General features: G+C 42.0%; 45 protein-coding genes and 1 pseudogene. 24 read left to right on the forward strand and 22 right to left on the reverse strand.

Annotation, left to right across the window (positions count from 1 at the left end; all coding sequences use genetic code 11):
• The first annotated feature begins 356 nt into the window (after window positions 1-356).
• On the forward strand, window positions 357-839 hold the full coding sequence (locus tag RDK53_RS07085; protein ID WP_308513927.1) for a hypothetical protein: 483 nt from the start codon (window positions 357-359) through the stop codon (window positions 837-839).
• Between the two features lie 27 nt (window positions 840-866).
• On the forward strand, window positions 867-2,036 hold the full coding sequence (locus tag RDK53_RS07090; protein ID WP_308513928.1) for an alanyl-tRNA editing protein: 1,170 nt from the start codon (window positions 867-869) through the stop codon (window positions 2,034-2,036).
• 71 nt (window positions 2,037-2,107) lie between these two features.
• On the opposite strand, the gene RDK53_RS07095 is transcribed toward RDK53_RS07090, so the two are convergent.
• A complete protein-coding gene (locus RDK53_RS07095) occupies window positions 2,108-4,936 on the reverse strand; it encodes a heavy metal translocating P-type ATPase (RefSeq protein WP_308513929.1) in 2,829 nt (942 codons plus the stop codon).
• Between the two features lie 83 nt (window positions 4,937-5,019).
• Between RDK53_RS07095 and RDK53_RS07100 the strand changes: the two genes are divergently transcribed.
• The 3 genes from RDK53_RS07100 (at window position 5,020) to fdhD (ending at window position 7,173) form a co-directional block, all read left to right on the forward strand.
• On the forward strand, window positions 5,020-5,418 hold the full coding sequence (locus RDK53_RS07100) for a MerR family transcriptional regulator (RefSeq protein WP_308513930.1): 399 nt from the start codon (window positions 5,020-5,022) through the stop codon (window positions 5,416-5,418).
• Window positions 5,419-5,738: 320 nt separating this feature from the next.
• On the forward strand, window positions 5,739-6,257 hold the full coding sequence (locus RDK53_RS07105; protein ID WP_308513931.1) for a S24 family peptidase: 519 nt from the start codon (window positions 5,739-5,741) through the stop codon (window positions 6,255-6,257).
• Window positions 6,258-6,357: 100 nt separating this feature from the next.
• Window positions 6,358-7,173: a formate dehydrogenase accessory sulfurtransferase FdhD gene (gene fdhD, locus RDK53_RS07110; protein WP_308513932.1), complete on the forward strand. Its 816-nt coding sequence runs from the start codon at window positions 6,358-6,360 to the stop codon at window positions 7,171-7,173.
• A 15-nt stretch (window positions 7,174-7,188) separates the two neighbouring features.
• On the opposite strand, the gene RDK53_RS07115 is transcribed toward fdhD, so the two are convergent.
• Window positions 7,189-8,139, reverse strand: a complete 951-nt coding sequence (locus tag RDK53_RS07115) for a universal stress protein (protein WP_308513933.1) — start codon at window positions 8,137-8,139, stop codon at window positions 7,189-7,191.
• A 689-nt stretch (window positions 8,140-8,828) separates the two neighbouring features.
• Between RDK53_RS07115 and RDK53_RS07120 the strand changes: the two genes are divergently transcribed.
• The gene (locus RDK53_RS07120) at window positions 8,829-9,488 is read left to right on the forward strand and encodes a trimeric intracellular cation channel family protein (protein WP_308513934.1); all 660 of its coding nucleotides are present in this window, start codon (window positions 8,829-8,831) and stop codon (window positions 9,486-9,488) included.
• 67 nt (window positions 9,489-9,555) lie between these two features.
• Here the strand turns inward: RDK53_RS07120 and RDK53_RS07125 are convergent, their stop codons facing one another.
• Window positions 9,556-11,010: a DUF3482 domain-containing protein gene (locus RDK53_RS07125; protein ID WP_308513935.1), complete on the reverse strand. Its 1,455-nt coding sequence runs from the start codon at window positions 11,008-11,010 to the stop codon at window positions 9,556-9,558.
• 8 nt (window positions 11,011-11,018) lie between these two features.
• Window positions 11,019-12,527, reverse strand: coding sequence for a DUF2868 domain-containing protein (locus tag RDK53_RS07130; RefSeq protein ID WP_308513936.1), 1,509 nt, complete (start codon window positions 12,525-12,527; stop codon window positions 11,019-11,021).
• A 154-nt stretch (window positions 12,528-12,681) separates the two neighbouring features.
• Here RDK53_RS07130 and RDK53_RS07135 point away from each other — a divergent pair, with 154 nt between their 5' ends.
• From RDK53_RS07135 to RDK53_RS07145, 3 genes are read left to right on the forward strand one after another with little or no spacing between them, the layout of a single operon-like run.
• Complete coding sequence (locus RDK53_RS07135) at window positions 12,682-14,139, forward strand: Rne/Rng family ribonuclease (RefSeq protein ID WP_308513937.1); 1,458 nt, start codon at window positions 12,682-12,684, stop codon at window positions 14,137-14,139.
• Window positions 14,140-14,796 carry an HAD-IA family hydrolase gene (locus tag RDK53_RS07140; RefSeq protein WP_308513938.1) on the forward strand — a complete coding sequence of 219 codons (657 nt, stop codon included), beginning with the start codon at window positions 14,140-14,142 and terminating at the stop codon, window positions 14,794-14,796. It begins immediately after the preceding gene.
• A gap of 2 nt (window positions 14,797-14,798) precedes the next feature.
• On the forward strand, window positions 14,799-15,263 hold the full coding sequence (locus RDK53_RS07145; RefSeq protein WP_308513939.1) for a YbaK/EbsC family protein: 465 nt from the start codon (window positions 14,799-14,801) through the stop codon (window positions 15,261-15,263).
• Here the strand turns inward: RDK53_RS07145 and RDK53_RS07150 are convergent, their stop codons facing one another.
• From RDK53_RS07150 to RDK53_RS07165, 4 genes are all read right to left on the reverse strand, one after another.
• The gene (locus RDK53_RS07150) at window positions 15,264-16,421 is read right to left on the reverse strand and encodes an MFS transporter (RefSeq protein WP_308513940.1); all 1,158 of its coding nucleotides are present in this window, start codon (window positions 16,419-16,421) and stop codon (window positions 15,264-15,266) included.
• A 197-nt stretch (window positions 16,422-16,618) separates the two neighbouring features.
• The gene (locus RDK53_RS07155) at window positions 16,619-17,389 is read right to left on the reverse strand and encodes a cytochrome b/b6 domain-containing protein (protein WP_308513941.1); all 771 of its coding nucleotides are present in this window, start codon (window positions 17,387-17,389) and stop codon (window positions 16,619-16,621) included.
• Between the two features lie 10 nt (window positions 17,390-17,399).
• A complete protein-coding gene (locus tag RDK53_RS07160) occupies window positions 17,400-18,332 on the reverse strand; it encodes a 4Fe-4S dicluster domain-containing protein (protein ID WP_308513942.1) in 933 nt (310 codons plus the stop codon).
• A gap of 13 nt (window positions 18,333-18,345) precedes the next feature.
• On the reverse strand, window positions 18,346-21,471 hold the full coding sequence (locus tag RDK53_RS07165; protein WP_308513943.1) for a molybdopterin-dependent oxidoreductase: 3,126 nt from the start codon (window positions 21,469-21,471) through the stop codon (window positions 18,346-18,348).
• A gap of 520 nt (window positions 21,472-21,991) precedes the next feature.
• Between RDK53_RS07165 and RDK53_RS07170 the strand changes: the two genes are divergently transcribed.
• On the forward strand, window positions 21,992-22,366 hold the full coding sequence (locus tag RDK53_RS07170) for a hypothetical protein (protein ID WP_066592347.1): 375 nt from the start codon (window positions 21,992-21,994) through the stop codon (window positions 22,364-22,366).
• A gap of 38 nt (window positions 22,367-22,404) precedes the next feature.
• Here the strand turns inward: RDK53_RS07170 and RDK53_RS07175 are convergent, their stop codons facing one another.
• Window positions 22,405-22,821: a dCMP deaminase family protein gene (locus tag RDK53_RS07175; protein WP_277041476.1), complete on the reverse strand. Its 417-nt coding sequence runs from the start codon at window positions 22,819-22,821 to the stop codon at window positions 22,405-22,407.
• Window positions 22,822-22,965: 144 nt separating this feature from the next.
• Between RDK53_RS07175 and RDK53_RS07180 the strand changes: the two genes are divergently transcribed.
• Both RDK53_RS07180 and RDK53_RS07185 read left to right on the forward strand, forming a co-directional pair.
• Window positions 22,966-24,183 (forward strand): hypothetical protein, encoded by a 1,218-nt coding sequence (locus RDK53_RS07180; RefSeq protein ID WP_308513944.1) that lies wholly within the window; start codon window positions 22,966-22,968, stop codon window positions 24,181-24,183.
• A gap of 107 nt (window positions 24,184-24,290) precedes the next feature.
• Window positions 24,291-24,755, forward strand: coding sequence for a peroxiredoxin (locus RDK53_RS07185; RefSeq protein WP_308513967.1), 465 nt, complete (start codon window positions 24,291-24,293; stop codon window positions 24,753-24,755).
• A gap of 317 nt (window positions 24,756-25,072) precedes the next feature.
• On the opposite strand, the gene RDK53_RS07190 is transcribed toward RDK53_RS07185, so the two are convergent.
• Window positions 25,073-26,314, reverse strand: a complete 1,242-nt coding sequence (locus RDK53_RS07190; RefSeq protein ID WP_308513945.1) for a dicarboxylate/amino acid:cation symporter — start codon at window positions 26,312-26,314, stop codon at window positions 25,073-25,075.
• 1,691 nt (window positions 26,315-28,005) lie between these two features.
• Here RDK53_RS07190 and RDK53_RS07195 point away from each other — a divergent pair.
• On the forward strand, window positions 28,006-28,731 hold the full coding sequence (locus RDK53_RS07195; protein ID WP_308513946.1) for a DUF554 domain-containing protein: 726 nt from the start codon (window positions 28,006-28,008) through the stop codon (window positions 28,729-28,731).
• Here RDK53_RS07195 and RDK53_RS07200 read toward each other — a convergent pair.
• From RDK53_RS07200 to RDK53_RS07220, 5 genes are all read right to left on the reverse strand, one after another.
• Window positions 28,724-29,632, reverse strand: coding sequence for a DMT family transporter (locus RDK53_RS07200; protein ID WP_308513947.1), 909 nt, complete (start codon window positions 29,630-29,632; stop codon window positions 28,724-28,726). The genes RDK53_RS07195 and RDK53_RS07200 overlap by 8 nt on opposite strands.
• A gap of 60 nt (window positions 29,633-29,692) precedes the next feature.
• A complete protein-coding gene (locus RDK53_RS07205) occupies window positions 29,693-30,709 on the reverse strand; it encodes a LysR family transcriptional regulator (protein ID WP_308513948.1) in 1,017 nt (338 codons plus the stop codon).
• Window positions 30,710-30,785: 76 nt separating this feature from the next.
• Window positions 30,786-31,931, reverse strand: coding sequence for a beta-aspartyl-peptidase (iadA, locus tag RDK53_RS07210; RefSeq protein ID WP_277037055.1), 1,146 nt, complete (start codon window positions 31,929-31,931; stop codon window positions 30,786-30,788).
• Window positions 31,932-31,944: 13 nt separating this feature from the next.
• Window positions 31,945-32,421, reverse strand: a complete 477-nt coding sequence (locus tag RDK53_RS07215) for a YjiG family protein (RefSeq protein WP_308513949.1) — start codon at window positions 32,419-32,421, stop codon at window positions 31,945-31,947.
• Between the two features lie 14 nt (window positions 32,422-32,435).
• Window positions 32,436-33,146, reverse strand: a complete 711-nt coding sequence (locus tag RDK53_RS07220) for a nucleoside recognition domain-containing protein (protein ID WP_308513950.1) — start codon at window positions 33,144-33,146, stop codon at window positions 32,436-32,438.
• A 566-nt stretch (window positions 33,147-33,712) separates the two neighbouring features.
• Here RDK53_RS07220 and RDK53_RS07225 point away from each other — a divergent pair.
• From RDK53_RS07225 to RDK53_RS07240, 4 genes are all read left to right on the forward strand, one after another.
• Window positions 33,713-34,075 (forward strand): hypothetical protein, encoded by a 363-nt coding sequence (locus RDK53_RS07225; RefSeq protein WP_308513951.1) that lies wholly within the window; start codon window positions 33,713-33,715, stop codon window positions 34,073-34,075.
• A gap of 275 nt (window positions 34,076-34,350) precedes the next feature.
• Window positions 34,351-34,689, forward strand: a complete 339-nt coding sequence (locus RDK53_RS07230) for a C40 family peptidase (protein WP_308513952.1) — start codon at window positions 34,351-34,353, stop codon at window positions 34,687-34,689.
• An 83-nt stretch (window positions 34,690-34,772) separates the two neighbouring features.
• On the forward strand, window positions 34,773-36,431 hold the full coding sequence (gene ilvD, locus RDK53_RS07235; RefSeq protein WP_308513953.1) for a dihydroxy-acid dehydratase: 1,659 nt from the start codon (window positions 34,773-34,775) through the stop codon (window positions 36,429-36,431).
• A 56-nt stretch (window positions 36,432-36,487) separates the two neighbouring features.
• Complete coding sequence (locus RDK53_RS07240; protein ID WP_308513954.1) at window positions 36,488-37,306, forward strand: nitroreductase family protein; 819 nt, start codon at window positions 36,488-36,490, stop codon at window positions 37,304-37,306.
• Window positions 37,307-37,680: 374 nt separating this feature from the next.
• Here RDK53_RS07240 and RDK53_RS07245 read toward each other — a convergent pair whose 3' ends face one another.
• The 4 genes from RDK53_RS07245 to gltS form a co-directional block, all read right to left on the reverse strand.
• Window positions 37,681-38,676 (reverse strand): asparaginase, encoded by a 996-nt coding sequence (locus RDK53_RS07245; RefSeq protein ID WP_308513955.1) that lies wholly within the window; start codon window positions 38,674-38,676, stop codon window positions 37,681-37,683.
• Window positions 38,677-38,762: 86 nt separating this feature from the next.
• Window positions 38,763-40,052 (reverse strand): serine--tRNA ligase, encoded by a 1,290-nt coding sequence (gene serS / locus RDK53_RS07250; RefSeq protein WP_308513956.1) that lies wholly within the window; start codon window positions 40,050-40,052, stop codon window positions 38,763-38,765.
• 91 nt (window positions 40,053-40,143) lie between these two features.
• Window positions 40,144-41,469, reverse strand: coding sequence for a replication-associated recombination protein A (locus tag RDK53_RS07255; RefSeq protein WP_308513968.1), 1,326 nt, complete (start codon window positions 41,467-41,469; stop codon window positions 40,144-40,146).
• Between the two features lie 392 nt (window positions 41,470-41,861).
• The gene (gene gltS / locus RDK53_RS07260; protein WP_308513957.1) at window positions 41,862-43,091 is read right to left on the reverse strand and encodes a sodium/glutamate symporter; all 1,230 of its coding nucleotides are present in this window, start codon (window positions 43,089-43,091) and stop codon (window positions 41,862-41,864) included.
• Between the two features lie 165 nt (window positions 43,092-43,256).
• Here gltS and RDK53_RS07265 point away from each other — a divergent pair, with 165 nt between their 5' ends.
• The 3 genes from RDK53_RS07265 to RDK53_RS07275 all read left to right on the forward strand — a co-directional run bounded on the left by RDK53_RS07265 (window position 43,257) and on the right by RDK53_RS07275 (window position 45,465).
• A complete protein-coding gene (locus tag RDK53_RS07265; protein ID WP_308513958.1) occupies window positions 43,257-44,480 on the forward strand; it encodes an alpha/beta fold hydrolase in 1,224 nt (407 codons plus the stop codon).
• 37 nt (window positions 44,481-44,517) lie between these two features.
• Entirely contained in the window at window positions 44,518-45,012 is a 495-nt protein-coding gene (locus RDK53_RS07270) for a CreA family protein (protein ID WP_308513959.1), read from the forward strand.
• Between the two features lie 75 nt (window positions 45,013-45,087).
• Entirely contained in the window at window positions 45,088-45,465 is a 378-nt protein-coding gene (locus RDK53_RS07275; RefSeq protein WP_308513960.1) for a Rid family detoxifying hydrolase, read from the forward strand.
• Window positions 45,466-45,469: 4 nt separating this feature from the next.
• Here the strand turns inward: RDK53_RS07275 and RDK53_RS07280 are convergent, their stop codons facing one another.
• Window positions 45,470-45,919 (reverse strand): hypothetical protein, encoded by a 450-nt coding sequence (locus RDK53_RS07280; RefSeq protein ID WP_308513961.1) that lies wholly within the window; start codon window positions 45,917-45,919, stop codon window positions 45,470-45,472.
• A gap of 74 nt (window positions 45,920-45,993) precedes the next feature.
• On the opposite strand from RDK53_RS07280, the gene RDK53_RS07285 reads away from it, so the two are divergent.
• Entirely contained in the window at window positions 45,994-46,455 is a 462-nt protein-coding gene (locus RDK53_RS07285) for a hypothetical protein (RefSeq protein WP_308513962.1), read from the forward strand.
• Window positions 46,455-47,345 (forward strand): tetratricopeptide repeat protein, encoded by an 891-nt coding sequence (locus RDK53_RS07290; RefSeq protein WP_308513963.1) that lies wholly within the window; start codon window positions 46,455-46,457, stop codon window positions 47,343-47,345. Before RDK53_RS07285 ends, RDK53_RS07290 begins: the two co-directional genes overlap by 1 nt.
• Here the strand turns inward: RDK53_RS07290 and RDK53_RS07295 are convergent.
• The gene (locus tag RDK53_RS07295; RefSeq protein WP_308513964.1) at window positions 47,342-48,871 is read right to left on the reverse strand and encodes an NAD(P)H-hydrate dehydratase; all 1,530 of its coding nucleotides are present in this window, start codon (window positions 48,869-48,871) and stop codon (window positions 47,342-47,344) included. The genes RDK53_RS07290 and RDK53_RS07295 overlap by 4 nt on opposite strands.
• Before the next feature lie 67 nt (window positions 48,872-48,938).
• A complete protein-coding gene (locus RDK53_RS07300; protein WP_308513965.1) occupies window positions 48,939-50,177 on the reverse strand; it encodes an FAD-dependent oxidoreductase in 1,239 nt (412 codons plus the stop codon).
• Between the two features lie 88 nt (window positions 50,178-50,265).
• On the opposite strand from RDK53_RS07300, the gene RDK53_RS07305 reads away from it, so the two are divergent.
• Together RDK53_RS07305 and RDK53_RS07310 are read left to right on the forward strand one after the other, a co-directional pair.
• On the forward strand, window positions 50,266-50,730 hold the full coding sequence (locus RDK53_RS07305; RefSeq protein ID WP_308513966.1) for a helix-turn-helix domain-containing protein: 465 nt from the start codon (window positions 50,266-50,268) through the stop codon (window positions 50,728-50,730).
• A gap of 73 nt (window positions 50,731-50,803) precedes the next feature.
• A pseudogene (locus tag RDK53_RS07310) lies at window positions 50,804-51,388 on the forward strand (chalcone isomerase family protein).
• Window positions 51,389-51,518 lie beyond the last annotated feature (130 nt).

Genomic DNA, 51,518 nt, shown 5'->3' on the forward strand with positions numbered 1-51,518 from the left:
CTTTCCATTTTTCTTGCAGGACTGTTTTGTACTCAATTACAGGCAGCCGGTGCAGCTCCTGCTGCCTGTAATTGAGTACAAAACAGTCCTGCAAGAAAAATGGAAAGTATTGTTTTTTTCACTTGGTTTTCACCTTTAAAAATCAACTGCCTTGGCACAATTTGGAAGGGTATGTAATTTTAGAAAGAAAAAATTTTTTCTTGATTAATTTTGGGCAATCGAACGTCTGCAACATATTAAATTTGAGAGATTCCTTAGAAAGTCAAAGCGTCAAGTCGGAAATGAAGCAGGAAAATCGAAAAGCTAAAAAGTTTTCAAAATGAGTAAAATTCGATTAAGAATTTTGGATGCAAAAAATGGCAGAAGAACAAGACGATTTAAAAATATCCGAAAACATAAGAGCTGAACTTAGGAGAGGTGCTTCTGATTTTATCGGAGAGGGCCGAGCATATTACGTTTACTTTATTTCTAAGGATAAATGCGTCGGTTCGGCAAAGATGACCGCCGAATTTGTCATTCCTGTACAAGTCTCCTCCAGAACTAAAAAAGAAGATGCCAACTACCAAAGAATTCTGGCTGTTATGGAGGAAGATCTTAAATGCCTGGCTGGTCTTCTGGATGAATCGGGTGAAAATCGCGGAGAAATCGAGCATGATGTTTCGGATCTTTGGATTATCAAGAAGAGAGGCCGGCCTCTTGTAGCATCTAAGCCTTTAGCAAGAACTACTATTCTTTTAACGGAAGAAGATAAAGAAAAATTAAAAGAACTTGGTGGTTCGGCGTGGATAAGAGATCAAATTCGCAAGGCTTATAACGAATCAAAAGCATCAGAAGAATAACTTACAGGCACAATTGGTCTTATAAAAATGGAAGAATTAAACGAGTTGTTTTATCGGGATCCTTACTGCCAAGAATTTGAAGCAGAGGTCCTTTCTTGTACTGTTGGTAAAAAGGGTTTTGATGTAGTCCTAAGCGATACGGCTTTCTATCCGGAAGGAGGCGGCCAACCTTCCGATCTAGGAACTTTAGGCGATGCCAAAGTCTTATTCGTAAAAAGACAAAATGGACAAGTCGTCCATCAGACGGACAAAGAGCTGAAAGTCGGAGAAATAGTCAAGGGAAAAATTGACTGGGCACGCAGATATGACAACATGCAGAATCACTCGTGCGAACATATTTTTTCAGGCTTAGTCAATAGAAAATATGGCTTCAATAATGTTGGTTTCCATATGGGAGAAGATGTCCTAACCGTTGATTTTGACGGTTATCTTACTCCTGAGCAGTTGGCCGAAATGGAAGAATTGACCAATGCGGCTTTCAGAAAAGGACAAAACATTCATATCTTTTTCCCAAGTGAAGAAGAACTCAAAGCGTTGGATTTCAGAAGTAAGAAAGAACTTAAGGGAAAAGTTCGAATTGTTGAATTCCCGGAGGCTGATATCTGCGCCTGCTGTGGTACTCACGTAAAAAATACAGCGGAAATTGGGTCTTTTAAAATACTTTCTTCCTTTAAGCATAGAGGAGGGACAAGGGTTGAGTTTGCCGCCGGTAAACGCTTGATCAATTACATCAATATGCTCTTAAGAGAAAGTGCATCCTGTGTAGAACAGTTATCTGCTAAACCTCAAGAAATCTCCAGTGCTTTAAAACAGCTGTATTCAGAAAAGAATCAGCTGACAGAAAAACTTTCGAAGAAATCGGAAAGGATTATGAATTTGATTTCTGATTCTCTTCCTTCTGAAGGAAAGTTATTGTTCGTTTCAGAAGCGGAATTAACTCCTTTTGAGATAAAGGTCTTCTGCAATCGTTTGTCCGAGAAAAAGAATTTCGAATCCATTCTTGTTCTATCAGAACAGGCGGAGAAAAAACTCTTTAATTACATTCTTTTCTCTAAAGAACCGAATTTGGTGACTCTATCGAGAGAGTTAAATAAAGAACTGAATGGCCGAGGCGGGGGCAAGCCTCCTTTTGTTCAAGGTTCCTTTGCTGCTACTGAAGAGATAATTAAAAAAGCTGTTGAAGCAAAATTAGGATGACTTCTGGACAAGACTAAAAAGAAAAAGCACTGCCGGAAAAATTCGCAGTGCTTTTTTTGTCTGGAAGCGGATTATTTCGACGGCTTCCAAGTTAAAAGCCTTAAACCATTGGCGACAACAATCAAACACGTACCTGTGTCAGCAAATACTGCCATCCACATCGTTGCCATTCCTAAGAAGGTCAGAGCAAAGAAAATGGCTTTAATGGATAAAGCAATAATGATGTTCTGACAAAGAATTTTGAAAGTTTCCTTGGACAGTTCAATGAATGCGGGAAGCTTTCTCAAGTCATCGTCCATTAACGCAACATCGGCAGTTTCAATTGCTGTATCTGTTCCGGCTGCACCCATGGCAAAACCGATATCTGCACGAGCAAGTGCAGGGGCGTCATTAATACCGTCACCGACCATCCCTGTGACGTCTTTCTTAGCGTAGCGGTCAACAAGATGTTGTTTCTCTTCCGGAAGAAGATTTCCTTTAGCCATTTGAACGCCAACTTCCTTACCGATTCTTTCAGCGGTTTTAGAATTGTCTCCGCTTAAAAGGACGGTCTTTAAACCGAAAGAGTTAAGTTTTTCGATTGCTTCTTTGGAGTGAGATTTAATCGAATCTGCGACCCCGAAGCAAGCCAATACCTTCTTGGAACTGGCTAGAACCAACGGAGAAAAACCTTTTTCGGCCAAAGCAGAGAATTTGTCTCGGATGGCTTGGCTCTGGAGCAGATAGCGATCTAAACCTTTTAAATTGCCCAAATAATATTCGGTCCCTTCAATTGTTCCCACTACGCCTTGTCCCGGAAGGGCGGTAAAGTCACTAACCTCGGCAAGTTTAGAACCATGAAGTCCGTGAGCCGCGGCATGGTCGGAGACAGCTTTACTTACCGGGTGAGAATTTCTTTCTGCTAAAGCCGCAGCTAGAGCTAATACGGCATTCGGATCCTCGTCTGTCAGCATCTCAACTTCTTGAACCTGAGGCTTGCCTTCAGTAATAGTGCCGGTCTTGTCGAAAGCAATAAGCTGAAGTTTTCTTCCTTTTTCCAAATAGATTCCGCCTTTAACTAATATTCCGCGCTTTGCCGCGTTAGCCAAACCGGTGACGATTGTTACAGGAGTAGAAATTACCAAGGCGCATGGACATGCAATAACCAGCAAGGTAAGGGCCTTGTAAATCCAGCCGTACCAATCTCCGTCGAGTGCGAGGGGAGGAATAACGGCTGTGGCTAAAGCAATTAAGAAAACCAGAGGGGTATAGACTTTAGCGAAGCTGTCAACAAATCTCTGAGTGGGTGCACGAGAACTTTGAGCTGATTCAATGGCGCTGATAATTCTCGCAGGCATTGAGTTCTGAGCTGTTGATGTTGCTTCGTAAATAAGCTCTGAATTTTCATTCAAAGAGCCCGCAAAAACAGCATCGCCGGGTTTCTTATCTACCGGAAGACTTTCTCCGGTAATTGCACTTTGATTCAACGAAGAATTACCTGAAATGACTTTGCCGTCGACAGCTAGTCTTTCTCCGGGCTCAACTCGAACGGTGTCGCCGACACGGACATCATCGGCTTCTATTTCTTCCCATTTACCGTCTTTTTGCACCGTAGCTTTTTGAGGAGTCATGGAAAGGAGGGAGCGGATGGCGCCTCGTGCCTTATCTAAAGAAAGCTGCTCAATAGCTTCGGAAATTTCAAAAAGAACCATGACCATAGCAGCTTCGGCCCAGGAACCGATTAATACGGCTCCGGTTACGGCTACGGCCATTAGGGCATTCATGTTAAAGTTGAGGTTCTTAATGGCAATAAAGCCTTTTTTATAAGTTCCTATACCGACAAAAAGGATGGCTGCAACGGCCAAGGCCATTGAAATGTATTCATTTAAATTCAACAGCTCGCATGCTTCCGAACCAAGAGCAAGAATCAAGCAGAAAATATATCTCCACCAATTGATTTTGGTCGGTTTAAATTCCGAGAGACTGGTTTTCTGACCTTCAATCACTTCAGGATCGTATTCGAGAGATTTAATCGCGGCTAGGATGACCGGCAGCTGTCCCGGCAAATAAGACACGGTAAGAATACGGTTCATCAAGTTAAATTGGAGGCCGCTAACACCTTCGATGCCATTCAGTTTCTTGCGGATGAGACCTTCTTCGGTCGGACAATCCATTTGAGGGATTCTGATCTGGGAAGTTTGCTTTTTGTTATCAACAACACGCTTGAGTTTCAGATTATTTTTTGCGAAGGCTTCCTCAATCGCCGGGAGGGATTCCGGAGTATGAATAATTCGCAGCCCTTCCGGGGTTAGATTAACATCATGAACCCCAGCTAATGAACCGAGAGTTGCAAAAAGCAGTTTATATTGAGTCGGCTTAACCTCTGAGACATTCCAGTCCGTATCCATGCTGTTTTCGACGTGGGAATGGTCGTGACCGCAGCAGCAATGCTTGTCATGAGAATGATCGTGTTCTGCACAGCAAGTGTGGCTCTCGTGATGCTCATGTTTTTCATCATGATGTCCGCATCCGCATCCTGCATGTTCATGTGAATGACATTCATGATGTTCATGATGGTTATGACCTGAGCAACACTCATGATGTTCGTGCGAATGAGACCCGCAGCAATGAGTGGCATGATCGTGAGAACAGCATTCAGTTTCGGATTTTGAAGAGCTGATTGTTTCCGGGTTTTCGTGATGATGACCGCAGCAGCAATGTTCTTGAGAATGCGGGTGAACAGAATTTGCTTTTTGGGCATCTTCTAAGCAACGACAAGGCTGCCCGGGATATTTCCCGCAGTTGCACATTTTAGTTTCACAGCTCTCTTTAGTATTCTCGGGAGAGGCCTGCAAAACAGCTTTTTGTGGGTGTGGCTGAAGACTTCCGTTTTCGGGCGTTTGTTTTATATCATCCTTCATCGTTATTTCCCAATATCTTGTTTATGGGATAATTTAAAATCCTATAGTTACTTTAGAGTCAAGTTAATTTAGGGTAAGTTCTGATGAAGATAGGCGAATTAGCAAAAATAACAGGTTGTCAGGTTGGGACCATTCGTTTTTACGAGACTTCCGGCCTTCTTCCCGTTGCCCCAAGAACACATGGAAACTACAGGGTTTACGGAGAAGAACACAAGAAAGCGCTGCAGTTTATCCTTCATTGCCGTGCGTTGGATTTATCGATTGATGAAGTAAAAGAATTAATCAATCTCAAGAGCGCCCAGGCTAGTGATGCCCGTAAAGCTCATTCAATCATTGAAAATCACATTCTCGAAATTAATAAAAAGATTACTCAGCTCGAATCATTAAAGTCAGAACTTGAATTTTTAGCTCATAAATGCGGGCACGATCACCGGGAAGAGAAGGGCGAAACTTGCTGTCTTATTGAAGCCTTGCATCAGTAAAAAACGAGATATTTCGAGACCGAAACGAGTTCTCAGAAAGATAAAAAATAGAATTCAAGCAATGAGTAATTTCTGAGTTTTGATTATTTAAACTTATAATTTGTTTTTATTTCATGAAAATGTTTTTCGCAAAAAGATTATGATGTAAGAATTATTGTAGTTGCTTCATAATTTTGCGTTTTTTCAGTATCTTTATGCCTTATAAATTACCTATAATTAGGTAAATTACAAAGTTATAGAAAAAGAAAAATATATCTTTAAATAAAACAAAACAAGGGAAAAATGACGAATTCTAGTCATAAGCGAGCTGCAAAATCCGGATGGGGAGGAAAAGAGCCGGAGCAGGACGAAAACCAGGTCCCGACGCTTCCGTCAGCAAGGTCACAACTGTAGTTCTTACCGAAGATCTCATTGCAAAACTTCGTGAGCTCGGAGGTTCGAAATGGGTTCGTGAGCAAATACAGAAGAGCGGAACTGAAAAAACTTCCAATCCAGATTCTCAGCCGTCTTTTTCAGAAAATACCTCATTGGATTTAAATAGATTATTAATCCATGATCCTCTCTCTTCTTTAATTTGTTCCGCACCGGACGACAGTGCTTTTTCTTCCGGCATCAAGCACGGGGACATGTTAATAGTTAACTCAAAAGTTCCTCCGAAAGAGAGCAATGTTGTTCTTGTTCGACACAATTCTTCTTACTCTTTGAGAAGATTTAGAACGGAAGGTAATGCCGCCACTCTCTCTATGGATACTCCGACTGGAGAAGTCGTGTGTTCCTTAGCCGACAGCGAATGCTGCATTTTGGGTGTAATCCAATACGTTATAAAAAGTTTGCCGTAGAGGATTTTTCTGAGGCGGTCTAAAAATTCGTGAAATAATTATTATTTTTACGGATTTACGCGTTCTATTGCGTAAATTTCCTGCCAAATAGGAGGGAGAATTGCAGGAAGAATTTTTTTCTTTGCCGCCGGCCCAGTCTGAGATTGAGGTCATCAAACTTCCGTCTTGGAAGAAAAAGTCGGACTTTGTTGCGGAAGAAGTTCCTGTCGCATTGGTTTATAACGGCCTTTCTCATGTTGTAATGATGTGCTCACCGCAGCATCTTAAAGAGTTTGCTGTCGGGTTTTCTATTTCTGAGGGAATTGTTCCGGATTATTCTCATATCTTTGATATAGAGATTAAGCCAGGCTGTCACAATGGACTCGTTGTGGAAATGGAAATATCTCCTCGCTGTTTCTGGAATCTCAAAGATCAGAGAAGGAGCATGGCAGGCCGCACTGGCTGCGGAATCTGCGGTACGGAAAATTTAGATAAGGTCTATAAAGAAGTTTCTCGTCTTCCTAACACCTATACTTTTGACTTGAAGCATTATCACTTCGGCCTCCAAAAGATCAGACAGGTTCAGCAAATCGGAAACATCACTGGAAGTATGCATGCTGTTGCGGCTTTGGACAGCGAGGGCAATTTTTTAGGTGGGATTGAAGATATAGGCCGTCACGTGGCCCTAGATAAAGTTTTGGGCTTAAAAGCGATGAATAACTGGAAGAAAGAGGTTTTATTCTTGAGCTCTCGAGCTTCTTTCGAAATGGTTCAAAAAGCCGCTGTTTCCGGTATTGAAATCGTCTTTGCTATTTCAGCTCCGACCAATACCGCTATTGAACTGGCGAGAAAGGCAAATATCACGTTAGCCGCATTTTGCAGAGAAAACTCGGCTAACGTTTATACTGCTCCTGAGAGACTTCTCGGATCTTTCTAATTCGGATCTTTTTCCTCAACGCTCAGAAGAAGCCTCGTCTTTATTTTTGCCTTCTTTAGCTTCTTCAGTGACATGATGAACAAGGAGCAAGGGCAGGTGGCAGGCAGAGCCGATTCTCATCGCAGTCGACCCCATCATCATGGAAGTAAATGCTCCCCGCCCATGAGTGCCTAATATCAACAGCGATAAGTTGTTCTCTACGGCATATTTGGCGATTTCTTCTGAGGGATCTCCTTTTAGGAGGACTACTTTAGCCTCAATATCTTTGCTTCTTAACTCCTCATAAATTGGCTCAACTTTTTCATCAAAAGGTATCCTTTGTTCTCTTTCGAACTCTTCCTTTGTCATGGCTGGAGCACCGAATGCTGAGACTTCAGGAATAATCAGTCCGCTATGAGGCGTAATGACATTGATGAGATAAAAGATGGGATCTTTGCCAAATAACTGCATATGCTGCTGTGCATATTTAATTGCGGCATTGCTGTATTCAGAACCGTCAATGCAAATTCCCACACGCATTCTGTCTTCAGCATACTGAGATTCCTTTCTTAACACCAGCATTGGAGCTTTGGTAGAGGCAAGCACGGAGGAAGTTTTAGACCCGAACAAGAGGCCTTTAACAGGTGTTCTCCCGTGCGAACCCATAATAATCAAGTCAGGCTTTATTTCCTTGGAGACCTTAACGATATTCTCAGTGGCACGTCCGAAGCACACCTTGGTCTTAACCTTGTAACCGGCTTCTTCAAGTTTCTTTTTAGCCGGTTTCAAGATAGCGCGGCTCTCAGCGTCTTGGAACTCTTCAACAACTCCGTCTTTGAGTTTGTTTTCAATAGATGAAGGTATTTTTTTCTGAACATTGACTAAGAAGACTGTATTAGTAAATTTTTTAATGTCTTCCAAATGAGAGAGGTAATTGATGGCTTTCTTACGGTAAAAACTGCCGTCCAGAGGAAGAAGTATTTTCATAAATGTCCTTTGTAGTTCTTTTGACTTCATTCTAATTTTTTCTGATGACAGAATCATTACTTTTTGAGTATGCAGAGAAGCTAGCGTGTGTGAGTGACTGTTTTAGGAGGAGCTATAAAAATGGTAGGTGATTCCTAGAATAGTAGAAGTCCTTAGATTCTACGGTGCTTTGTGACTTCCTGTAACTAGCTATATTTCCGCATTCTTTTGCGTGCTTCGCTAACGTAATGATTTAATTGAAGAGGGGAGGAGGGAATATTCTGACTGTAAATTTTGTTTACTTGTCGTCTCAAAAACTAAGAGTTTTCCCCTTTTTTTAATTTTTTAAATAAGCATAGAATTCTCGGGAGTTCGAACAATATCGAACATAAAAATAAATAATCCTCGTTCTCTTGATTGTTGTGGGAGTTTAAATTGACAAGTCCGACACTCGTTAGATTAATTTCTTTGGTTGTATTGGTATTCATGGGTTTGACCATGTTTGCCACTTATTCTTTAGCAGTTCCGATGGTTTAACTCGTCATCGCCCGAAACAAAAAACGAAATAATCCCGGATAGAAATAATCTCTTGCAGTTAACTTTATCTTTTGCATAAGGTTTTCACCTAGGAATTGGAAGAAAAGCTTACCTATTTAAGTTGTTCTCCTATATAGTTTCCACTTTCTTAATAATATGAACGGCTTGAGAAAATGGATATCACGGCTTTAAATGCTTTAATTCCTGTTTTCGACTTTGTAGGAATCGTTGCCTTCGCCTTATCCGGGGTTTTTGAGGGCATGAAAAGAAAAATTGACCCGGTAGGCGTCTTCATCGTGGCTTTCTCGACGGCTTTCGGAGGCGGAATGCTGCGTGACTTGATTATTGATAGACGACCGTTCTACTGGATCGACCACGAGGCTTATGTCCTTGCCACCTTCCTCATTGTTGCAGTTGCGCCTTGGATTAACAACTTTTTTGAAAAAAGAAAAAATGCTCAGGATTGGTACATTTTCGCTGACGCTATCGGTTTAGGCATCTTCTGTATTTCCGGGACTTCTCTTTCTCTAGCAGCCGACGTTCCTTGGCTTTCTTCCGTCATTATTGGTTGTATTACCGGCGTATTCGGCGGTCTCATGCGTGATGTATTCTTGAATAAGATGCCGGCTGTTGTTTCTGACCGCTCTCCCTATGCCTCTGTTGGCTTCGTAGGAGGGTGGTTCTACATTATGCTTCTGGAACTCGGACTTTCTTTAGAATGGTCTCTTTGGATCGGTATGATTTTTATCGTCGGTTTAAGAATGTCCTGTGTGATTTTCAACTGGAAGATCAGATACTTGGAACCAAAATCTTATACAGATCACGACCGTTAATTTGAAATTCTTTCTTCAAAAACAACAAAGCAACCGTGACGGTTGCTTTGCTGTTTTTGAGTTAGCGCTAAATCGTTACGCCGTAAAGCTCTTTGAAAACCTTTCTTGTCACGGAATCTAAAAGCTTCACAAATTCAGCTTTTCTTTGATCCGCATCAATCTTTTGATTTCTGAAGTCTTTGAAATCAAAATTTTCTTCTTTCACGATCTTTTCCACAAGGGTCTTCCAAAAGGCAGGAGATTCGCTTTGTTCCCATTTGCCGCGGCCGCGTCCGAAATGTGCAACGGCTAAATAAAGCAATACAGTTTCTACCACGAAGCCTTCCATTGCGGATGGACTCCAGCTGATAAGATTTTCCTTCGTACCTTTCTTTACGTTGTAAGCAGTAGCTGCTCCGACGCCTCCCAAAGCACCGGCAATGGCACCGCCAATGGTTCCGGCACCTAAAGTTAAACCTCCCGTAGCGATATCTGCAGCTAGTCCGGTCACAGCACCGCCCGCCACAGCACCGAATAACGTTGCGGCTGTCGTATCGATTTTTTCTTCAGTGACCCAGTCAGTACGCATTCTTCTCAGAATTTCTCCCTTAACGCCTTTTCCTTCAAGGCCGTTAATGGAAATCAGCTTCTGTGTTAAGTTGCAAAGCCAATCTGCAGCTCTTGTAGAAAGCGCCACTTGAGCGTCCTGAATTTCGCCATGAAGATCTTTTTTGATGAAACCAAGAGTTCTGCCAATCGCTCTAAGTCTTTCAACCAAGGACTGTGCTGCAAGAATTTCTTTATCGTTGCCGAGTTTGACCAAATATCCGGCCATGGCATCCATAGAGCTGGAGTAAAGAGCCTGTTTTTGCCTTACCCAGGTGGCCTTCAAAGAAGTAAATGCCGCTTGCTGTTCGGGGGCCAGTGCTTTGCCCATTTCATCCCAAAGTTCATATTCTTGAGCCCAGCATCTTGCAAATGCATCCAGAGGGAGAACAGCAACAATGAATTTGTAATTGCTTAAAAAGTCTTTCCATAACTGAACTTCTTTGTTTTCTTCTTCCCGCGGAAGAATCTCTCCCATTTGGTTCAATAGGACGATGACCGGCTTATCAATCCAAGTAAGGATTTCCATTTCGGCCTTGACGTAAGGCACGGAGTCCGGGGATTCGCTGGCATTAACCAAATACAAGATTACGTTGGAAATGTCCTTGATATGTTTCAGCGCTTGTTGATTCAGCCAGAGAGTCCTGTCGGTTAAGCGATCCCAAACTTCACTGGTAAACCACCCGATAGGGTTGCTTCTTCCCGCAAGACGTTTAGCTAGGCGGACACTGTCTCCAAATCCCGGAGTATCCCAAAGAATCATTTCGCTGTCATCGGGCGCACGAAGCAAAACATAGTCTTCAGGTTCAGTTGTGACGTGTGAGCGATCCTCCACCTCTCCGATATCTCTTCCTAGAAGAGTTCTGGCCAGAGTCGTTTTACCGACGTTGGTGTGGCTCACTAAAGATAAATTGATTTTCTGGGGATCTTGTTTCATGTCTAGATCTAATGATGGTTAGATGTTTTATCAAATTCTTCCAAGATTTCTTTAACGTTTAAAGAATCCAAATTAGCAAAGGCATAGGGAACGGCTGTGGTGTCCAAGAATGTAGACCAATTCTTCTTTCTTTCTTCGATTCTTTTAGGCGTTCCGGAGAATCTTTCAATAAAGACGTCTGAATTGATAAGGACTTTGCAGGATGCCTCGTTTTTATTGCATAAATCTCGGATATCTTTGGCGAATTGAATATGTACTTCTTTTTCCGGAGTGGCAGCCATCGGGAAAACAATCCAAAGCTCTTCAGCTTTACCGTTTTCGATTGTTGGAAGAGGAGTATCTTCATGCGCTGTCGGCTCGAAAATAAACTTGTTCCCGGACTGATTAATCGCTAAAGAAAGATCCTCAATATTGTTCTTTTCTTCCGTTGTAAGGTCTTTTCCGAAAGGTAGTACTCTGATTGTCATTGATTGTCCATGCCACTGTCGAATAATGTTTTGATAATAAGGTGTTTGAAGATTAATAGGGAAGTTGTTTTTAATGAAATTTGCTCTTACCTTGTTATAAAGGAATAAGAACAAGCGAGGGATGATAACGATAATTGCCGTAGCGGTAATTAAGCGAATCATCCAGTAAGTTGCGGGAACTCCAGCGGGGGTGACATCAAACCGCATATTTTTGACAACTTCAGTATTTAACGTCTGAAAGAGATTGTCGTTGCTTGGAAGGATGTTATAGACCAAATTAAGGAAAGCCAGAACTGCGTCCGGTTTCTCAGCAAGCCAGGTGCTCTCCCATCCGGCAGTATATGCTGTTCCCCAACCTCTAATGCCGATTGAAAAGATAAGACCCAACCCAAAACACATTGCCGACAAATGGAAAATACAGGCAACGATTCTGCGTAGGTAGGGAGCTTCAGCCGGTATCCAAATTTTAAAGAATTGAGTAAGAGAAGGACTTTTCTTACTTGCAGTCGTCTGAATCTTGGTGAACAAAGAACTTAAAAGCTCTCTCAAAGGTCCTGCTCCGAAGGTCTTTTCTTTTCTTACGCAACGTACGATGAAGGAGACCATAAGCCATATATATATCAAGATGTTCCATAAGAACAAGCCGAGAAGAGGAGGAGACAGTAAGTTGATTTTGTTGCCGGTCGTTGCCAGTTCATCAGTAATGACGCCAAGCAGAAATGCAAGACAAACAAAAATAAGCCCGATCGTCCATACTCGTAAGTCTGAAGGTTCCGGTTGAAGAAGTTCCGGTGCTTTTTGCTTTAGAAGATCGAGAACTTTTGTCGCACGAGTCAGGAGGAAATCTTTTTGAGAACCGCTTTCTCCCACTTGCAAGGCTGCTTCTGAGGTGCATATAGAGCTGTCTTCGGCAGTAAATTTTTTCTGTTCGAGCGCCGATAATTCAAGGACGCGGGTCCAAGTCAACTCTTTAACATCATCAATGCTTAATTTTTTGTTTTTATCTGCCTTTGATGAAGTGTTATTAGTTTTGCTTTTACTGTTAAACATATCACTGCATTTTCAAAAGATACTGCATTATCCCGCAAGATAAATTGAAAATGCAGGGAGCCACACAAATTAAGGAATCAAGGTGTGTTTTCTTGTAGAGAAGCAATTCCTGCTTCTATGAGGATAAAATTATCCAAAAAAATTAGGATAAAAAATGCAGGAAATATTAATCAATAGTTCGATCCATGAGGCAAGAGTTGCTGTACTGGAAGACGGTACTCTTCAAGAACTGCGGATTGAAAGATTCGCAGAGGCTTCTCTAATTGGAAACATATATTTAGGCATTGTCGGAAAAGTTCTGCCGGGAATGCAGTCGGCTTTTATAGAAATCGGCCTCCCTCGGGCTGGCTTTCTTCATGTCGGAGATATGCGCCAAGCACAGCAAGAAAACGGAACTGCACCCATAGAAAAACTTCTTCATGAAGGACAAGTTGTTTTAGTTCAAGTAGCTAAAGATCCGATTGGGACAAAAGGAGCTAGGCTGACAACTGAAATCAGTTTAGCGGGCCGTCTCCTTGTATATCTGCCTTTTGATTCTCATATCGGAGTTAGTCAAAAAATTGAAGATAGCGCTGAAAGAGAACGCTTAAAAGAAGCTGTTGAACTGATAACCAAAACTGAAGGTCCGCAAAAAGGCGGTTTTATTGTCCGGACGAGCGGTGAGGATGCTCAGCCGGAGGACTTTGTAAATGATATGAAGTTCTTGGTTAAACAGTGGCAGGAAATTGAAAAGAAAACTCACGTCACACCTGCACCGGCACTTCTTTACTACGATGTTTCCATCGGTCAAAAAGTATTGAGAGACCTCGTAAACGAGAAAACATCTAAGATTCTTGTGGATAATCCTCACGTTTATGAAGAACTCAGATCTTTTGCAGAGAAATTTGTTCCTGACTCACTTGGCTTGCTTTCTCTTTATCAAAGCGAAAGACCTTTGTTTGATCAATACAATCTTGAAGCCGAGATTCAGGAATCTCTTAACCGGCGCGTGAATTTGAAATCCGGAGGTTATTTGATTCTTGACCAAACCGAAGCTATGACGACGATTGACGTCAATACCGGAGGATTTGTCGGAAGAAGGGATTTTGCAGATACCATTTACAAAACAAATCTTGAAGCGACCCATGCGATTGCCCGTCAGTTAAGACTGAGAAATCTTGGCGGCATTATTATCGTGGACTTCATCGATATGAATAATCCGGAACATCAAGCCGGTGTCTTGTCGGAGCTCAGAAATGCAGTGAAGAATGACAGAAACCGGATCTTCATTAGCGACTTTACAGAGCTTGGTTTGGTCCAGATTACGCGTAAAAGAACTCGAGAGTCTTTGGCCCATTTAATGTGCGAAACCTGTCCTACCTGTGGAGGACGAGGCGAAATCAAAACTGCAAGGACAGTCTGCTATGAGATCTTGCGTGCAGTTTTGCGTGAATATCATCAGTTCAAAGACGCTAAAGAATTCACTATTCTGGCTAACCAGAGCGTTATCGATATGTTTTTAGACGAAGAAAGCGAAGCTCTGGCTTTATTAGGCGACTCAATACAGAAGCCGATAAAACTTCAATTGGAAAGTGAATTCCTTCAAGAACAGTATGACGTTTTAGTTAAATAAATGGTTTCTTATAAAGATTTTGATTTTTTTGTATTTGACTGGGACGGCACTATTCTCGATACCATCAGTTCAATCATCTACAGCTATCAGTATGCCTGCAAAGAAATGAGATTTCCGGTACCGGACGATGATGTGGTTCGTTCAACGATCGGTTTAAGTACGGAAAAGTGTCTGAGAATTTGCTGTCCGGATTGTCCTCCCGAACGGTTTTCTGAGTATTTTGCTCTTTATACCAGTTACTATCTGCCTCGTGAAGCAAATTTACAGCTCATAGACGGCATGGAAGACCTCTTAAGAGACATGCATGCCGCAGGGCTTCGCTTAGGGATTGCTACCGGAAAAAGCAATAAGGGAATGAAGCGCGTTTTAACTAAATACGGTTTGGAGGGATTGTTTGAAAGTGTTCAAACTGCTGACGATAATTTTTCCAAGCCAAATCCCTCTATGCTTTATTCGATCAGTGACGATTCCGGAGTCGAGTGCTCGAAAATGCTGGTAATCGGAGATTCTTGTTTAGATCTACAAATGGCTCAGAATGCCGGAGCATCTTCGGTTGCAATGACTTACGGTGCTGCTAAAAAAGAAGATCTTCAGAAAATGAATCCGCTATCCCTGTGCGGCTCGGCAAAAGAGTTAAGAAAGTTTTTAAGGTTGTAAAGATGGAAGAGAAAATAGCCAAAGAATTTTTGGCCGTAAGAAACTATGCAGACAAAATTCTTGTAATGAAAGACTCGACTGCTACTGTGGATTTGGCTGCACAGGCACTTGGTTGTGAACCGGCGAGAATTGCTAAAACTTTGAGCTTTGACGTTAGGGATAACACTGTTCTGCTTGTTTGTGCAGGTACTGCAAAAGTAGATAACAAAAAGTTCAAAAAGACTTTTTCAGCCAAAGCCAAAATGCTTAGAGCTGAAGAGGTGGCTGATAGGACAGGCTTTCCTGTCGGCGGAGTATGTCCGTTTACTGAACAAAATGACGGTTTGGAAATATATTTGGACGATTCTTTGAAAGCCTTTGATTACGTTTATCCTGCTTGCGGAACACCGAATACGGCTATTAAATTAACTATTCAAGAGCTGGAGGATTTAGTTGCGCCAAAGTCTTGGGTGACAGTAACTAAGTGATTAATTAGGCTTTTTGTTTAGAAGTACTCCGCAGCCGACGGCAATGACAAGACAAGAGAAGATAGAGCAGATGAAGGGCATTGCCAGAGAGGTGTGCTGCACTATGTAGCCGAAAAGCGGTGGGACAAAAAGCATTCCTCCGTAATTGAAAAGCGCAATTGTGGAGCTTGCAGTGGCGGGGGAGACTCCTGGGATTTTTCCTCCGGCGCTGAATAGAATGGGCACGATTGGGGAAAGGCCGGCTCCTAACAGCGCAAAACCAAGGAGAGTCAGAAGGGGAAGTGAAGGAGTAAGGACAACTAAAAGGCCTCCAAGACTGCTAAGAATTCCTCCGGCAGCCGCAATTGTTTTGTCTCCGTAATTATCTCTAAGCCTGTCACAGAATAATCTGCAGCCGGCTGTGGCTAAAGAAAAGAATCCGAAGGTAAGTGCGGCAATGGCCTGGGACACGCCATCAAGTGAAGCCATGTAAAGGCTTCCCCAATCAACAACGACACCTTCCGTTTCTGAGGCAAGAAGACAGAAAACTCCGCAAAAGATAATGAATAACGGGACAGATTTAACGGACTTTGTTTGTTCCGATTTTTCTTCATTGCTTTCTTTATCATCAAAAAGTCTTTTTGACGCAAGGGGAATGAAACAGGCGTAGGGCACGCCCAAAATTAAAAAATTTAAAAATGGATCAGCGCCTAAAGAAGTCAGTAGGCCGCTGGCAAATGATGCAGCCGCGGCTGCAAGCGCAAAAACCGCATGGAGAAAAGATAATCGAGATTTATTTTCTGCTTTTTCAAGTAAAACTCCTTGTACATTCATTGTGACATCGACGAAGCCAAGAGAAAGACCAAGTGCAGCTACACAAACAAAGAAAACGTAGATGTTAGGAGAAAGACCGCAGAGAATTACGAAGAGAGGACAAAGTAAAGCCGCGATAGTGATTAAGCGTTTGGAGCTGTATTTCGCTGTAAGTTTTGGTGTTAAGGCCATTGCACACAGGCTTGAGCATCCTAGGCAAAACAAAATAAGTCCCACAATTGCAGGATCAATACCAAGTCTCTGAGATAAAGCAGGCATCCGAGATGTTAGTAAGCTGAACGAAAGCCCGGGAGCGGCAAAAAAGTATGCGACCGAGAATAATTGAATAGAACTTTTGTTAAGCATGTGATTCCTTCTCAAGAATATTTCGCCTTTGCCTTGAGAAAGAGTCCGATTGAAAAAGGTGCGCAAACCACTCGGAAGCCACCATTATAAGATAGAAGAAAGGAGATAAGTCAAATAGAAATTTTTTCTATACCGACGAAAAAAATCCCGAAGGTTTAACTTCGGGATCTTTAGCGAATCAAAGATTTAACTTTTGATTATCTGGCCTTTTTTACACCGGCTTGAGCTTCTTTGATCAGAACCGGATCAGGATCGTTCTTCTGTTCTTCAGAGACGTCTTCGCCAGTAGCGATCTTGACGTTGGCCCAGTAGCCCCAGTGATAAGCTGCATCAGCTTCACTGACTTTACCGTCGCCGAACATCAAGCGGGCTGTACCACGGTACGGCTGGAAGATGCCGCCGCCAAGGTAAACGTGACCCAAACCGAACACGATGAAGACTAAGAAAGCAACGATGTGAACTGTCTTAGCAACAAACAATGTTGTCTGGGAGAAATGGATAGCCCATTCACCGCCAGGGAGCAGACCTGTGTTGAGCCACATGATCATGCCGCTGATGGCTGCGAAGATACCGGCGAACAACAAGGTGCCGTCAGCAACGCGCTGCATACTCTTAACTTCTCTCTGAGGAGGCATGTGAACTTTGCCTGGAGCGAACAAGTATGGAAGGAACTTCTTAGCGAAGATGTAGTCGTCTTCATCCCACTTTCCAAAAATGTTCTGGCAGAACAAATGCTTTGCTCCTTTCAAGGAGAAGAAGAAGGCATACAACGGCACGAGGATGAATGGAATAGCAGCCAAGCGGTGCAGCCATCTCATCGCAATTGTGAACTCTGGACCGGCCCAAGCGTTTGCAGCAGGGACGAAAACAAAGATTCCGCTGAAAATTAACAGAATACAACAGACGGCAGCTGTTCCGTGGGTGAAACGAGCCAGAAAAGAATGTCTCTTGATATATTTTTCAACCATGATTTACCTCTTATTTTGACTCTTGATCAGCTTGATCTTTTTTCATTTTGTCGAGTTCGTCAACAACAAGCTTGTCGCCTTCTGTACGTTGACGTGCTGTCCATGTCTTGCGTGCTTCTTCAACAGACAGTTTCTTGCGTCTGTAGCCGATAGCAGCAATCAAGGAGACTGCTAAGCCGCCAGCTGTTGCAATGGCAGCAAGTCCGGCAGCCGGTTTGGAGAGCTGAGACATGGAGACCATTGGAGAGAGCTTCGGATCTGCCGGAAGATCGGCAGCTTCGCGACCAAACTTGCAGACTTGGAGAATGTGCAGACCGCCCATTTCTTTTTCGCCGTAAAGTTCAGCTTTGTCATAGCCTCTGGACTTCATGAATTCAACACGTTCCTTACCAAGCTTGATCATCTCATCACGAGGACCAAAGTGGAGGGCGCCCGGTTGGCAAGTGGAAACACAAGCTGGTTTCATACCGTTTTCAAGACGATCCCAGCACATTGTGCACTTGTCGATCTTGGCTGTGTCATCGCCAACGCCGTAGTAACGTGGAACATCGAACGGGCAAGCCATCTGGCAGTACTGGCAGCCGATGCAGATATCTTTGTTAACGGAAACTACACCGTTAGGCTGAATCTTAAGAGCACCGGTCGGGCAGACCATGGCGCAGCCAGCTTCTGTGCAGTGGAAGCAGGAGCGTCTTCCGAAAGCCCATTCCACCGGTCTGACCTTGCTTTCAGTTCTCTTTTCTTTGAAAGTCATGATCAAACGGTTGCTTCCATTCAAGTCCATAGGAGCTTGGTAGCTTCCTGTGAACTTGTTTTCGTTCAAACCGAGTGGTGAGAACAAAACGTTCCATTGCTTACAAGCAATCTGACATCCTTTACATGCTGTGCACTTGGAGGAGTCATAAAGCATTGCTACTTCTTGATTAATATATTTAGTAGTCATTTATTTTACCTCCTTAGGCTTTTTCAACATTAACGAGGAATGCCTTATATTCAGGAATATAAGAGTTTGGATCGCCTACGTTTGGTGTCAAATCATTCATTGTGTCACCGGTTGAGAAGGCAGATGCCCAGCTCCAGTGGTGAACAAGTCCGATTGTGTGAACTGGTTTATTGTTAACAGTCATAGGTCTGAGACGTACTGTTACCATTGCCCAGGCTACGATAGAACCGCGTTTGTTAAAGACTCTGATTCTGTCGCCGTTTCTAATGCCTTTTTCTTTAGCCAATTCTTCGGAGATTTCAACGAATGGCTGAGGTTGTACCTCAACAAGCCAAGGAATATTTCTTGTTTGTGTACCGCTCTGCCAGTGTTCTGTAATGGAGTAGCTTGTTGCAACAATCGGGAACTCTTCAGCGTTACCGCGTTGAACATTCTTCCACTGTGTGAACTGAACCATTGGGCTGTCATTTCTTCCGTTAAGAAGGTTCTTGACAGGAGATTCATACGGTTCATAGTGCTCTGGCATCGGACCATCTTTCATCGGGTAAGCAAACAATCTGGAGTGCTGTTCCCAAGTCATAAAGAAGGCGTTGTCATTTGGCGGGACTTGAACAACTTTACCGTTTTCAACCTTAGAAGTTACGAAGTCGCCGACGTCGTTGTTAACCCATTTTTCTCCGTTCCAAGAAACAAGCATCTTGTTTGGATTCCATGGTTTTCCCTGTGGGTCAGCAGAAGCTCTGTTGTAGAGAACTCTTCTGTTTGCCGGCCAGGAGAAGGACCATTCGGAGTAGAGGCCTAAGCCGGATGGGTCATTTAAGGAACGGCGTGCACATGGCTGTTCCATCGGATCCCACTTAGCAACTTCATTGTTGTAGAAGCCGCCGAAAATCCAGTCGCCGCAGGCTGTTGAACCGTCGGCTGTCAATTGATGATAGCCGTCAAGGAGTTTGCCAGTCTTGGTGTTGTAGCCATTGAGGGCGTGAGAAACGCTCTTAACGTCGAGATGGCCCATTGGGTCTCTGTAGTTCCAGTTGACCTTAAGAATCTGTTCTGGGTTTGCACCGCCTTCGTTAGCATAGATCTGACGAATTCTAAGGAACAAACGAGAAAGGATTTCGAAGTCGCTCTTAGCCTGACCCTGCGGTTCAATGGCTTTCTGTCTCCATTGCATCCAGCGGCCGGAGTTATTAATGGAACCTTCTTTTTCATAAATCAAAGCTGCCGGCAACATGTAGACGGTAGTATTGATCTTTGACGGATCCATGTCCGGAGCTTTCCAGAAGGAAGCAGTTTCTGTTTCGAACCAGTCTGCAACAACGAGCCAATCAAGCTTAGCCATTGCATGCCTTGTGAACTTGGCGTTGGAAGCTGAGTGAGCCGGGTTCATACCCCAGACCAAATATCCCTTAACCTGTCCTTCGTTCATATACTGGAAGGAAGGAATTGTACTGTCGTTGTGCTTCAAGGAGCGCTTCGGCAGGAGGTCATAGCAGTAATCGTTTTCAGCTGTAGCGTTTTCACCGAACCATTCTTTCAGCAGGGAAACCATGAATTTTGGTTTGTTCATGTAGTAACCAGCTGCATATGTTTCAGCAGACAAGTAGGCATTTAATGTCGGATGCTTCTGAGAGATTGGCCATGCCAAGTATCCCGGTGTGAAGTCCATTGTGGCGCCGATGTCGGTTGAACCCTGAACGTTTGGTTCGCCGCGCAATGCGTTGATGCCGCCGCCGGCAACGCCAACGTTACCAAGAAGAAGCTGGACAACGCACATGATACGGCAGTTCTGAGAACCATAGGAGTGCTGAGTTTGACCAAGGGCGTAGAGAATGTTGCCGCTCTTTTCCGGTGCGCCGGAAGCTGTGTATGTCTTGTAAATGAGTTCAAGCAATTCCGGATCGATGCCTGTAACTTCATAAACTTTTTCAAGTGTGTAGCGGGAGTAATGCTTAGCCATCAAGTTAAGTACGCAGTGCGGATCCTGTAAGGTCGGATCTTTCTTAGGTACTTTCAATGCAGGAGCATTAAATTTTGGAACGCCTGGGTTGTTAATCCATGCGCCGTTGGCACCCGGTTCAGAATCCCATGGAATGACTTCTTCTGTTTGGTACATCCATGTTCTGTTGTCGTATGCGTGTTCTTTATCTTCCCAACCAGTAAATAAGCCGTCGTCAACGTCAAAGTTGAAGTCCTTGTTGATAAGGTATGTGGCGTTGGTATAGGCCTTGACATACTCTTTCTGATAAAGGTTGTTAGAGAGGATGTAGTTGATCATACCGCCGAAGAAGGCAATATCTGTACCCGGACGGATATGAGCAAAAATATCGGCTTGAGAAGCAGTTCTGTTGAATCTTGGGTCAACAACAATCCATTTAGCGCCTTTATCAACTGCCTTATGAACCCAGCGGGAAGACAATGGATGGTTTTCCACGTTGTTAGCACCGATGGAAAGAATGACGTCTGAGTTTTGGAAGTCGCACCAGTGGCTGGTCATAGAACCACGGCCAAAGGAAGGAGCTAAGCCGGAAACTGTAGAGGAGTGGCAAACACGAGTTTGGTTATCGATCTGAACGACACCCAAAGAACGTGCAAACTTCTGAACCAAGTAACCTTCTTCGTTATTGAGCTGAGCAGCGCCGAAGCTGGCAATACCTTCGCAGCGGTTTACAGTAACGCCGTTTTCAACAGTTGTATAGGATTCGTCACGTGTCTTTTTGATTGCACGGGCGATTTCGTCAATAATCTGGCTCCAAGAGATCGGTTCCCATTCCTTAGAACCCGGTCTTCTAACCAAAGGCTGTGTCAGACGATAAGGGTGATCAATAAGTTTCTGTTTCGGAGAAACAATGTCTCTCAGACCTGTTAAGGCAGAACCCTTCGGGCAAAGGCCGCCTAAGTTGCAGGGGTTATCGGGGTCGCCTTCGATGTTTACTAATTTTCCATCTCGGACAGAACAAATTGTGCCGCATCCGCCGGAGCAGTAGCAGCAAATATTCAAGAACTCTTGTGTATCGTGCAGCTTCCAAGGTTTAACTTGCCCTGGTACAAATCTGCCGGCAGCTTTTGCGCTGAAGGCAGCAGAAGCAAGACTAAATGCTGCAGACGATTTCAGAAAATGTCTTCGTGTAGTTTGCATAATGCCTAGAATTCCTTTTCCGAGGTGCTTCCAAAAAAGGGGGTGGAATTTGCCTCAGACGATAGTAGTGTTGGGGGATCCAACTATTCCAAGAAACTATAAAAGTGAATATTCAAACAGACAATCATCCACTCGGCTTAATGGGCAATTATTAAGAGTTATAAAAATATATACCTCATTAGATAGAGAATCCGTCTAGATTGATTGAAAGCCAAGGAGTTTATAAAAAGAGGAGGGTATTGTTGATCATTCAAGTACGGATGATCTTCCTATCTAAACGGATGAATTTTGAAATCTAAAATTACAATTGATAATACAAATTAAAATATTTTTCCCTCTCCTTTCGCCAGAAGTGTTGCTTTTGTATTAAGGAAAACACTTAGTAGATTATTGATGAAAACCCTTAATTATTTGTTGAATTGAATAACTCTTTTTGGTGAATAAGTAAGAGATCTACGGCTCATCTTTCTTATTATTTACTCATTAATGTGAAATTTTTTCACGGTTTTTGGAGATAAAGATGTCACTAGTTAAATGGGACGTTTCAGTGCCGGAAGAGTTGAACGATGCCGCTATGAAATATCTTGCAGAAAGCGGACAAGGAGTAGAAGGTCTTTCAAATTTGGTCGCAACAGCAGTAGGTAAATTCGTTCAGGATCCCAGAGCTCTGGATAAAGAAAGTGATGTGACCGAAGGCGAGCTTAATGACTTAATTGCTGCTTCTTTGGCTAAGTTCAAAGAAAAATACAGCGGAATAACTGAAGGAGAGATCCGCGACATGATTAATCAGGCGGTCCAAAAGACGAAAGAAAAGTATTCTGGAATCACCTTTGGTCAATTCAATGATATGGTCAATGAGGGGGTGAAAACTCTTAAAGATAAGCTAACCAAGTAATAAACTCTCTTCCCATAAAGGCTCTAAAGGAGCCTTTTTTAGAGTTGTTCGACTTTAATCCCTGATTTTTTTAAGAATTCAATTCCGTCTGAGCTTCGGTAAGTGGTGTGGTAATACACTTCTTTTATCCCGCACTTTTGAATAAGAAGAGAGCAGTGGAGGCATGGGCTATGAGTTATAAAAATTTTTGCCCCCTCGGACGAATAGCCATTCTGAGCCAGTTTGGCGATAGCGTTTAGTTCAGCGTGCTGGACTTCCGGCTTAGTGACAAGTTTTCCGTCCACTTCATCCTCACAGCAATTATCGTAACCGGTGGGCATTCCATTCCAGCCGAAAGAAATAATGGAATGATTTTTTACTATCACGCAACCTACTTTGAGACGCTTCGCATAACTTCTTTTTGAAGTTAGAAGCGCAATCTCCATGTACATGGCGTTATCTTTTTTGATATCCATTTCTTCTCTCTGAAAAGAAAAACAAAACGCATTTTAGCAATTTGGGCCGAAAGCCTCAAAAATACGGTTCAAAATGGATTTTGTGCAGGTTCCGGAAATAGTCAGTGTGCTAACCTTATGAAAATATTTCTTACAGGTCTAGCTATGAAAGTATTACTTGCCTTAATCTGTTTTATCGGAATGCTTCTTCATTCATTATTTGGATATTTTCTTTATGTGAAAGGAGAAAATATTTTTTATCCCGAACAAAAACAAATTCAAATTCTAAATAAAACAGCTACAGCTTTGCTTCAAAAGGTTCCGGATACTATTGAAGTTCCTGCATCTAATAATACAGTAAATACAGAAAATAAAGTTGAAGTACCAAAAGTAGAAATGCTTCAAAAATCTGCTTTAACTGAGGCAAAAAGTGAACCTTCATTACAAATAACTGATACTTATCAAGCTCCTGAACCGGCTATGAAGCATCCTGAATTTATTACCGGATGGGCTGGTTTCTTACAGGTAGAAAATGCAGTTGTGACATTCATCTTATTCTTGTTGGGTTTCTCCATCTGCTGTATTAACGGAAGAGGAACTGCTTCTCGATGGGTTTTTGGTTTTAATTTGGTTTTCTGGAGTACATTGTCAGGAGCCATATGGTTCTTCCATCCAACTAATACTCCGTTAAATATCCTGAGACTGACATTTAATTTCCCTGAATGGTATTTTGTTTTAGTAGCTTCTGGGCTTGCAGCCTTATTGAGCTTCATTCTTTATATCAATGCTTTCAGAGCTCCTATTGACAAAAAGAAAAAACTCAGCAACGAAGTAGGGGATAAGGAACCTGCGTTGAAAAAAGAAGTTGTCAAGAACGAAAAAAATAGTGTTGATTCCAAGCTCGACAACTCTTCTAAAACAGCTCCGGAAGTAAAGAATTCTGAGGAACCAAAACAGAAAAAGGGCTTTGGTTTTGGTTTCGAAAGATTTACTAAAAAAACAGAAAAAGAAGTAAAGCCGGACGTAAAAAAAGATATTATGGCAGAAATTAAACCTAAGGAAAAAACTGAAAATAACTCTAAAATAAAATCAGAATTTAACTCAGTAAAAGAAGAGATAAAAGAAAAAAAGGATAATTTAAAAACAGGTTTTGATTCCTTTGAAAAACCTTTAGAAAAACCAGTTGATAATTTAAAAGGGAATAACGAAAAAGAAGTAAAACAAAATGTTAAATTAGATAATAAGACTATTAAGGAAGATAAGAAACCGGAAGATAGTGTTATTATTTTGGGAAACGCTTCTACGAAGAATGAAACAATCAAACCGGCTGAAGCTGAGAAGATTTCAGAACCGATTATTCCTAAAAACGAATTGAATAAATAAATTTAACTTTTTAGAAGGCCTGTTTTTACAGGCCTTTGCTTTAAGGACAAGAAATGTGCCACTTAAATAAAAACGAGAATCCTGTAGATCTTGAAAAAATCGCTGCAATGAATAGAGCAGTTGTTGGTGAAAAAGCTCCTGAATTTACCTTATCAACGGATACAGGAGGTGAACTTAGTCTTGCTGATCTTTTAGGAAAAAAAGTAATTTTGTATTTTTATCCAAAAGATAATACTTCCGGCTGCACTTTTGAAGCTCTAAGTTTCAAAGAGAACCTTAAAAAATTTACTGACTCTGGGTATGTGGTTTTAGGAGTATCAAGAGACTCTGTTGCCAGTCATGCAAAATTTAAATTGAATAAAGAATTACCTTTCACTTTGCTTTCTGATCCGACAGAATTCGCTTGTAAAGAATATGGCGTTCTGAAGTTGAAGAACATGTATGGTAAGAAATATCTTGGTATCGAGAGATCTACCTTTGTAATAAATGAGCTCGGAATTCTTACCCATGAATATAGAAAGGTGAATTCAAAAACTCATGTAGATCAGCTAATTAAAGATCTTGGTGTCTGAAAATTAAGTTAGAAGAGGATGCCGCTTGTAAAAATGCGGGCGAGAGTTTTAATTGTGTCAAGAATTTCATCAAGATAGTAAGAAAAGAAATTCATGTCATCTTGCAGACCGACAAAGAAGTCCGTTAGGTCAAGGTCACTAGATATTTCATATAGAAAAGTCTGGAGCCAATTGTTAAATGAAGAAAGTAAATCCATTGTCTTTTAAAAAATTGCTTCATCTTCTAGGATACCAAGAAAGCGGAATCTTATAACAATTTTTTTACTCAACTTAAGAAAAGACCTCGCAAAAGCGAGGTCCTATTTACTTATTTTGAATTAGCTAGCTAACTGAGAGTCGCTATCCATTTTTTCTGTACCGAGTGTACCTTCGAGTTTGGAAACTACTAAGGCAGTAAGGTTATCACCGAGGACGTTTACAGAAGTTCTGATCATATCGAGAACTCTATCAACACCAGCGATCAAGGCAACGGCTTCAAGAGGAATACCAACTTCTGTGAAAACTAGAGTTGTCATGATCAAACCGGCTCCCGGAACACCTGCTGTACCAACAGCTGCAAGAACACCCATGAGTACAATTTCAAACTGTTGAGTCATTGTAAGATCGATGCCGAAAACCTGAGCAGCGAATACTGCGGTTACGCCCATGTAAATGGAAGTACCGTTCATGTTGATGGTGTTTCCAAGAGGAATTACGAAAGAGGCAATTGCTTTCGAAGAACCTAATTGTCTTGTACTTTCAAGGTTGATAGCCAAAGCAGCAGCGGAAGAGCAGGTGGTAAAAGCGATTAACCATGGTTCGAAAACTCCTTTCAAGAATTTTGAAATGCTCATGCCGATCAACTTGACCAAAGGCAAGTAGGTAATAACGACAAAAATTACAGTAGCGATAAATGCGCAAAGGATTAATTTTCCGAGAGGCAACAAAACTGCCAATCCGTGTTTAGTAACTGTGTAAGAGATAAGGCCGAATACACCGATAGGAGCATAAAGCATTACATAGTTGGTCATGCGGATCATGACATCACCGACTTTTTGGAAAAAGTCTGTCAACATCTTAGCTGGTTCGCCCATAACGGAAATACAGAAACCAAAAAAGATGGAGAAGAAAATTACCTGAAGCATATTGCCTTTACCAAAGGCATCTATTGGATTGATTGGAACAATTTCCATCAAGACTTTAGAAAGTGGAGGTGGGGTTGCAGATTTTGCCTTGAGTCCTTCAACGGAAATTGAAAGGCCAAGTCCCGGATCCATAAAGTTTGCAACAATCAAACCAATGGTAACAGCTACTGCTGTTGTAATAGCAAAGATTAAAATTGTTTTTACAGCAATTGATCCGATCTTACTTGCATCACCAAGTCCTGCAGCGCCGGCGATCAAAGTGGCAATAACAAGAGGAACTACTACCATTCGAATCAATCGAATGAAAAGCTGACCGAGGGGTTGAAGCCAAGTTGTTGCAAATTCTGTAGAAACAATGGTACCCACGATGACACCGAGTACCAGACCGTACATCATTTGCATTGGCAAACCTAGCCAAAATGATTTTTTAGCCATAATTTTCTCCAATAGGGTTTATCAGGAATAATTGTAATTTTCTTTACAACTAGTAACTATGATAAATCTATTTCAGTGTGATTACCTATTTTTGGTGAGAGAAATGCAAAAGGGTCCTTATTAATTTGAATTAAGTACAAAGTCAGTTGTATAAAAACTACTATTAGATAATAAAATTTCGCTTTATGAAAAAATCTTCTCTATTTGGAAAATAAAGTGATTTTTGAATAAGCCTTTTAATAATAAAAATAAGAGACAAAAGTGCTTAGAAAGTCATGAAATTTAGAATAAATATTTTCATAAATCAATTGGCTATCAGAAGATGTTTTAATTTTTATAAGAAATTAGACAAAAAATAAAGCGAAAGTTTTTGAAGGGTTTTATAAAGGATTGAATTAACGCATACAAATCCCATATTTTTATTGGTGAGAAATCAACTGTCAGAATATGGACAGAACAGAAAAAATTAAACTCTATATTGAAAGAATTTCAGAAGACTGACAAAGACAAGAAAGTTCATCAGTTTTTATGGAGGTTAGAAAAAATTTAACTAGTGAGCTAACCAGCCCGATAGAAAGCAAAAATTTTTAATATTTTGAGATTTTTTTTAAAAGATAAAAGATATTTTTTCACATATTTAAAGTTTATTTTTAAATTTTTTAGATTTCATAAAGAGAAGAAAAAGATAAAAATTGAACCATTTTTAGGCCTAAACTCAACTCAACATAATAGTAGTTATGTTGAGTTAATAGTAATTTTGAGGGAATTTTCTTCTTAGTAGCCTCATAGTTGTTTCTTTTAATTTTCTTCTCATAAATTTATAAGCTGTTTTGAATTATTTTTATTTCTCTTATAAGTCCTTTCTCTTTATTTATGAGGATTGTTTTAACAATATTTATTTTATGTTTCTTCTCTGTTATTTATTATTTAATCGTTAATAAAGATTATTTTTAATAGTCAGATTATTCTTAAATTTTATTTAAAAATTTTGTTGAAATATTAAGCAATGACTCCATCTGATGTAATGGAGATTATTAGTCATGGATTAGGTGAGCTTATATTTAAGCCGTTTTAGTTGTTCTAGTCATTTTGAATAATTTTTAAAAAGATTTTAATTAAATCTAACTATCCATAAATGTTTTGTTATTTACTCTAATTGATGTCATGGTAATGAATCAAGTTAAAGTTTCATTAGGTATTTACTATTGGTTGAGTTGTTTTTGTTCTATCGAAAATAAAGTATTTCAAAAACAACAAGTTATGATATTAATCTAAAGGAAAGGTGTAGAATTGTGGATATAATTAATAATTCTTTAAAAAACATTAAGATATATAATTCTAATAGAATTGGTCTATGAAAATTACTGGTCTGTCCCCTATCCTTTTCCTCTTTGTTTATTAAAAATATTTATCCTAAATTAAGTATTTTATGGAGGCAAATAAAACTTATAAATAACATTAATATTAAGAACAAATAGATATTAAATAGAAAACATTATTTTTATAATATTTCAAATTTTAAAAGCTAAAATTATTACTTGTTTGTTTTATACATTGCTAAATTACTTATTGTTATTATTTTAAATTTATATATTCACTATATATTGGTGTATCGTAATCACTTATCAGATTGAATCTTACTTATAAAGGTAATTTTCTATAATTAATAGAACTCAATTCCCAAAATAAAAATGTTTGGACTCGGTACTATTATTAATATTTTTGCCATTGTTTGTGGCGGCGTACTTGGTACGTTTTTCGGAAAGCATTTGTCAAAAGAAAATCAAAATGCACTGATTTCTGCATGCGGACTTTGCACTCTTTTTATAGGAATTGCAGGATGCCTTGAACAAATGCTTAAGGTTGAAGGAACTCACCTTTCCTCTTCCGGCGTCATGGTGATCATTCTGAGTTATGCTATTGGAACGTTAATTGGAACGATTTGCAAACTTGAAGAAAAAATCGAGAAATTCGGAGAGTTTCTAAAAGCTAAAGCCAACAGACAAAATGATAATAATTTCATAACCGCTTTTGTCGTTTCTTCTTTGACGGTTTGTATTGGTGCAATGGCGGTTGTTGGCGCAATTCAAGACGGAATAAATCAAGATATATCCATCTTACTGGCGAAATCAGTATTAGATTTCGTCATTATTTTGATTTTAACCGCATCACTTGGCATTGGCTGTGCCTTCTCAGCGATTCCCGTAGGAATTTTTCAAGGCTCAATTACGCTTCTTGCAGTTTTTATTGAACCGGTATTGACTTCCAAGGCGCTTGATTATCTATCAATGACCGGATCTATTTTGATTTTTTGCGTTGGAGTGAATCTAATTTTTGGTAAAAAGTTCGAAGTGGCGAATATGCTTCCCGTTCTTCTAGTAGCTGTGCTTTTTGCCTATCTTCCTTGGTTTAATTAGATCGTCTTTCTCGGCTGAGTTTTTTGGGCCAAGCTAGGATAATCATGTTGGCGACAATAGCCGTTCCGCCGATAAGTTCATAAGTATTAAAAGACGAATTCAAGAAAATAACGGATAAGAGAACTGCCGAGAACGGCTCAAAGGAGCCAAGGATTGCTGAAATGGATGGGAGAACAAATTCCGTACTTTTAAGATAACACCAGAAAGCCGCTACTGTTCCGAAAAGAACGATCTGGGCATAAGCAAGAATGGCTGGAATTGTCCACTGTGCATTGTCATTGAACGGAGAGGTAAAACACATAGCAATTAAACCTCCGATGAGCATTCCCCAGCCGACAACAAAAGAAACCCCTGCTCTTTCAATAACTTGCTTTGGCTGAACAGTACAAAAAGCGCCGAATGCTGCCGATGCTAATCCCCAAAGCGCACCCGCCCAGGACAAGTCAAAAATTTCAAAATTCCCTTTTGAAACAAGAAGAAAGACACCTACCAATGCTAATGCTAAGCAGATAATTTCTTTGAGGCTCGGTTTTCTTCCTTTCGTTAGAACGAAATAAAAAATAATGAATAGTGGACCAAAGCCAACCATGATGGCAGCAGTTCCGGCATTACTTACGGAAATCGCTTTGAAGAAAGTCCATTGAATCAAGAGGACACCAATCCCGTATACAACTACATCTCTTAAGTTTCTAAAATCTTTAAAAGGAGCAAAAATATTGCTTTTGGTGGAAATTGCATAAAGCAATAAAAGGCAAACACCGGAGCCGAAAAGTCTGAGTGTTGTTAAGTCTGACGAAACAAAACCACAAGAATTGAATAAGTATTGAGCGCAGACGGCCATAGAGCCCCAGCACCAGCCGGCAAAAGAAGCCAGAAGAACGCCTTTTAAAGAATTAGACATAATTGTTTTTATTAATCTTGTATTAGTCTGAAAAAACAAATAATTACTGGAATTGGATGGTTATTGATTTAATTCCTTACGCCATCCGAACGGAAGATAGATTCCTGGGAGATTCTCGGAGGGAATCTGTAGCCTTTTATACCAATAAATCCAGTGGTCTCGCCCGGGACGTGTATACCAATCTCGAATCATTTCTATGATATCTTGCACAATTCTTTCGTTTTTATTTTCTTTTCGGCAAGCAATAGAAATTGGCCATGGAGGACGGTGCCAGCCGGTCAAAATCGGAAAAACTTCTTCTGACTCAAGCTCTTCATCAACGAAGCTTGCTCCGATGTCGATAGCAATGCCCTCTGCTTGGATCAGCATTCTTTTACAGACAGAGGCATCCCCAAGAAATACCTGAGAGTAAGAACTTAAGTCAATGCTGTGCTGGCCGTTTTCTAGAATTGGATAATAAGAGCCGTTGGACATCTGTCTCATGAGAATGGTGTGATTTTTCAGCTCTTCAATGTCTTTGGGGATACCAAATCTTTTCTTATATTTTTTTGACGCCATTGGAAAGGTAAATTGATATCCGCTCGGAACCCAGAACAGTTCTTCATGCTTTGGCCGGTACCCGAACCAAGCAATGTCGGCGGTTCCATTAAGTAAACCTGTCTCCCCGCAATCTGATGTAAATTGGAGCTGAAGGTTCGGATACTTTGTCCTGCAAATATGAGTCAAGGAATTAATGAACTTGGTGCCGTCTGAATTAACCGGAAAACTGACGGTTAAAGAGTATTCCAAATTCTTTCTAACGGCGGTCCCCTTAATAAATTCATGACTGCTGATAAATTTCCAATTGCACAGAAGTCGCTGAACATAGGGCATGAGCTTCTTTACTTCCCATGTTAAGAGAGCCGGTTTTTTCGAGCGATCTAGGATGGTATAGCCAAGTTCCTCTTCTAACTGATTTATTAGTTTTGAGGCCCTCGACAAAGGAATGTCTAAAGATTTTGAGGCATCAGTTAAGTTACCGGTTTTATTGATTTCCGATAACAGTTGCCAAACTTTTAAGTTCTCTTTTACATTCACTTCTGCCCCCAACGTTTAGCGCAATTATAAAAAAACGGACCCCGAAGGATCCGTTTAGCAATTAACTCAAAGAGTTCTAGACTTCAAAAGTACCTTTGACGATAACCTTAGAGTCTTTCATGACTTGTCTGCCTTTCATGAACAGATGAACCGGTTGGTGTTCAGCGTTCATAACAAGCAAGTCTGCATCTTTACCTGCTTCCAAAGTACCTTTGTTTTCTAAGCAAAGGGCTGTAGCAATTGTTCTTGTGAGAGGCAAGAGGGCCTTTTCAAGACCAATCTTCTTAGCTAACTTCTGGAGGATAAGCAAGTTGTCAGATACCTTGCAAACTGCCAAGCCAACCATTTCACCCTTTTCATCAAATCTTGGCATGGAGCCATGACCGTCAGAAGAGAAAGTGATTCGATCGATTGGAGCGCCGTTTTCGAGAGCCATTACAAAGGCGTCAGAGGCATCACCCATGTAATTTCCGCCGCTGGTTGTGATATCAATGTATCCGCCGGCTTTGGTAAATTCAATAGCTTGTTCGAAAACAACCTTATGGCGACCTACGTGTGTCGGACGAATATGCTTGATAGGCATTCCCATCTTTACGCATTCCATAAATGCAGGGAATGCGATTGGCAGATCACCTAAATGTACATGCAAGTAAGAATCGTGACCGCAAATCATGCCGCCTACTCGGCAATCAGAAAGAACACGAAGAACTTCTTGAGTTGTTGGGAATGAGCAACGATGGTCTCCCATTGCAATCTTCACACCCAAGCATTCCGGAATTGTCAGAAGATCCTTACGAACATCACCGGTAACGGTTGTCGGAGGATAGCGATAGTTTGAGGTCCACATCCAGCCAGAAGCACCTTCCTTAGTTAAAGCTCTTACTTTTGCCATAAGGGCTTCGATAGGACGAGTTTCGCTGTCGGTACCAGAAACACCGACAAAGGATGTAATACCTGCTTCAACTAATTCAGAAAAATTGAGTTCAGGGGCGCGAGTGACTGTACCGCCTTCCCCGCCGCCTCCGGTGACGTGGATGTGCTGGTCAATCAAACCTGGGGTAACAATCGCACCTTCTAAATCAACTTCTTCAAGTCCCGGTACTTTAGCGTCAATGTGATCATCGATAGCGATAATCTTTTGTCCTACTACCAGGATGTCTTTACGACCTAAGTGTTCTGGTGCGTAAACTTCTGCGTTTCTAAACAAATATCCGGTTGGCATTCAAGACTCCTAATTATGAACCGAGAACGAAAATGTTCATGATCCAAAGAGAGCAAATGGCGATGATCGGAGGAACAGCCATGATCTTGAGCATGTCAGCACCCTTGATGCCGATAACACCAAGGCAGCGGCCCATGTACTGAACCTGAGAACCCATCAAATAGATAGCTGGGATGCAGATTGCGAGTTCCTGACCGTTGATAGCGCCCTTGTCGAACAAAGCAACAGCTACGCCAACGCCACCGCCCATGGACATCCATCCGCCGAGCAAAATAGTTGCGGCTTCACCGGGAAGACCGAAGATACCCATGATTGGTCCGAGGCCTGTACCGATTAAAGCGAGGAGACCGGACACGTCCAAGATACGAATGATAACGAAAGCCATCAAAACGTTCGGAATTGTGGAGTGTGTGGCAATGTTCCAGCCTTGAATAGCACCGTTAACGAAAACGTCGGTGACCATTGGTTTAGAGTTTGGACTACTAGACATTATCTCTCTCCTTCTTATTTCTTAGAACGTAATTGGATTAAACGCATGAGGTTGGCACCACATACCTTACCAACGAGAAGAACGCCTAAGCAAACGCCCAAGCTTACTGGTACTGCAGGTTTGCCATCAGCGGCTACTAATGTGAAAAGAACCGCACCGGATGAGAAGAAGTTTGTAATACAAGCATCAGCAGTCATCTGGAAAGCAGCAAAGTTATTGATTTCTCTATCTGTAAGAACGTTGTCGTCCTTTAACTGACGTGTCAAAGCAGCGCCGCCGTCAGTAGATTGGAGAGAAGCAATAAGAGCCAAGCCGGCGGCTCCCGGAACACCAATCAACGGTCTGAGGATCGGAGTAAGTAATTGACGGCAAGCCTTCAAAGCACCAAAGTGATCGAAAATGGTGATCATGGCCAGGGCGAACATAACTGTTGGGACCAATGTTAAAGCGAACATAAAGCCGTCAATAGCACCGGAACCGCCTTTACCACGGAAGTTAGCCATGGCAGTGTGAATACCGTCAGCGTTCTGAGAAACACCGGATACCAACTTACCAAAGCCGCCGTTCAATGTAGTGAAGTCGAAGATACCCCACCAGTGAGTAGATGCGCAAACACCTGAGAAGAAGACAATAGCGATTGCAAGAGAGATGTAATTACCGATGGTAACCTTCTCACTTCTCCAGCCGTCCATTTCAGGTTTTGGAGTATTAGCAGTTGAAGCCATATCAATTCCTGTTAAAAGTAGAGATGAAAAATAGAAGGACTTATTTATATGTGTAATGGAAGAGCCGCAGAATGCGATCTATAAGCCCCCCTTACCGATAGCAAAAAATGCTAACAAGTGAATTATGTAAGCTTTAGTCCTTATTATCTATTCAGGTTTTATCTAATAGCATGAGAATTAAAAATTTAAATGTTGAAAGATATATACATATCATTCAAAATAAAAATTATCTTTGTAAAATAAATAGATAGAAAATATTTTATTTTTTTTTAGAGTATTTTATATATACATAGTATTAAGCAAATACCCTATAAAAAATTAAGAAACTTTCTATTTGAAGAAGTCTTGATAAGGGTTGTTTCTTGAGATTTTTCAGATAGCAAAAGTAGTTTTTATCGCACACACAGAAAAAATCTATGTACTTTTTCTTCCTTTGTCATGAAAAAACTATTTTGATTGCTTCTTAATATTTGAACGGAAACCAGAGTGGTGATTTGCCAGATTGAAAGCTCTGCACTATTATCTTTGTTCTCACTAATCCTGATTATTAAATAGGAGACTAAAAAATGGGCAGACCTTCTGCAGATTATTTCAAAGTTGAAGTTCCTGAAGAACAAAAAAACAGAGCGCTTAAGCCGGGTGACGTTTCTTTAAGAACAATTGAAAGAGTTAACGGAGTATTCCAAGTTACATTCGCCTGGTGCGATATGGTTGGAGTCGTTCATGAAAAAGCTTTCAACCGCGGCGACATCTTCACTAACTTTGATTCTGTACTGAAGACATTCACAGAAACCGGTCTTCCGTTTAACTTGAATGCTAAGAAAGAATTTCACGAAAAGCTTTGCCAATTAGCTACTTTCCTAGTAAAGACAGAAGCTCCCGCTGCTCAGGAAAAGAAATCTGAAGCTCCTGCAGCTGAACAAAAATAATTTCTGCTCAGATTAACGGAATTTTCTTCAAAAAGGCCAATCACTTTTCATCGTGCTTGGCCTTTTCTGCTGTTCTTCCCGATTATAATTTTCGAATGCATGAAGTTTTGTCAAAAAGTTACCGGCAGAAAGTATTACACACCGCAAGGTTAGTTATTCTCTCCTTGCTCTTTTTGTTTCAGGCCGGTTGTTCTATTTTTAATTCTTCCACCATTTCCGGTTATGCACCGGTAGAGTACGACGGTACTCCCGGCTCAAATGTACTCGAGACAGCAATGTCGCAAATCGGAAAAAAATATTCTTACGGCAAAGCTTCTCCTTCTCAAGGATTTGACTGTTCGGGCCTTATTTACTGGGCTTATCAGTCTCACGGCATCACTGTCCCAAGACGTACCCAAGATCAATCAAAAGCGGGGATAAAAATAAAAAGAGCCGATGCAAAATTGGGAGATATAGTTGTATTTAAAATTGGAAGACGCCTCCATACCGGTCTCGTTGCTGATAAAGGCCGTTTTTTGCATGCGCCCTCTTCCGGCTCTCATGTTCGTTTGGAGTCAATGAACGGAGTCTACTGGAAACCTCGGGTGGTTGGTTTCCGTCGCATTATTTATTAAAAATATAGTAACTTTTAGCTTTTTTGCTTAATTGGTTTGATATTTTTGAACTACTTAGCTGATACCTAACTCAAGGAAAAAATATGAGAAGTGACAAAATCAAAAAAGGACCTGAGGCAGCTCCTCATCGTTCTTTGTTATACGCATTGGGATTAACAGACGAAGAACTTAAAAAGCCATTAATTGGAATCGTAAGTTCCAAAAACGACATTGTTCCGGGACATATGAATCTGGACAAAATCGTAGATGCCGTTAAACAAGGCGTTGCTCTGGCCGGAGGTGTTCCAATCGTATTTCCTGCAATCGCTGTCTGTGACGGCATTGCCATGGGCCACGAAGGTATGAAGTATTCTTTGGTCAGCCGTGAACTTATCGCTGACAGCACTGAAGCTATGACAATTGCTCACGCCTTAGACGCCCTTGTGATGGTTCCTAATTGCGATAAGAACGTTCCCGGACTTTTAATGGCTGCTGCCAGACTTAATATTCCTACAATTTTCGTCTCAGGAGGCGCAATGAGCGCCGGGACTATCGGTAAGAAGAAATTGTCTTTGGTTTCTGCCTTTGAAGGTGTCGCCGCATTCAAAACAGACAAAATTGATGCAGAAAAGCTTAAAGAAATTGAACATAAGGCTTGTCCGACATGCGGATCTTGTTCCGGCATGTTTACAGCTAACTCCATGAACTGTTTGACAGAAGTTCTCGGAATGGCACTTCCCGGCAACGGAACAATCCCTGCAGTTATGAGTGCTCGTATTCGTTTGGCTAAACAAACCGGTATGAAGATCATGGAGTTGCTAGAGAAGAATATCCTTCCCCGCGACATCATGAAAGAAGATGCTTTCATGAATGCTATGACAATGGATATGGCTCTTGGTTGTTCCACCAACTCCATGCTTCATTTGCCGGCCATCGCTCATGAATGCGGCATTAAATTGGATATGCATTTGGCCAATGAGATTTCCGAAAGAACTCCGAACCTTTGTCACCTCTCTCCTGTCGGCTCACACTTTATTGAAGAACTCAACGAGGCTGGAGGCATTCCTGCTGTTATGAAGGAAATTGCCAAGAAAGGTCTTCTGAAGACAGATTTAATGACCGTGACAGGCAAGACTATTGAAGAGAATTTGGCAGATGCCGAGATTAAAGATCCTGAAATTATTCGTTCTATCGACAATCCATACAGTGAAACGGGTGGAATTGCTGCCTTGTTCGGCAACTTAGCCCCGGACGGCTGTGTCGTAAAAAGAGCTGCAGTGGCTCCTGAAATGCTGGTTCATAAAGGTCCGGCCAGAGTATTCGACTCCGAAGAAGAAGCCATTAAAGCCATTTGGGATCAAAAGATTAAAGCCGGAGACGTTGTTGTCATCCGCTACGAAGGTCCTAAAGGAGGCCCCGGTATGCGTGAAATGCTTTCTCCGACATCAGCCATTATCGGCAGCGGCTTAGGCTCTTCCGTAGCCCTTATTACCGACGGAAGATTTTCTGGTGCTACTCGCGGCGCGGCGATTGGACATGTCTCTCCTGAAGCTGCCATTGGCGGTCCGATTGGATTGTTGGAAGAAGGAGACATCATTTTCATCAATATCCCGGAACACAAAATTGAAGTTGAACTCTCAGACGAAGAGTTGGAAAAGAGAAAAGCCAAATGGAAGCCAAGACAGCCTAAGATTACAACCGGCTATTTGGCAAGATATTCCAAACTTGTCAGTTCCGGAACTTCAGGCGCTGTTCTTTCATAAAATCTAAAATAACTAAGGGAGGCTTCGGCCTCCTTTCTAATCCCCTGGAGATAATCTTGAGTACCTTTTCTTGTAATGAAGACCTTTGTTCCGGATGCGGAACATGCGTTTTTGTCTGCCCAAAACATTTATTGACCTTGGAAGATAGGCACCCGGTAATGTCAGAAGAGAATGCTGACAAATGCACGGAGTGCGGTCAATGTGTTGCCTTTTGTCCTGAGGGTGCTGCTGAACAAGAGATTTCAGAAGGCAAAACTTTAGGACCTAGTCTGGCTTACGACATTAAAAATAAAGCCATTATTGACGGAGCTCTTAAAAGCCGCCGCTCCTATCGGACATTTGCCAAAAGGCCTGTCTCCCCGGCTTTGATAGAAGAAATTCTTGAAGTTGCTAACTTGGCTCCATCCGGTAGAAATGCCAGATTTTTAAGATGGATTGTCCTTCCCACCCCAGCAAAAATTAGAGAATTTAATCAAACAGCTTTGAATTGGCTTGTTAATGAAGCATCCGAAGATTCTGCATTCACTAAACGCTATAGCCCTGAATCCATGATTGAGCTTCTGAAAAATGGCAAAGACCCTTTCTTCTGTGGGGCTCCAGCTGCAATATTTTTAGTTGGAGATAAGAATCAGCGTTGGGGAGAAATTGATTGCGCCATTGCTGCCACGTACTTTAATTTAGCTGCCGAGGCCAGAAATATTGGCTGCTGTTTTGCCGGCAGAGGAACTAATATTGCTCAGGCTTCTCCTGCCCTTCGTCAACTTCTTGAGGTTCAGGATAACGAAAGTGTTTACATCGGTCTGTTCTTTGGTCACAAGACCGTTCAAGCACACCATGTTCCAGCACGCGGTCCAGTCCCTGTAACTTTCCTGTAATCGTATAAAGCGAGGACTATGACAGGTCCTTGCTTTTGTCAAAAATAATTTGCCGTTGAGAACTCAACTAACGTCTCTATTCAAAAGCAAATTTAGGACGGCTGAGAATCTTTCGTTCATCCTGTTTTATCACATTTTCGTTTCACTTTAGTGTTTTTTTCGTTCCATATTGGAACGAAAAAAACGCACTTTTGGAACGAAAAATGCCTTCAGCTATTTCAAAGAAAAGAAAATACAAAAGTAGTACCATCAAAGTATGCTTTTCTTGATTTCCGAAGAAGTCGCAGAAAAAAGACGGTATAGCCTGAAGTTCTAAAGGAAACTATCGGACTATTCCGTCTTGATATTAGAAAGAAGCTCTTGTTTGCAACATCCTAATAAGTTTCGAAGATTCTTCTTGCTTCTTCTAGCTCTGGACTTTTCTTTAAAGCTAGCTGAAGGAGAACACGTGCTTTTTGCGGATTCAAAGAACCTGCATTAATAAAGTTTTGCCATTCGGAGTTTGAATCCACCACCAAACCACTTCCTGTTCTGCTGGAACGTACTACTAAAACGCCTTTATTTGCAGCTCTTTCAAGTCCGGAGAATGCATTTTTGTGGATGCTGCCATTACCCATCCCTGCATAGACAATACCTTTTGCTCCGGCTGCCACTGCTGCATCGATAAGTGCGGAATCCTGATTAGCATGTGCGTAGATAATGTCGACTCGCGGTAAATCTCTTACGTCTTGGACAGAAAACTCTGTTTGAGTAGTATGGGGCTTAACGCTTTGTTTAAAGAAATAAGGAGTACCTCCCGTAACCGTCCCCAAAGCACCAAACAGTCTGGACTGGAAAGTGTCCACATTGGTGGTATTGGTTTTAGTTACGTCTCTAAGGCCATGAATTTCGTCATTCATGACTGCAAGAACTCCCTTTCCTTTTGCTTCAGGACAAACCGCAACTTTGACTGCTTCAATAATATTCATGGGGCCGTCCGCACTGATTGCAGTTGCCGGTCTCATTGAACCAACCAAGATAACGGGTTTATCGGAAGACAACACTAAATTCAATAGGAAGCCAGTTTCTTCCAGAGTATCGGTACCGTGAGTGATGACAACGCCTGCAATAGAGTCGTCATCTAAATATTTTTGAGAAATCTCGGCAAGTTTTTCCCAGATATCATCAGTCATGTCTTCGCTGCCGATATTGCTTACCTGCTCTGTAACAATCTCAGCAATCTCTGCTAATGCAGGAACAGAATCTACAATGTCTGCGACAGTAGCAGAACCAGGAACATATCCTGTTGTTGCAGTGGAAGAAGCAGCTTTTCCTGCAATGGTTCCGCCGGTGGCAAGAATTGCAACTTTAGGTAGTTTCGGATTCGTCACTTTCAACTCCGTGAAAAAGTTTTTAAAACGTGATACTAAAAAGGCGTTGCTAGGAAAACAACGCCTTCAAGAGAATAATTAAACTGTTATGGCTTTAAAACTTCAAGACCACCCATGTAAGGTCTTAAAACTTCCGGGACGGTAACGCTGCCGTCTGCATTCTGATAGTTTTCCAGAACAGCAACTAAAGTTCTTCCGACCGCCAATCCGGACCCGTTCAATGTATGTACATATTCCGGTTTGTTTTGTGCATTCTTAAAACGAGTCTGCATTCTGCGGGCTTGGAAAGCTTCGCAGTTAGAAACAGAGCTGATTTCGCGATAAGTGTTCTGGGCAGGAATCCATACTTCCAAGTCGTATGTCTTAGCAGAGCCGAAACCCATGTCACCTGTGCAGAGTGTAATAACACGATACGGTAAACCGAGTTTCTGAAGAATCTTTTCAGCGCATACAACCATTTCTTCAAGATGCTGGTAGCTGTCTTCCGGTTTAGTAATGCGGACCATTTCGACTTTTTCGAACTGGTGCTGGCGAATCATACCGCGCGTGTCTTTGCCATAAGAACCGGCTTCGGAACGGAAGCAAGGAGTCTGAGCGGTAATCTTAATTGGTAAGTCAGACTCTTTGAGCATCAGGCCTCTGACGGAGTTAGTTAAAGTAACTTCAGAAGTCGGAATCAAATAGAAAATCTCACCCTCGCCTTCTTGACCGCCCTTCTTGGCGGCAAACAAGTCTTCTTCAAACTTAGGAAGCTGACCGGTACCGATTAAGGTTTCTTGGTTAGCGATATAAGGTGTATAGCATTCTGTGTAGCCGTGTTCTGTTGTGTGAGTGTCCAGCATGAACTGAGCAAGGGCGCGGTGGAGACGTGCAACTGGTCCCTTCATGAAAGCAAAGCGTGTGCCGGCGAGTTTTGTACCGGTTTCAAAATCCAAACCTAAAGGAGCACCGACATCAACGTGGTCTTTGATTTCAAAATCAAAATTACGCGGTGTACCCCAGCGGCGTACTTCAACGTTTTCAGTTTCGTCTTTGCCGACCGGAACAGATTCGTGCGGAAGATTTGGAATAGTCAACAGAAGATCTGTCAAAGCTTTCTTAAGCTCTTCGGTTCTCTTTTCTAAGTCGCTTAATTTGGAAGCAATTTCACTTCCTTTCTGCATCAGCTCAGTGGCGTCTTGACCGGACTTTTTAGCTGCGCCGATCTGTTTGGCTACAGCGTTTCTTTGAGCCTGAAGCTGTTCGGTTTCAGATTGAACAGCCTTTCTTTCGGACTCAAGAGCGTTGTATTTTTCTACTGGAAATTGAAACTTTCTCGTTGCCAATCTGGCGACAACTTCATCTAAGTTTTTGCGAAGGAGGTTCTGGTCAAGCATTTTTATTAATGTCTCACAATTTTTTTAAACATAAGTAATGATTGTACGCCATAAGATAGTAATACTTAAGGCTGCAACTCTCTAGGTTCGGTTATTTTGGATTGACGTGTTCAGGCTCGTTGTATTTATTTCCGCTTCTTAATCCTTCCGGAGCCGATTGCGCGGTTCTTGCTTCTTGATTAAGCCGTTGGAGTTCTTTCAGTCTTTCTCCAATTTTGATTTCTAAGCCTCTGGGAACAGGATGGTAAAAGCGAAGTTCTTCCAAATCATCCGGAAAATATTTTTCGCCTGCTGCAAACGCGCCCTCTTCGTCGTGGGCGTATCTATAATGAGTTCCGTAGCCTAAATCTCCCATTAGTTTAGTCGGCGCATTTCTCAGCTTTAAGGGGACAGCTCTTGTGGAGTCTTTTTTAACAAAAGCCTTCATTTGGTTATATGCTTTGTAGACAGCATTAGATTTCGGAGCCATCGCTAAATAAATCACGGCGTTTGCCAAAGCCAACTCACCCTCAGGAGAGCCAAGACGCTCGTAGATCCGAACCGCTTCACTAGCTAAGGTTATGGCTCGGGGGTCGGCGAGACTGATATCTTCAATAGACATTCGTACCAATCTTCTGCCGAGATAAAGCGGGTCAACACCACCGTCAAGCATTCTGCACATCCAGTAAAGAGCAGCATCCGGATCAGAGCCTCTGACGGATTTATGGAGAGCCGAAATCTGGTCGTAAAAATTCTCTCCCCCTTTGTCGAACCGGCGAATAGTTGAAGGAAGTGTCTTTCTAACGAAATCTTCAGTGATGACATGAATGCCATTATCACGGGCAACGGTCGTAATAACATCAACGGCATTTAGGAAGCGTCTCGCATCACCGTCCGCGAGATTAAATAGGATGTCTTTGGATTTTTCTTCAAAGGAAATATCAGGAAATTCTTGTTTGTTTGCCCTCTCTAACAGTTCATTCAAATCTGCTTTAGAAAGAGATTCAAGAACATAGACATTTGAGCGTGAAAGCAATGCTGAGATAACTTCAAAGCTCGGATTTTCAGTGGTGGCGCCGATAAAAGTAAAAAGACCGCTTTCCACATGAGGAAGAAAGGCGTCCTGCTGGCTCTTAGAGAATCTATGTACTTCATCGACAAAAACCACGGTAGATTTGCCGGTAGCTTCTCTGTATTTTGTAGCCTTTTCAACAGCGTCTCTAATATCTTTTACTCCTCCGAGCACTGCGGAGATAGAGATAAACGGTAAATGAAAAGCATCGGCCATTAATCTGGCAAGCGTGGTTTTGCCAACTCCCGGAGGCCCCCAAAGAATCATCGAGTGAGGATGGCCGCTTTCAAAAGCACTTCTCAGAGCTTTGCCTTCTCCGAGAATTTGTTTTTGACCGACTACCTCATTAATTGTTTTAGGCCGCATGCGTTCAGCCAAAGGAGAGGCTTTATCTTCTACATTGTTTTTCTTTGTTTTTGTCGGTTCGGAAGAAGTTCCTGCACTTTCAAACTCGAATAAATTGTCTTGCATTTCGCTGATTCTTTAGAGATTTTTTTACTTTGGAAACATTAGCAATTAGGAAAGAAATTTTCAATGTCCTGCGGATTGGAATGAGAGGTTTGTAACCGACAATTATTTTTCCTTCTCTCCTTTACATTAACTCGTACTTTTAATAGATCGAAAAACACATTGAAGCGTCTCGCCTATATGATGAAAACGTGAAGAGAGATGCTTCTCCATCAAATTCCTCTTATCAGATAAAACTTTAGGCTCAAGCTTGCCGCCTGAGCCATTTTTTTGCTGTGTTGTGGTAATAATTACCAAGCTCCCATCCAGGTAATCAGCAACGCGTTAATTAAGTCAATTAGGAAAGCTCCAACAATACTGACAATCAACCAGGCTCTCGGACTGGTCCCATATTTTTCGGCAATAGCTTGCATGTTTGCCAAACCGTTAGCAGTAGCCCCCATTGAGAAGCCGATACCTCCGACGCAGAGCATCGTTGCGTCGTAGTTTCTTCCGAAGACCAAGAATACGCAGATCCAGAGGAACAGGACGGTAAGGATGGTTTGGCAGGCCAAAATAACAACTAAAGGTCCGGCCAAATTGATTAGTTCGTTAAGCTTTAGGCTGTTGATGGCCATCGTAACGAACAAGACCAAGCTAATATCGGCGATAGCGTTCAAGCCTTTGCCGTCCACTCTGTATTTGCCGGAGAAATCGCCGACGTTTCGGACAATAGCAGCAACCATCATGGATCCGATGTAGGCGGGAAGCGTGATAAAGTGATCAAGGAATGATGAAACGGCGACTCCCGCAGCCATACTCAGAGTAACGATGCTGGTAGCTTTCATTAACTGAGCGGTCATTGTCGGCTGATGGTCAGAGTCGATTACGTCGGTGTCGAACTCCTCAGGAATCTTTACGTCTTCATTGGAGACGTTTTCGATAGGAGTTTTGACTTTGTATTTCCTGATAAGAAAACTTCCTAAGGGCGCTCCGATGATCAAAGAAGCGACCATACCGAAGGTGGCTGCCGTAATGGCGACAGCTGTTCCTCCTACAATCCCATAGGTTTGTTCGAAGTAAGGCCCGAAAGCGGCGGCCGTTCCTAATCCTCCCATCATAGAGACAGATCCCGCCAGAATGCCGTAATGCATATCTAGTCCCAGCCATTCAGCGACTCCCATTCCCAAGAGGTTTTGCAGAACGGTAAGAACTGTTACGGCTATAAGAAATCCAACCAACAGCCCACCTCCCTGCTTGACCACTTTCAGCCCTGCTGAAAGCCCAATGGTGGTAAAGAAAGCAAGCATTAAAAGAGTTTGGAGGGAAGAATCAAAGTTAACCGTTAATATTCCGTTGGCTTTTAACCCGGATAACAAGAAGGCGAAAGTCATACCTCCAATCACCGGACTTGGGACTGCAAATCTTTCGAATAAATAAACTCTTTTTCTAACCCACACACCAAAATAATAAGTACAGATAGCCAGTGCAACGGCCTGCACAGAAGAGACGTCAATAGTAAAAAGAGTTTCACCTGCCATTAAAAATCTTCCTTCCTAAGAAATGATTGAGAATAAAAACTAATTTTGTTATAAAAAAACTTCTAGAAACAAATATCTACAAGAAAGTTCCCCAAATAGGCACAGAGGGGGCGACCCGAAAGAATAACATCCCTTCCCGCATTTTTCCTTTTTTATAATGAATAAATGCATTGCAAGAAAATCTTAAATACAGCACTAGCCGTCGGATTGCTGGTTCTTACCGGCTGTGCGAGCAAACATCCTTTAGAAACTCCGCTAGGGCAAAGCTCTTTTCAGGAGTACTTAGCTGAAACTCGAGCTTGGATAGCCGAGAACCGTCATTTCGTTATGGACGACCATGAGAAAGAGCTAACCTACCATACGCCTTTTGAAATCCGGCCTGCCGGAAAGACGGACAAAGGAATTCTGCTTATTCATGGGTTGGGAGATTCTCCATGGACATATCGAGACCTCGCTCCTAAGCTAGCCGAACAAGGAATGCTTGTAAGAACGGTGCTGCTCCCCGGACATGGAACAAAACCGGCAGATATGATTGGTGTCACCAGCGAGGACTGGAATAAAGCCGTTCAAGAGCAAATAGACCTTCTAAAGAAAGAAGTTCCGAACGTTTGGCTCGGAGGATTTTCAACCGGAGGCAACCTCGCCTTCTCTCATGCAGCCGAAGATCCGGACATTCGAGGTCTGATTTTGTTTTCGCCGGCTATCGAAATCCGGACTAAGTTAGTCGAACTTGTTCCTTTCGCTGATCTCTTTATAGACTGGTTAAGAAAACCGGATAAAAAGACGGAAGGCGTCTTGCCTTTCAAATATGGGACAATTCCTTTGGATGGCTTGAACGCATTCAAAGATACAATGGATGTTGCGGATAAGGCCTTAAAGAAGAAGCCATACGATAAACCTGTGTTGGTAATGATGAGCGCAAATGACTCTATCGTTGACACTCAATCTCTCTTGAAGGTTTTTGATAAACAGCTGACCAATCCCAATTCAAAAATTATTTGGTATGGAGAGTTGCCGAAAAGCAAAATTCCTCTGAGTTCGAGAATTGTTGCTAAGAAGACCTTTCTTCCTAGCGAAAGAATCGAAACATTCTCTCATATGGCTCTGACTTATTCTCCGGAAAATGAGTGGTACGGCAGAAACGGCAAGTACCGCTATTGTGTGAACCGTTCTACCAAAGGCTACTATGAGAAATGCATGGCTGCTCCCGAAGTCTGGTACGGTGCATACGGAACCGTAGACGGAGATCGAATGTTTGCTCGGTTAACTTATAACCCATATTTTTTCAGGCAGTTAGATGACATTGAAAAAGTTATTGCGGCTGGAACCACTGAACTTCGGCCAAATACCATCCTTGAGAAAGTAACTCCAATTAAGGCTTCCCACTGAAGCAGATACTGAAGAAGGCCAAAGAATTATGAAAACCATGTTTAAATTTAAATCTGTTTTGCTCTTAACAGCAGCTGCCGTCTTGGCAGCCGGACTCTCCGGCTGTTCCGATGAAAATGTCGGCAGCGTATCCTTAGGTATTTTGACCTTGAAGGATATCAAGATCAGTGCGTTCCAAGACAGAGACGTCCCAGGGGTCACTTGTCATGTGGCAAGTATTGACTCGCCTTTGACCCTCAGTGACCCGTCCGATGCTTCCGTTTCCTGTGTACAAACAGGCGAGATCACGCCGGAGATGATTGAAAACGTCAAAAGAAACAAGACCGGTGAAGTGGTCTTTAAACAGTCCAAAAGCGTATTTCTTAAGACCTTAAAGATTAAAAGAATCTTTGATGAAAAGAACCAAACATTGATGTATATCGCCTATACCACGAAAGAATTTAACGGCAGCTTTAAGAATAGTTTGTCTACGATATCTCTCTGGAGGACAAAAGCTTACAATCCGGCAATCGCCGCTGAAAATCAGAACTAGTTTTTGAGAGACAGGTAAATCATGATTGCCTGTTACTCTCTTTGATAAAATCACCTTTTTTATAGGAGAACAAAAATGAACCAAGTTATTACTTGCGAAAATGCACCGGCTGCAGTCGGTACATATTCAGTAGCTTTTAAGGCAGGCAACACTCTTTACTGCTCCGGACAGCTCGGAATTGATCCTTCTACAGGTGAATTACCGAATTCTGTTGAAGCTCAAGTTCGCCAGGCTTTCAGAAATGTTTTCGCAATCGTTGAATCTGCCGGCGGAAAGCCTTCAGACATCGTAAGACAGACTGTATATTTGACAGATCTTGCCAACTTTGCCGTTGTTAACAAAGTCATGGCCGAAGTTTTCAAAGCCCCTTATCCGGCAAGAAGCTGCGTACAAATTTCTGCATTGCCTAAAGGCGGATTAGTAGAAGTTGAAGCAACCGCAGTGATTGGTTAAGTCTTTACCAAGGAGTGGACCGCGGAAGAAGGCGGTTCACCATGTCACGAACGGCAGGCTCAGAATCGGCCATTTTATCCTGCAGAGTCACCTGATTTACAGGCTTTTTCATGGCAACGATCTGAGTCTTTTCATTTTTCTTCAAAAAGAAAAGACGAGCGTCTTTTAGATAGGGAAAAGGTTTTTGGGCGACTCGGGCTTCGTACATAATGGTCGCGGGACAAACAAGTTCATCCTTAGAGGGTTTTTTGACAATTTTGACAGTTAGACCTTTGTCTTCCAAAGCTTTCTTCAAGAAGAGAAAGAAAGAAGGCGGCGCACTGTTATTGTCAACCAAACAAACAGTGTCAAATCCAAAAGAATTTCTAAGATAGTAGCCGTTAAACTCACTCGCACATCCCCCTAATAGGAACAGTGCGGAAGCAGAGAATATAACTGTTAAGTATTTAGACATAAACTTTGGATAAAAACAGTACGAAGGATTATTCTAACAATCTAGCACTTTTTGAACACATTTATTTTATAAATATGGCAGGTAAAAATACTAAATATCCCGTAATAGCTTTATGGAATCCTATTTGGACCATTGTTTGGTCTCTTCTTTTTTCACCGGTATTCGGTGCATTCCTTCAAAGGACAAATTGGGCAGAAATGGGAGAACCGGATAAAGCAAGTCAAAGCGGAATTTGGGTTGCACTCGGGCTGATTTTTTTAGGCGGCTATCTTTTCGCGGAGCCCTTTTTGCCGGATGCTAATGATTTTTCTCAATATTACTTTTTGATTTGCTGGTTTATCTTCTATTTCTTATGGGTAGTCTTTGACGGACGCTTCCAAGTTAAAGCCGTTGCTGATCGTTACGGTACCGATTACCATCACAAGCTTTGGGGCAAACCTCTGATGCTCGGCGCAGGCGGCCTTCTTCTATGGACAGCCGTTTCATTAACCTACATCATGGGTTTAGTCATGATGGGCTTTATCAAAATAGATTAATGCAGTCAGAATCTTTTTTCTCAGCTGCGCACGATGTGTTCAGCGAGACCAATGAACTTCTGTCGGGAGATCTTCTCCTGGCCGATAATTCGTTGGAAGAAACGGCTAATGAAAATCTATCCGTTCGATATCGTAAGTTGGCTCTTCTCTTTGCCTTCGGAGGCTCTTTAGGAAAGAATCCGGAACGTGCAGTTTCTCTTTTTAAAAAGTCAGCGAATTTAGGTGATACAGAGTCGCCCTTTTATTTAGCGATGGCTCTAAGAGAAGGTTTCGGAGTACCTCAGAATCTTCAAGAATCTTTTGCCTGGCTGCGAATCTCATCAGCAAAGAATTTTCCTCCAGCGCTTTATGAAATGGCATTTGCGCTTCAGGAAGGAATCGGTTGTCAAAAAGATCCGACCTCTGCCTCCCAATTATTTTCTAAGGCGGCCAATCTTAAATATCCGAAGGCTGTCTCAAGAATGCTTCGTTTCTCGCTTGAGAAAAAGAAGATTGATTTAAAAGAAGTTTTGTATTGGATCAACGCCGGAAAAAATTCCGTTCCCTCTTCTATGTATGCATGTGCCAAGGAGCTTTTAAGCCGACCTGAGCCTCAAACTTATCAAGCTTTATACCTATTGGAAGAAGGTGCGGCTCTAGGGGATACAGAGAGTCAAGCGGCTTTGGCCGCTTTCTGGTATGAAGGATTGTATTGTTCTTCAAATATGGTCTTAGCTCTTGTTTTTGCCCATATGGCCGCATCAAGAGGCCATTATTTGGCTTCTCAATGGCTTGAGAATTGGAGGAAACAGGCTAATGATAAAGAACTAAGCGAAGCCGCAGAAATAGCATCCGGCGCGTCATCTCGTCAAATTATCGAGAATTTGCGCCGGAAAGGACTAAATGGTTAAGCAGAGTAGAAATTGTGAGTTGCAATGCGCTGATGGCAAGAAAGCTCACCTAACTGTTTCAACCCGTTCTTTTTAACATCCATTCTTAGATTTTGAAGGATATGGAGAGCCGACGGAGCGATATCTCCAGCCAATAAGCCGCAGTCGATATTTTCTGAAGCGGCACCGTGCAGATAGATGGAAGATAGAATGGCACTTACAAAGTCAAATTTTTGAGCGAACATAGCACCCATCATTCCACACAAAGCATCTCCCGAACCTGCTGTAGCCAGGCCAGCTGTTCCGGTCGGATTGATCCAGGTAACACCGCTCTTTTGGGCAATCACCGTTCCATTCCCTTTAAGGACAGCCACAGTACCCGTCAAAACGGAAATCTCTTGGGCTCGCATTACGCGATCAGATTGAACATCTTTGACAGTAGTCTTTAAAAGACGAGCAGCCTCTCCCGGATGGGGAGTAAGGACAGTATGCTCACTTCTCTGAGCGGTTTTACTCATCAATTCAGAATCTTGAGCGATCATGGTGAGAGCATCGGCGTCAATTATCAAAGGAATCGGAAGATCCAACGCTTCGTTGAGACGCTGACGGGCTTTCTGACTAAAGCCAAGACCAGGACCGATGACTAAGGCATCAATTTCTGAAAAGTCAATTTTTTCTCGGAACATGAGTTCCGGGCAACCGGGATCGTAGACGAGATTTTCTTCAACCAATTCGACAAGAACAGAGCCCGCTCCCATGCGAAGAGCTGCAGCGCCGGCGATAAGAGCGGCTCCTACCGTGCCCTTACCTCCTCCGATAATGCCTAAGCGGCCGAAGTCTTTTTTAGAGGAGATGAGTTTCCTAGGAGCTAAAACTGATTTGAAATCAATAGGCTCAACTAAATTGATATTGGAAAGAGGAATAGAAACACCCAAATTATCAGTGTGAACGTGTCCACAGACTTCTTGGCCGATACCGGTAAATAAACCAGGTTTGCCGGCTAAGAATGTGATGGTGACATCACTGCAGCATCCGGGCATGGAACCAATCCATTGACCTGTTTGACTATCAAGTCCGGTTGGGATATCCAATGATACGTGCACCGCTTCTCTTTCGTTGTACCACTGCACGGCATCGATATATTCGCCTTTCAACGGTTTGTTCAGGCCAATACCAAAAATGGCATCAATAACGACTTGAGATTTTGGTGCGTTATACGGATCTTCAAAAGTCTTGCCTCCAATTTCGTCCCACATCTGCTTGGCCTTATAAGCATCCGTTCCTTCTTTTGGAGACTTACCTGCCACCTGTACGCAATAGACATCGTAGCCTCTTTCAACAAGGGCTCGTGCACAAACGTAGCCGTCTCCCCCGTTATTACCGGGCCCGCATAAAACGGTAACCGTGCAGGGAGACTTGTGGAGGTGACAAACTAAATCAGCAGCTGCTGTGCCAGCCCTTTCCATTAAAGTAAAAGGACCGAGGATTCTAGCGTTTTTTTCTTCAAGCTCACGAAGTGTGGAGAGCTCAAGCAGTTGTTCAGACAAAATTATCTCCTTATCCTATAAAAGGCGCATTTTGCGCCTTTTGAGAATATGTATCAAAATTCATTAATTAATTCTTCTTCGCAAATCTTTCCGGCGAATACAGTTCAGGATTCACTGCGGGTGTTTTGCCTTCAATCACATCAGCCAAAAGTTCTCCGCATCCTGTAGAAAGAGCCCATCCGTTCAAACCGTGACAGATGTTCAAATACAAGCCTTCTAAAGAAGTTTTCCCGCAGCTTGGTAAGCTATCCGGGTGAATGAGAGTTTGTCCGGACCAATTTGTGGTATCGGTCCAAACAGCGCTCTGCGGTACAAGTTTGCAAGCAGCTTGATAAAGCTCCTCAATTGTTTTATCGGCTACATCTTTAGAGACATCGCCAAGCCAGAAGCGTCCGCAAACTCTAAGTCTGTTTCCGAGTCTGGTAATCAGAATGTCTTTGTTTTCAAACTGCAGCGAATGTGTCGGAACTGCATTGACAGGCTGAATGGCCGCAGTAATCGTCCAACCGGTAACTATCGCCATAGGAAGATCGAGGACATTTGCCAGCAATTCTTTTGCCCCGACATTGTTTGACAAGATAACGGCATCAGCAGAGATTTCTCCCTTATCTGTTTCAACGCCGGTTATTTTGCCGTCCTCACCTTTTATCAACTTAGTGACGGTGGTGTGGTACATCATGGTCAGATCCGGATCCGCAATATTCAGCATCTGAATTTGCTTAGAGTAGTAGGAACCGTTGCCGGAGAGTTCCTGCGGCATATAGAAGCTGCCTAGGAGATCTGGGACTTCAATGGAATTTTCCAGGCGTCTGGTTTCTTCTGCATCGAGCCACTCTCCCCCTTTTCTCGCCTCTTCTTCCTTGTGAGCTTCTTCCCATACGGTTTCATTGGTATAGAGGCGAAGCAAACCATAAGTTTGTTCAAAGGAAATATCCTGAAGCCTAGCTTCAAATTCAGTCAAACCAACACTGTATCGAGCTAACTCAATGAGGGACTGACTGTCTTTTTTCCATTTATCGGCACTGCGAGAATTAGCCAAGGAACGCAAAAACTTCATATGACTTAAAGACATATCCCAACCAAGGCGTCTTGTCTTAGCAAAAACGCTGGCAAGTCCTGCTTTCCCTTTAAATGGGGAACACAACATTGCAATAGATAAGGCTCCCATAAAGCCGGCCATTCCGAAGCTGCAGCCCTGGTTGGGAGAAGAAGCTGATTCAATTAGGGTAACTTTATGTCCTCTTTTCAGCAAAGAGTGGGCACAAGCAATGCCGGTTACTCCGGCTCCTACAACGATTATCTGCATTTGTTGGATATCCTAAACTTATGGTGTTATTGTAGCTTTATTCGAATAGGTCTTATACCAATTTAGGCTCTATTACGCAATGGAAATCGTGAAAAAATTTTCAATTAATGGTATTGCAATGGAATTAGATACTGATGCAACTGAATTAAAAAAAGAACTTTGGACGATTGATGAGCTTGAAGATGCTTCCGGTCTGTCTAAAAGAACTATTAAATACTATGTTCAGCTGGGATTGATTTCTCCTGCGATTGGAGAAACCCGGAGTGCCCGTTATTCTGTATCTCATCTAAATGAAATAGAGTTCATTAGGAATCTTCAAAACAAGGGTTATACCTTAAAACAGATTCAAGAAATGAAGCCTCGAGCGGAAGATGTAGTCCCAAAGAAAAGAAAAATTGCGGCCCCTCACCTCTTTTACGAGTTTTATTTAGGTCAAGGCGTCTATATCAAATTTGATAATAAAGGCGAACAGTTTGAAAGCCAGACTATGAAAGAGCTTGCCCTGAAAATGAGCGAACTTTTATATAAAGAACATCCTAAAAAAGCCGATTAATTCTACCTTCTGATTGAATATGGGTTTTGGTAGAATTTCTTTCTATAAAACATATTCTAGTTGTGGGATAAAAGTGACCGAAGAAAATACTTCCGGATGGAATAAATTAAAAAATTGGTTTAAAGCCGAAGAAGAACCGGGCCGAGACTTAATCATCAAGAATTGCCATTTTAAATCTCAAGCAGAAGTTGCCGGAGAGACACTCGTTTTGAACGGTGCCGGTCTGAGATCGATTGAAGGAGAAGAGATTTACTCCGTCGGTCTTTACCTGCCTAAAAAAACAACACGTGCTGATACTGCCAAAGCTTTGTTAGGAGCAAGAAGAGTTACCTTATATATTCTTAAGGACTTGGTTCCTGCCGACTTCATCCCTTCTCTAAGAAACGGCATTCAGATGAATACGAATGAGACCAGTCAGGAGTTTATTAAAGAAGAACAAGCTCAAATAGAAGATCTCATGTAAAGAATCGGTTCTTTTACAGCCGGGGATAAAGTCGATATTGATTGGCTCCCTAGAAAAGGAACATCGGTAAAAGTCAACGGAAAAGTTGTCAAAGATGGAATTAGAGGTAAAGCTATTTACGACGCAATCATGTTTATCTGGTTAGGCAATCATGCTCTTGAGGCTTCCCTTAAAGATTCTCTTCTTCACGTCTGAAGACGTTAATTTTTCTTTCTCCAATTAACAAGGCCTCCCTCGGGAGGCCTTTGTTCTAATCAGTTTTTAGTGCTGATTACTTAACGAACTTAGGATTGATCAAGTTCTGTGTGTTGAAGATTTCATCCCA

This window comes from uncultured Turicimonas sp. (assembly GCF_902477955.1).
Lineage (GTDB): Bacteria > Pseudomonadota > Gammaproteobacteria > Burkholderiales > Burkholderiaceae_F > Turicimonas.

Bases quoted from the DNA above. Each gene is read 5' to 3' on its own strand.
- serS (WP_308513956.1), bottom strand. From the start codon at position 40,052: ATGCTTGACCAGAACCTCCTTCGCAAAAACTTAGATGAAGTTGTCGCC.
- RDK53_RS07100 (WP_308513930.1), top strand. From the start codon at position 5,020: ATGAAGATAGGCGAATTAGCAAAAATAACAGGTTGTCAGGTTGGGACC.
- RDK53_RS07120 (WP_308513934.1), top strand. From the start codon at position 8,829: ATGGATATCACGGCTTTAAATGCTTTAATTCCTGTTTTCGACTTTGTA.
- RDK53_RS07255 (WP_308513968.1), bottom strand. From the start codon at position 41,469: ATGCGGCCTAAAACAATTAATGAGGTAGTCGGTCAAAAACAAATTCTC.
- RDK53_RS07150 (WP_308513940.1), bottom strand. From the start codon at position 16,421: ATGCTTAACAAAAGTTCTATTCAATTATTCTCGGTCGCATACTTTTTT.
- RDK53_RS07280 (WP_308513961.1), bottom strand. From the start codon at position 45,919: ATGTCTAAATACTTAACAGTTATATTCTCTGCTTCCGCACTGTTCCTA.
- RDK53_RS07225 (WP_308513951.1), top strand. From the start codon at position 33,713: ATGGGCAGACCTTCTGCAGATTATTTCAAAGTTGAAGTTCCTGAAGAA.
- RDK53_RS07265 (WP_308513958.1), top strand. From the start codon at position 43,257: ATGCATTGCAAGAAAATCTTAAATACAGCACTAGCCGTCGGATTGCTG.
- RDK53_RS07115 (WP_308513933.1), bottom strand. From the start codon at position 8,139: ATGAAAATACTTCTTCCTCTGGACGGCAGTTTTTACCGTAAGAAAGCC.
- RDK53_RS07155 (WP_308513941.1), bottom strand. From the start codon at position 17,389: ATGGTTGAAAAATATATCAAGAGACATTCTTTTCTGGCTCGTTTCACC.
- RDK53_RS07190 (WP_308513945.1), bottom strand. From the start codon at position 26,314: ATGGCTAAAAAATCATTTTGGCTAGGTTTGCCAATGCAAATGATGTAC.
- RDK53_RS07105 (WP_308513931.1), top strand. From the start codon at position 5,739: ATGGGGAGGAAAAGAGCCGGAGCAGGACGAAAACCAGGTCCCGACGCT.
- RDK53_RS07135 (WP_308513937.1), top strand. From the start codon at position 12,682: ATGCAGGAAATATTAATCAATAGTTCGATCCATGAGGCAAGAGTTGCT.
- gltS (WP_308513957.1), bottom strand. From the start codon at position 43,091: ATGGCAGGTGAAACTCTTTTTACTATTGACGTCTCTTCTGTGCAGGCC.
- RDK53_RS07300 (WP_308513965.1), bottom strand. From the start codon at position 50,177: ATGCAGATAATCGTTGTAGGAGCCGGAGTAACCGGCATTGCTTGTGCC.
- RDK53_RS07085 (WP_308513927.1), top strand. From the start codon at position 357: ATGGCAGAAGAACAAGACGATTTAAAAATATCCGAAAACATAAGAGCT.
- RDK53_RS07200 (WP_308513947.1), bottom strand. From the start codon at position 29,632: ATGTCTAATTCTTTAAAAGGCGTTCTTCTGGCTTCTTTTGCCGGCTGG.
- RDK53_RS07290 (WP_308513963.1), top strand. From the start codon at position 46,455: ATGCAGTCAGAATCTTTTTTCTCAGCTGCGCACGATGTGTTCAGCGAG.
- RDK53_RS07175 (WP_277041476.1), bottom strand. From the start codon at position 22,821: ATGGATATCAAAAAAGATAACGCCATGTACATGGAGATTGCGCTTCTA.
- RDK53_RS07275 (WP_308513960.1), top strand. From the start codon at position 45,088: ATGAACCAAGTTATTACTTGCGAAAATGCACCGGCTGCAGTCGGTACA.
- RDK53_RS07140 (WP_308513938.1), top strand. From the start codon at position 14,140: ATGGTTTCTTATAAAGATTTTGATTTTTTTGTATTTGACTGGGACGGC.
- RDK53_RS07130 (WP_308513936.1), bottom strand. From the start codon at position 12,527: ATGTTTAACAGTAAAAGCAAAACTAATAACACTTCATCAAAGGCAGAT.
- RDK53_RS07125 (WP_308513935.1), bottom strand. From the start codon at position 11,010: ATGAAACAAGATCCCCAGAAAATCAATTTATCTTTAGTGAGCCACACC.
- RDK53_RS07285 (WP_308513962.1), top strand. From the start codon at position 45,994: ATGGCAGGTAAAAATACTAAATATCCCGTAATAGCTTTATGGAATCCT.
- RDK53_RS07185 (WP_308513967.1), top strand. From the start codon at position 24,291: ATGAATAGAGCAGTTGTTGGTGAAAAAGCTCCTGAATTTACCTTATCA.
- RDK53_RS07220 (WP_308513950.1), bottom strand. From the start codon at position 33,146: ATGGCTTCAACTGCTAATACTCCAAAACCTGAAATGGACGGCTGGAGA.
- ilvD (WP_308513953.1), top strand. From the start codon at position 34,773: ATGAGAAGTGACAAAATCAAAAAAGGACCTGAGGCAGCTCCTCATCGT.
- RDK53_RS07270 (WP_308513959.1), top strand. From the start codon at position 44,518: ATGTTTAAATTTAAATCTGTTTTGCTCTTAACAGCAGCTGCCGTCTTG.
- iadA (WP_277037055.1), bottom strand. From the start codon at position 31,931: ATGCCAACCGGATATTTGTTTAGAAACGCAGAAGTTTACGCACCAGAA.
- RDK53_RS07160 (WP_308513942.1), bottom strand. From the start codon at position 18,332: ATGACTACTAAATATATTAATCAAGAAGTAGCAATGCTTTATGACTCC.
- RDK53_RS07180 (WP_308513944.1), top strand. From the start codon at position 22,966: ATGAAAGTATTACTTGCCTTAATCTGTTTTATCGGAATGCTTCTTCAT.
- RDK53_RS07165 (WP_308513943.1), bottom strand. From the start codon at position 21,471: ATGCAAACTACACGAAGACATTTTCTGAAATCGTCTGCAGCATTTAGT.
- RDK53_RS07145 (WP_308513939.1), top strand. From the start codon at position 14,799: ATGGAAGAGAAAATAGCCAAAGAATTTTTGGCCGTAAGAAACTATGCA.
- RDK53_RS07195 (WP_308513946.1), top strand. From the start codon at position 28,006: ATGTTTGGACTCGGTACTATTATTAATATTTTTGCCATTGTTTGTGGC.
- RDK53_RS07170 (WP_066592347.1), top strand. From the start codon at position 21,992: ATGTCACTAGTTAAATGGGACGTTTCAGTGCCGGAAGAGTTGAACGAT.
- RDK53_RS07090 (WP_308513928.1), top strand. From the start codon at position 867: ATGGAAGAATTAAACGAGTTGTTTTATCGGGATCCTTACTGCCAAGAA.
- RDK53_RS07095 (WP_308513929.1), bottom strand. From the start codon at position 4,936: ATGAAGGATGATATAAAACAAACGCCCGAAAACGGAAGTCTTCAGCCA.
- RDK53_RS07215 (WP_308513949.1), bottom strand. From the start codon at position 32,421: ATGTCTAGTAGTCCAAACTCTAAACCAATGGTCACCGACGTTTTCGTT.
- RDK53_RS07230 (WP_308513952.1), top strand. From the start codon at position 34,351: ATGTCGCAAATCGGAAAAAAATATTCTTACGGCAAAGCTTCTCCTTCT.